This is a genomic window from Shewanella frigidimarina NCIMB 400 (assembly GCF_000014705.1).
Lineage (GTDB): Bacteria > Pseudomonadota > Gammaproteobacteria > Enterobacterales > Shewanellaceae > Shewanella > Shewanella frigidimarina.
The window spans coordinates 1,845,197-1,902,867 of sequence record NC_008345.1; the positions used below are offsets into that span (position 1 = coordinate 1,845,197).

Annotated in this window: 47 protein-coding genes, 2 tRNA genes, 3 rRNA genes and 1 pseudogene (2 of these 53 running past the window's edge); 34 read left to right on the top strand and 19 right to left on the bottom strand. The window is 42.0% G+C overall.

Going from position 1 to position 57,671, the window contains the following annotated elements; translation table 11 throughout:
• On the top strand, positions 1–198 hold the 3' end of the coding sequence (locus tag SFRI_RS07960) for a DUF294 nucleotidyltransferase-like domain-containing protein (RefSeq protein WP_011637019.1). It extends 1,650 nt beyond the left edge of the window; 198 of the gene's 1,848 nt are visible here — the last part of the coding sequence; its start codon lies beyond the left edge, outside the window; it ends in the stop codon at positions 196–198.
• Positions 198–887: an exonuclease domain-containing protein gene (locus tag SFRI_RS07965; RefSeq protein WP_011637020.1), complete on the top strand. Its 690-nt coding sequence runs from the start codon at positions 198–200 to the stop codon at positions 885–887. Before SFRI_RS07960 ends, SFRI_RS07965 begins: the two co-directional genes overlap by 1 nt.
• Before the next feature lie 53 nt (positions 888–940).
• Here the strand turns inward: SFRI_RS07965 and SFRI_RS07970 are convergent, their stop codons facing one another.
• Both SFRI_RS07970 and SFRI_RS07975 read right to left on the bottom strand, forming a co-directional pair.
• Positions 941–2,023, bottom strand: coding sequence for a ketoacyl-ACP synthase III (locus SFRI_RS07970; RefSeq protein WP_011637021.1), 1,083 nt, complete (start codon positions 2,021–2,023; stop codon positions 941–943).
• A gap of 119 nt (positions 2,024–2,142) precedes the next feature.
• On the bottom strand, positions 2,143–2,817 hold the full coding sequence (locus SFRI_RS07975) for a GntR family transcriptional regulator (protein WP_011637022.1): 675 nt from the start codon (positions 2,815–2,817) through the stop codon (positions 2,143–2,145).
• Between the two features lie 201 nt (positions 2,818–3,018).
• Between SFRI_RS07975 and gmhB the strand changes: the two genes are divergently transcribed.
• The 14 genes and pseudogenes from gmhB to SFRI_RS08050 all read left to right on the top strand — a co-directional run bounded on the left by gmhB (position 3,019) and on the right by SFRI_RS08050 (position 20,895).
• On the top strand, positions 3,019–3,579 hold the full coding sequence (gene gmhB / locus SFRI_RS07980) for a D-glycero-beta-D-manno-heptose 1,7-bisphosphate 7-phosphatase (protein WP_011637023.1): 561 nt from the start codon (positions 3,019–3,021) through the stop codon (positions 3,577–3,579).
• Positions 3,580–4,346: 767 nt separating this feature from the next.
• Positions 4,347–5,889: ribosomal RNA gene (locus SFRI_RS07985) — 16S ribosomal RNA — on the top strand.
• A gap of 217 nt (positions 5,890–6,106) precedes the next feature.
• Positions 6,107–6,183, top strand: a tRNA-Ile gene (locus SFRI_RS07990).
• Positions 6,184–6,332: 149 nt separating this feature from the next.
• A tRNA-Ala gene (locus SFRI_RS07995) sits at positions 6,333–6,408 on the top strand.
• A gap of 342 nt (positions 6,409–6,750) precedes the next feature.
• Positions 6,751–9,655: ribosomal RNA gene (locus tag SFRI_RS08000) — 23S ribosomal RNA — on the top strand.
• 206 nt (positions 9,656–9,861) lie between these two features.
• Positions 9,862–9,977 (top strand): 5S ribosomal RNA (rrf, locus tag SFRI_RS08005).
• Together the 16S, 23S and 5S rRNA genes with 2 tRNA genes alongside form the textbook arrangement of a ribosomal RNA operon.
• Before the next feature lie 262 nt (positions 9,978–10,239).
• The gene (locus tag SFRI_RS08010; protein WP_011637024.1) at positions 10,240–10,623 is read left to right on the top strand and encodes a helix-turn-helix domain-containing protein; all 384 of its coding nucleotides are present in this window, start codon (positions 10,240–10,242) and stop codon (positions 10,621–10,623) included.
• A 177-nt stretch (positions 10,624–10,800) separates the two neighbouring features.
• Entirely contained in the window at positions 10,801–12,345 is a 1,545-nt protein-coding gene (gene istA, locus SFRI_RS08015; RefSeq protein WP_041412878.1) for an IS21-like element ISShfr5 family transposase, read from the top strand.
• 28 nt (positions 12,346–12,373) lie between these two features.
• A complete protein-coding gene (gene istB / locus SFRI_RS08020) occupies positions 12,374–13,132 on the top strand; it encodes an IS21-like element ISShfr5 family helper ATPase IstB (RefSeq protein WP_011637026.1) in 759 nt (252 codons plus the stop codon).
• 86 nt (positions 13,133–13,218) lie between these two features.
• Positions 13,219–13,906: pseudogene (locus SFRI_RS08025) on the top strand (IS630-like element ISShfr2 family transposase); the annotation flags it as partial.
• Positions 13,907–14,005: 99 nt separating this feature from the next.
• A protein-coding gene (locus SFRI_RS21240; protein ID WP_086019747.1) for an IS630-like element ISShfr2 family transposase occupies positions 14,006–15,032 on the top strand; the annotation gives its coding sequence in 2 pieces (ribosomal slippage) (positions 14,006–14,461 and positions 14,463–15,032; 1,026 coding nt in all).
• 937 nt (positions 15,033–15,969) lie between these two features.
• On the top strand, positions 15,970–16,995 hold the full coding sequence (locus SFRI_RS08040) for an HlyD family secretion protein (RefSeq protein ID WP_011637029.1): 1,026 nt from the start codon (positions 15,970–15,972) through the stop codon (positions 16,993–16,995).
• Positions 16,996–17,010: 15 nt separating this feature from the next.
• Positions 17,011–19,767 carry a ribosome-associated ATPase/putative transporter RbbA gene (gene rbbA / locus SFRI_RS08045; protein ID WP_011637030.1) on the top strand — a complete coding sequence of 919 codons (2,757 nt, stop codon included), beginning with the start codon at positions 17,011–17,013 and terminating at the stop codon, positions 19,765–19,767.
• A gap of 3 nt (positions 19,768–19,770) precedes the next feature.
• Complete coding sequence (locus tag SFRI_RS08050) at positions 19,771–20,895, top strand: ABC transporter permease (RefSeq protein WP_011637031.1); 1,125 nt, start codon at positions 19,771–19,773, stop codon at positions 20,893–20,895.
• Between the two features lie 89 nt (positions 20,896–20,984).
• Here SFRI_RS08050 and SFRI_RS08055 read toward each other — a convergent pair whose 3' ends face one another.
• Positions 20,985–21,215, bottom strand: coding sequence for a hypothetical protein (locus tag SFRI_RS08055; protein WP_011637032.1), 231 nt, complete (start codon positions 21,213–21,215; stop codon positions 20,985–20,987).
• A 373-nt stretch (positions 21,216–21,588) separates the two neighbouring features.
• Between SFRI_RS08055 and SFRI_RS08060 the strand changes: the two genes are divergently transcribed.
• Positions 21,589–22,035, top strand: coding sequence for an Hsp20 family protein (locus SFRI_RS08060; RefSeq protein ID WP_011637033.1), 447 nt, complete (start codon positions 21,589–21,591; stop codon positions 22,033–22,035).
• Positions 22,036–22,178: 143 nt separating this feature from the next.
• Here the strand turns inward: SFRI_RS08060 and soxR are convergent, their stop codons facing one another.
• Complete coding sequence (soxR, locus tag SFRI_RS08065; RefSeq protein WP_011637034.1) at positions 22,179–22,619, bottom strand: redox-sensitive transcriptional activator SoxR; 441 nt, start codon at positions 22,617–22,619, stop codon at positions 22,179–22,181.
• A gap of 101 nt (positions 22,620–22,720) precedes the next feature.
• Here soxR and SFRI_RS08070 point away from each other — a divergent pair, with 101 nt between their 5' ends.
• Positions 22,721–23,143: a VOC family protein gene (locus SFRI_RS08070; protein ID WP_011637035.1), complete on the top strand. Its 423-nt coding sequence runs from the start codon at positions 22,721–22,723 to the stop codon at positions 23,141–23,143.
• A gap of 98 nt (positions 23,144–23,241) precedes the next feature.
• On the opposite strand, the gene pepE is transcribed toward SFRI_RS08070, so the two are convergent.
• Entirely contained in the window at positions 23,242–23,949 is a 708-nt protein-coding gene (gene pepE, locus SFRI_RS08075) for a dipeptidase PepE (RefSeq protein WP_011637036.1), read from the bottom strand.
• Positions 23,950–24,217: 268 nt separating this feature from the next.
• Between pepE and htpX the strand changes: the two genes are divergently transcribed.
• Together htpX and SFRI_RS08085 are read left to right on the top strand one after the other, a co-directional pair.
• Positions 24,218–25,081: a protease HtpX gene (gene htpX / locus SFRI_RS08080; RefSeq protein WP_011637037.1), complete on the top strand. Its 864-nt coding sequence runs from the start codon at positions 24,218–24,220 to the stop codon at positions 25,079–25,081.
• Positions 25,082–25,703: 622 nt separating this feature from the next.
• A complete protein-coding gene (locus SFRI_RS08085) occupies positions 25,704–28,223 on the top strand; it encodes a putative bifunctional diguanylate cyclase/phosphodiesterase (protein ID WP_011637038.1) in 2,520 nt (839 codons plus the stop codon).
• A 66-nt stretch (positions 28,224–28,289) separates the two neighbouring features.
• Here SFRI_RS08085 and SFRI_RS08090 read toward each other — a convergent pair whose 3' ends face one another.
• Both SFRI_RS08090 and SFRI_RS08095 read right to left on the bottom strand, forming a co-directional pair.
• A complete protein-coding gene (locus tag SFRI_RS08090) occupies positions 28,290–28,652 on the bottom strand; it encodes a hypothetical protein (RefSeq protein ID WP_011637039.1) in 363 nt (120 codons plus the stop codon).
• 63 nt (positions 28,653–28,715) lie between these two features.
• On the bottom strand, positions 28,716–28,979 hold the full coding sequence (locus SFRI_RS08095; RefSeq protein WP_011637040.1) for a hypothetical protein: 264 nt from the start codon (positions 28,977–28,979) through the stop codon (positions 28,716–28,718).
• Positions 28,980–29,115: 136 nt separating this feature from the next.
• Between SFRI_RS08095 and SFRI_RS08100 the strand changes: the two genes are divergently transcribed.
• The 5 genes from SFRI_RS08100 (at position 29,116) to SFRI_RS08120 (ending at position 34,524) form a co-directional block, all read left to right on the top strand.
• Positions 29,116–30,612, top strand: a complete 1,497-nt coding sequence (locus SFRI_RS08100; protein ID WP_041412879.1) for an ATP-binding protein — start codon at positions 29,116–29,118, stop codon at positions 30,610–30,612.
• Positions 30,613–30,614: 2 nt separating this feature from the next.
• Positions 30,615–31,319, top strand: a complete 705-nt coding sequence (locus SFRI_RS08105) for a response regulator (RefSeq protein ID WP_011637042.1) — start codon at positions 30,615–30,617, stop codon at positions 31,317–31,319.
• Between the two features lie 748 nt (positions 31,320–32,067).
• Entirely contained in the window at positions 32,068–32,940 is an 873-nt protein-coding gene (locus SFRI_RS08110; RefSeq protein ID WP_011637043.1) for a 6-carboxytetrahydropterin synthase, read from the top strand.
• Between the two features lie 126 nt (positions 32,941–33,066).
• Positions 33,067–33,891 (top strand): M23 family metallopeptidase, encoded by an 825-nt coding sequence (locus SFRI_RS08115; protein WP_244262878.1) that lies wholly within the window; start codon positions 33,067–33,069, stop codon positions 33,889–33,891.
• Positions 33,892–34,119: 228 nt separating this feature from the next.
• Positions 34,120–34,524, top strand: a complete 405-nt coding sequence (locus tag SFRI_RS08120; protein ID WP_011637045.1) for a GFA family protein — start codon at positions 34,120–34,122, stop codon at positions 34,522–34,524.
• Between the two features lie 176 nt (positions 34,525–34,700).
• On the opposite strand, the gene SFRI_RS08125 is transcribed toward SFRI_RS08120, so the two are convergent.
• On the bottom strand, positions 34,701–36,320 hold the full coding sequence (locus SFRI_RS08125) for an NAD(P)/FAD-dependent oxidoreductase (RefSeq protein ID WP_011637046.1): 1,620 nt from the start codon (positions 36,318–36,320) through the stop codon (positions 34,701–34,703).
• Positions 36,321–36,525: 205 nt separating this feature from the next.
• Between SFRI_RS08125 and SFRI_RS08130 the strand changes: the two genes are divergently transcribed.
• Entirely contained in the window at positions 36,526–37,191 is a 666-nt protein-coding gene (locus tag SFRI_RS08130; RefSeq protein WP_011637047.1) for a DUF3047 domain-containing protein, read from the top strand.
• Positions 37,192–37,259: 68 nt separating this feature from the next.
• Here the strand turns inward: SFRI_RS08130 and cls are convergent, their stop codons facing one another.
• Positions 37,260–38,714 carry a cardiolipin synthase gene (gene cls, locus SFRI_RS08135; protein WP_011637048.1) on the bottom strand — a complete coding sequence of 485 codons (1,455 nt, stop codon included), beginning with the start codon at positions 38,712–38,714 and terminating at the stop codon, positions 37,260–37,262.
• 399 nt (positions 38,715–39,113) lie between these two features.
• Between cls and SFRI_RS08140 the strand changes: the two genes are divergently transcribed.
• Complete coding sequence (locus SFRI_RS08140) at positions 39,114–39,923, top strand: endonuclease/exonuclease/phosphatase family protein (protein WP_011637049.1); 810 nt, start codon at positions 39,114–39,116, stop codon at positions 39,921–39,923.
• Between the two features lie 327 nt (positions 39,924–40,250).
• On the opposite strand, the gene SFRI_RS08145 is transcribed toward SFRI_RS08140, so the two are convergent.
• From SFRI_RS08145 to SFRI_RS08160, 4 genes are all read right to left on the bottom strand, one after another.
• Entirely contained in the window at positions 40,251–40,586 is a 336-nt protein-coding gene (locus SFRI_RS08145; protein WP_011637050.1) for a TehB family protein, read from the bottom strand.
• A 260-nt stretch (positions 40,587–40,846) separates the two neighbouring features.
• Positions 40,847–41,992, bottom strand: a complete 1,146-nt coding sequence (gene norW / locus SFRI_RS08150; protein ID WP_011637051.1) for an NADH:flavorubredoxin reductase NorW — start codon at positions 41,990–41,992, stop codon at positions 40,847–40,849.
• The gene (gene norV / locus SFRI_RS08155) at positions 41,989–43,503 is read right to left on the bottom strand and encodes an anaerobic nitric oxide reductase flavorubredoxin (RefSeq protein WP_011637052.1); all 1,515 of its coding nucleotides are present in this window, start codon (positions 43,501–43,503) and stop codon (positions 41,989–41,991) included. The genes norW and norV overlap by 4 nt, the downstream gene beginning before the upstream one ends.
• Before the next feature lie 346 nt (positions 43,504–43,849).
• Positions 43,850–44,671, bottom strand: coding sequence for a LysR family transcriptional regulator (locus SFRI_RS08160; RefSeq protein WP_207893017.1), 822 nt, complete (start codon positions 44,669–44,671; stop codon positions 43,850–43,852).
• Between the two features lie 114 nt (positions 44,672–44,785).
• Here SFRI_RS08160 and SFRI_RS08165 point away from each other — a divergent pair, with 114 nt between their 5' ends.
• The 3 genes from SFRI_RS08165 to SFRI_RS08175 all read left to right on the top strand — a co-directional run bounded on the left by SFRI_RS08165 (position 44,786) and on the right by SFRI_RS08175 (position 47,485).
• A complete protein-coding gene (locus tag SFRI_RS08165; protein ID WP_011637054.1) occupies positions 44,786–45,997 on the top strand; it encodes a YbfB/YjiJ family MFS transporter in 1,212 nt (403 codons plus the stop codon).
• A gap of 693 nt (positions 45,998–46,690) precedes the next feature.
• Positions 46,691–46,999, top strand: a complete 309-nt coding sequence (locus SFRI_RS08170; protein ID WP_011637055.1) for a hypothetical protein — start codon at positions 46,691–46,693, stop codon at positions 46,997–46,999.
• Between the two features lie 24 nt (positions 47,000–47,023).
• Positions 47,024–47,485 carry a GNAT family N-acetyltransferase gene (locus SFRI_RS08175; protein ID WP_011637056.1) on the top strand — a complete coding sequence of 154 codons (462 nt, stop codon included), beginning with the start codon at positions 47,024–47,026 and terminating at the stop codon, positions 47,483–47,485.
• A 102-nt stretch (positions 47,486–47,587) separates the two neighbouring features.
• On the opposite strand, the gene SFRI_RS08180 is transcribed toward SFRI_RS08175, so the two are convergent.
• Both SFRI_RS08180 and SFRI_RS08185 read right to left on the bottom strand, forming a co-directional pair.
• Positions 47,588–48,190: a VOC family protein gene (locus SFRI_RS08180; RefSeq protein WP_011637057.1), complete on the bottom strand. Its 603-nt coding sequence runs from the start codon at positions 48,188–48,190 to the stop codon at positions 47,588–47,590.
• 51 nt (positions 48,191–48,241) lie between these two features.
• Positions 48,242–48,745, bottom strand: coding sequence for a L,D-transpeptidase family protein (locus SFRI_RS08185; protein WP_011637058.1), 504 nt, complete (start codon positions 48,743–48,745; stop codon positions 48,242–48,244).
• A 166-nt stretch (positions 48,746–48,911) separates the two neighbouring features.
• Here SFRI_RS08185 and SFRI_RS08190 point away from each other — a divergent pair, with 166 nt between their 5' ends.
• Entirely contained in the window at positions 48,912–49,742 is an 831-nt protein-coding gene (locus SFRI_RS08190) for an ion transporter (protein WP_011637059.1), read from the top strand.
• A 60-nt stretch (positions 49,743–49,802) separates the two neighbouring features.
• A complete protein-coding gene (locus SFRI_RS08195) occupies positions 49,803–51,368 on the top strand; it encodes an MATE family efflux transporter (protein WP_011637060.1) in 1,566 nt (521 codons plus the stop codon).
• Between the two features lie 203 nt (positions 51,369–51,571).
• Here the strand turns inward: SFRI_RS08195 and SFRI_RS08200 are convergent, their stop codons facing one another.
• The 4 genes from SFRI_RS08200 to SFRI_RS08215 all read right to left on the bottom strand — a co-directional run bounded on the left by SFRI_RS08200 (position 51,572) and on the right by SFRI_RS08215 (position 56,461).
• The gene (locus SFRI_RS08200) at positions 51,572–51,769 is read right to left on the bottom strand and encodes a DUF2986 domain-containing protein (protein ID WP_011637061.1); all 198 of its coding nucleotides are present in this window, start codon (positions 51,767–51,769) and stop codon (positions 51,572–51,574) included.
• 216 nt (positions 51,770–51,985) lie between these two features.
• The gene (locus tag SFRI_RS08205; RefSeq protein ID WP_011637062.1) at positions 51,986–52,432 is read right to left on the bottom strand and encodes a phospholipase D-like domain-containing protein; all 447 of its coding nucleotides are present in this window, start codon (positions 52,430–52,432) and stop codon (positions 51,986–51,988) included.
• Positions 52,433–52,597: 165 nt separating this feature from the next.
• Complete coding sequence (locus SFRI_RS08210) at positions 52,598–52,954, bottom strand: glutathione S-transferase N-terminal domain-containing protein (RefSeq protein WP_011637063.1); 357 nt, start codon at positions 52,952–52,954, stop codon at positions 52,598–52,600.
• Positions 52,955–53,074: 120 nt separating this feature from the next.
• Positions 53,075–56,461 carry a DUF748 domain-containing protein gene (locus SFRI_RS08215; protein WP_011637064.1) on the bottom strand — a complete coding sequence of 1,129 codons (3,387 nt, stop codon included), beginning with the start codon at positions 56,459–56,461 and terminating at the stop codon, positions 53,075–53,077.
• A 312-nt stretch (positions 56,462–56,773) separates the two neighbouring features.
• On the opposite strand from SFRI_RS08215, the gene SFRI_RS08220 reads away from it, so the two are divergent.
• Complete coding sequence (locus SFRI_RS08220) at positions 56,774–57,169, top strand: GNAT family N-acetyltransferase (RefSeq protein ID WP_011637065.1); 396 nt, start codon at positions 56,774–56,776, stop codon at positions 57,167–57,169.
• A 146-nt stretch (positions 57,170–57,315) separates the two neighbouring features.
• Positions 57,316–57,671: the 5' portion of a DUF445 domain-containing protein gene (locus SFRI_RS08225; RefSeq protein ID WP_011637066.1), read on the top strand. 346 nt of this gene lie beyond the right edge of the window; the window shows 356 of its 702 coding nt (coding positions 1–356); it begins with the start codon at positions 57,316–57,318; the stop codon falls past the right edge of the window.

The following is a 57,671-nucleotide window of genomic DNA, read 5'->3' on the forward strand; positions in this document are numbered from 1 at the left end:
TTGGCGGATGCCCATGAGTTCATTGCGCACATGCGTTTAGCTAATCAAGGCTATCAAGCCACCAATAACTTACCTGTGAACAATTATCTAAAACCACAACACCTTTCTTCATTAATGCGCCATCAGCTTCGTGATGCATTCAAAGTAGTACATGATGCCCAAGCAGGTATAAAACTTAAGTTCATGAGGAGCTTTTAGTGGCCAGTTTTTGGTGGATAAAAGCGGTGTTATGGCATAAAAAAATGACCACTTTACCTTCATTACTCAACACGTATTTAGAAGCAATAACGCCTGCGTTAACAAAACCATTTCTAGATGCACCTTTGATGGCGATTGATCTTGAAATGACTGGCTTAGATCCAATCCATGATCAAGTCATCAGTATCGGTTTAGTGCCGATTATCAACGGGGTCATTCCGCTTGATAAAGCACAGCATATGATGATTTCTATTAGCGGCAGTGTGGGGCAGAGCGCGACGGTTCACGGTATTGTGGATAACCAATTGCACATGGCCTTAACGTTAGCAGAGGCAATTGATTGGTTTTTATCAAAAACAAAGGGCTATATTTTGGTCGCGCACCATGCACCGTTGGACATACAGTTTATTCAGCAGCAGTTGATACGCTGTTTTGGACAATCAATTCCGTTGGTATTTATTGATACACTAGCCATAGAAAAGAAGCGCTGCTTAATGCAACAGCCTGTATTAAAAGAAGGTTCGTTACGCTTGAATGCAAGCCGTACACGTTACCGTTTACCCGTTTATTCTGCTCACAATGCGCTTATTGATGCATTATCTTGTGCTGAATTGTTGCTGGCTCAAGTTTCGGCGATGGGTGATATTAAAAAGTTGTCGGTTAAAGACTTAATCAATGTGTCTCGTTAGAATAGAAAAGCCAGTCATCGAGACTGGCTTTTCTATTAAACACTGAAGACAGCTTATTCTGCGTTTTTAGCTTTATTGAAAAAATAATCAACTGCAGGTTTAATCAATTCAAGTGCGGTTTTATCGCAAGGCGGTAATGCAGCATCACTGGTGTTAATTGGCGTGGTGCGTTCGCCCCATTTTAGCAGTAAGGCCGCTGAGGTTAATCCAGCACCAAACGCGCAAGACAGAATAGTCTGATTGGCTTCAATTCTACCTTGAGATAACGCATCGCAAATCGCAATCGGGATAGTCGCTGCAGACGTATTGCCATAATCAGCGATATTGACGAAGGCTTTTTCTTTTGGAATTTTCATTCGGCTAACTAGCGTATCAATAATACGTTCGTTTGCCTGATGTGGAATAACAAAGTCGACATCGTCGATGCTGATACCACAGTTGTCTAATACCTTATTACTTAAACTTCCCATGCCATGAATTGCACGTTTAAACACATCTTGACCATTGATATGAATGTAAAAATCCAATGAGTCATTGTCAAATCTATCCATCTGGGTGCCAAAGTTAGACTTTAAAATATCGCGACCTTCAGGATCGTTATTTAATTCATAACCTAATACACCACCAGGTTGGTCACTGGCCTCAAGTACAACTGCACCAGCGCCGTCACCAAATAACACTGCTGTTTCACGTCGAGACCAATCCAAATAAAAAGATAAACGTTCAGCGCCGATAATCAGAATCTTCTTACTTTGGCCGCTCTTAATCATTGAGCTGGCCAAGCCAACACCATACAAAAAGCCACTGCAAGCAGCGTTAATGTCAAATGCACCACAAGTAGCACCAATATTTGCCTGTACCGTTGATGCAATATTGGGGATCAAGGTATCAGGGCTGGCGGTGGCTAGAATAATTAAATCTAATTCACTGCCATCAATCCCTGCTGCGGCAAGCGCATGCTTAGCGGCAACCGAAGCCATTTCAGAAGTATTAACGTGACTAATGTTACGCTTACTAATTCCAGTACGTGTTTTGATCCATTCATCTGTCGTTTCCATGAATGTCGCTAAATCGTCATTGGTCAATGTTGCGGGTGGAACTGACTTACCCCAACCGGTAATGTGTGCATACTGCATAAGAAGTTCTCTCAATATGTTTCAATAGTTAATTAAATTTATTTACAACATCAATGGTCTGACATTAACCAGCTGATGTTAAATGCTTAAATGATCATGACTAAGGTTTATTATTGTTATTATGACTTAATCTTTTGTTCTACCAGTTTCGTGATCGAAGCCGAAGCATGCAAGATATGCTCACGCAGTAAAGTTGTGGCTTTTTCGATGTCGCGATTTTTACATAATTCGAGTAACACTCGATGTTCTCTTTCAGCGATAGGTATCCCGCCAGTAAATAACAACTGCAGACGAATATAGCGATCGCAATTAGTGTTTAAACCGTTAACCACTTCCATTGTATGAGGACGATTAGCTGCTTGGTATAAACGGGTATGGAATCGAGTGTTCAGTTCACTCCAACTTGCTACTGATTCTTTCAGTTTAAATGCCAATTCAAGTTGAACCAGTACGGCTTCAGCTTCAACAAGATCTTTGTCAGATAGGTTAGGGATGGCCTTAGCCAACAAATCTGATTCGATCATAGCGCGCAGTTCAAATAATTCAGTGACTTGTTCAACAGATAACAATGTTGCCGTTGCGCCTTTGTGTGGTTCGAAATTAATCAAACCTTCTGCTTCTAATTGAACTAAAGCTTCACGAACGGGAATTCGACTTACATTTAACTGTTCTGCAATAGCAGACTGCCTAAGCGGTTCTCCTCCTTGTATATCACCAGAAAGGATCCGTTCTCTGAGCGCCTCAACAACAAGTTGCGTACGCGTTTTATGAATAATAGGAGGTATATTGCTCATGTATTCTATAATAATCACTAATTTCTTCGGGCAAGGGTAACGCTTAGCCGCCGCTTTATAAAGTGAAACCTATACAATTATGCAGATTAAGCTCATAAAACCGCGGTAAATGAACAAATTAACAAAATTATTCAGATTATCTGGCCCAAAATTCATCTCAATGGGATAATCGACACAGTATAGAGTTTAAGGAGTGTTAGGTTGAATAAAGCAGTATTTCTCGATCGTGATGGTGTGATCAATAAAGACAATGGTTATGTTCATACCGTGGACGACTTTGAATATATCGACGGTGTATTTGAAGCGTGTCTCGCATTAAAGCAGATGGGTTACCTATTAATAGTGGTGACCAATCAATCTGGCATTGCTCGTGGTATGTACAGTGAGGATGATTTTCATCATTTAACGGAATGGATGGATTGGAACTTTGCCGATAAAGGTGTCGAACTTGATGGTATCTACTATTGCCCGCATCATCCACAAAAAGGCCTAGGTGAATATAAGCAAGATTGCGATTGCAGAAAGCCCAAACCCGGCATGATGCTAGATGCTGCAGAATTTTTGAAAATTGATATGAGCCAGTCAGTCATGGTGGGCGATAAAGCTGATGATATACGCGCAGCAAAAGCGGCTGGCATTAACACTGCCATTTTGGTTCGTTCAGGTAAAGTAGTAGATGAAGCCGGAATTGAACTTGCGAGTGCAGTTGTTGACAGTATCGCTGATGTTCCGAGTCTGCTAAGTCAATTACTCGCCAAATAATAGAATCGCGAACTCAAAGCTATTATTTCAGCTGTTCATATTTAAGCTTTCACCACTTATATATGAACAGCGATTTTCAATGTAACCATTTACCACGTTTTAGTCTTTCTCTTCCTTTCTATACTAATCAGCTTATTTTTTGCTGATACAAATCCCCTTATCCAAATAAAGATATGTCATCCAATAAGGCTAAATCGTTCGCGCTACTAAATGCGGCTACGGAGTTAACATGAAATTAACGTCGTTTCAGTAATTTTTTAGACTCAACATGCTAAATTACCCGCTTAAACTACTGTGAGCCGCATAATAAGCCTTATATAGGTAACTAATATAAATTTGATGTTCGCTATAGCATGCAAATTTTGCCTATAAAGTCAGCGAAAACATCAATAAACATGGCTTTAAGTTCAAATAGTGTGCAGTTGGGGCGTAATAACCATTAAAACCGTAGAAAGCCCTTGCGCTATAAATTGTTTTCCCTATAATACACCCCACTGACACGGAACGCAGCGTCTAACGCTAGTTACCAAGTCCGCTCTTTAACAATTTATCAAGTAATCTGTGTGGACATTCACAGGTATTGAGTTATTCGAAATTGTCTTCTGTTCTTCGGAATGTTGGCAATCAAAATTTAACTCGATGATGAGAATGTTCATAGTAATATGAAGCTACAGCAATGTAGTTGATAACTCGTTAGCTCTTTGAGCAAAGCGAATTATAACAGTAGAATTCATTGAGCCGTTCGACGTAGTCGAACAAAAAAACTTTAATTGAAGAGTTTGATCATGGCTCAGATTGAACGCTGGCGGCAGGCCTAACACATGCAAGTCGAGCGGTAACACAAGGGAGCTTGCTCCTGAGGTGACGAGCGGCGGACGGGTGAGTAATGCCTAGGGATCTGCCCAGTCGAGGGGGATAACAGTTGGAAACGACTGCTAATACCGCATACGCCCTACGGGGGAAAGGAGGGGACCTTCGGGCCTTCCGCGATTGGATGAACCTAGGTGGGATTAGCTAGTTGGTGAGGTAATGGCTCACCAAGGCGACGATCCCTAGCTGTTCTGAGAGGATGATCAGCCACACTGGGACTGAGACACGGCCCAGACTCCTACGGGAGGCAGCAGTGGGGAATATTGCACAATGGGGGAAACCCTGATGCAGCCATGCCGCGTGTGTGAAGAAGGCCTTCGGGTTGTAAAGCACTTTCAGTAGGGAGGAAAGGTAATAGTTTAATAAACTATTACTGTGACGTTACCTACAGAAGAAGGACCGGCTAACTCCGTGCCAGCAGCCGCGGTAATACGGAGGGTCCGAGCGTTAATCGGAATTACTGGGCGTAAAGCGTGCGCAGGCGGTTTGTTAAGCCAGATGTGAAATCCCCGGGCTCAACCTGGGAATTGCATTTGGAACTGGCGAACTAGAGTCTTGTAGAGGGGGGTAGAATTCCAGGTGTAGCGGTGAAATGCGTAGATATCTGGAGGAATACCGGTGGCGAAGGCGGCCCCCTGGACAAAGACTGACGCTCATGCACGAAAGCGTGGGGAGCAAACAGGATTAGATACCCTGGTAGTCCACGCCGTAAACGATGTCTACTCGGAGTTTGGTGACTTAGTCACTGGGCTCCCAAGCTAACGCATTAAGTAGACCGCCTGGGGAGTACGGCCGCAAGGTTAAAACTCAAATGAATTGACGGGGGCCCGCACAAGCGGTGGAGCATGTGGTTTAATTCGATGCAACGCGAAGAACCTTACCTACTCTTGACATCCACAGAAGAGACCAGAGATGGACTTGTGCCTTCGGGAACTGTGAGACAGGTGCTGCATGGCTGTCGTCAGCTCGTGTTGTGAAATGTTGGGTTAAGTCCCGCAACGAGCGCAACCCCTATCCTTATTTGCCAGCACGTAATGGTGGGAACTCTAGGGAGACTGCCGGTGATAAACCGGAGGAAGGTGGGGACGACGTCAAGTCATCATGGCCCTTACGAGTAGGGCTACACACGTGCTACAATGGCGTATACAGAGGGTTGCAAAGCCGCGAGGTGGAGCTAATCTCACAAAGTACGTCGTAGTCCGGATCGGAGTCTGCAACTCGACTCCGTGAAGTCGGAATCGCTAGTAATCGTGGATCAGAATGCCACGGTGAATACGTTCCCGGGCCTTGTACACACCGCCCGTCACACCATGGGAGTGGGCTGCAAAAGAAGTGGGTAGTTTAACCTTCGGGAGAACGCTCACCACTTTGTGGTTCATGACTGGGGTGAAGTCGTAACAAGGTAGCCCTAGGGGAACCTGGGGCTGGATCACCTCCTTACCTATACGACTAACTCAATACCTAAAGTGCAGAGATGCATGTGAGTGTTCACACAGATTACTTGATAGAAAGAAAGAGAAAGATATCGAAAGGTATTTTTGAGGATTTTGATTCTTAATCAAGGCACTTGATGAGTCTCGCAGGGAGTGTGCTTTTAGCACATGACTGAGAAACAAAGAAAGTAACGCCGAATAAGGATTAAAAGACCAAAAAGAATGGGTCTGTAGCTCAGCTGGTTAGAGCGCACCCCTGATAAGGGTGAGGTCGGTGGTTCAAGTCCACTCTGACCCACCAAATCTTCATTTTATCTGCGTTAATTAAATACTCGTTTAGACTCTTTTAATAAGAGAGGAAACGTCGCATTGAATTAACTTGTTAAAATTTGATTTGGCTTCGCCAATCTTATGATTGGTTACTTGATATTTATTCTCGCTGTATGTAAAGGGGTTATAGCTCAGCTGGGAGAGCGCCTGCCTTGCACGCAGGAGGTCTGCGGTTCGATCCCGCATAGCTCCACCATTACATACAATTGGTAAGAGATGCCAAAGATAAACGAAATTTTATCTTTGGCTTTTTTAAGCCCGCTCTTTAACAATTTGGAAAGCTGATAGTACTAACTAAAGGCGCATAAATGATGATTCGTTGTCGTTTGTGTGATCACGTTAGTGCGAAAAACGTTAATGCGAAAGCATTAACACTTGAGTTCTCAAAACACTGTTTAAGTGTCTTGAATATTCTAAAAAACTAAGGCGAGTCCACTTCCTACCCTGGAGGTGAGACAAGTAAAAACCAGCTGGTCATGATATGACCCAGAGCTTTTCTCTTGTTAATTCAAGGGTGTGAAACTCATTTGGGTTGTATGGTTAAGTGACCAAGCGTATACGGTGGATGCCTTGGCAGTCAGAGGCGATGAAGGACGTAATAACTTGCGAAAAGCGTTGGCGAGCTAGTAATAAGCATTTGAGCTAACGATATCCGAATGGGGAAACCCACATGCATAAGCATGTATCACAACATGAATACATAGTGTTGTGAGGCAAACCCGGGGAACTGAAACATCTAAGTACCCGGAGGAAAAGAAATCAACCGAGATTCCCCTAGTAGCGGCGAGCGAACGGGGATTAGCCCTTAAGTCTATGGGGTGTTAGTGGAATGAGTTGGAAAGCTCAGCGGCACAGGGTGATAGCCCCGTACATGAAAACTAACCATAGATGAAAACGAGTAAGGCGGGACACGTGACATCCTGTTTGAATATGGGGGGACCATCCTCCAAGGCTAAATACTCCTGACTGACCGATAGTGAACCAGTACCGTGAGGGAAAGGCGAAAAGAACCCCTGTGAGGGGAGTGAAATAGAACCTGAAACCGTATACGTACAAGCAGTGGGAGCGGTTCTTGAGACCGTGACTGCGTACCTTTTGTATAATGGGTCAGCGACTTACATTTTGTAGCGAGGTTAAGCGAATAGCGGAGCCGTAGGGAAACCGAGTGTTAACTGCGCGTTTAGTTGCAAGGTGTAGACCCGAAACCGAGTGATCTAGCCATGGGCAGGTTGAAGGTTGAGTAACATCAACTGGAGGACCGAACCGACTTATGTTGAAAAATGAGCGGATGACTTGTGGCTGGGGGTGAAAGGCCAATCAAACTCGGAGATATCTGGTTCTCCTCGAAAGCTATTTAGGTAGCGCCTCGAGCGAATACCATTGGGGGTAGAGCACTGTTAAGGCTAGGGGGTCATCCCGACTTACCAACCCTTTGCAAACTCCGAATACCAATGAGTACTACTCGGGAGACAGACAGCGGGTGCTAACGTCCGTTGTCAAAAGGGAAACAACCCAGACCGTCAGCTAAGGTCCCAAAGTGTATGTTAAGTGGGAAACGATGTGGGAAGGCTTAGACAGCTAGGATGTTGGCTTAGAAGCAGCCATCATTTAAAGAAAGCGTAATAGCTCACTAGTCGAGTCGGCCTGCGCGGAAGATTTAACGGGGCTAAACATACCACCGAAGCTACGGGTGCATTTCATTAGAAGTGCGCGGTAGAGGAGCGTTCTGTAAGCGGTTGAAGGTGAAGGGGTAACCCACACTGGACGTATCAGAAGTGCGAATGCTGACATGAGTAACGATAAAGGGAGTGAAAAACTCCCTCGCCGGAAGACCAAGGGTTCCTGTCCAACGTTAATCGGGGCAGGGTGAGTCGACCCCTAAGGTGAGGCCGAAAGGCGTAATCGATGGGAAACAGATTAATATTTCTGTACTTCCGCTAACTGCGATGGAGAGACGGAGAAGGCTAGGCTAGCGCGGCGTTGGTAGTCCGCGTTTAAGGTGGTAGGTTGATTTCTTAGGCAAATCCGGGAAATCGTACTTTAATGTACAGGCTGAGAGCTGATGACGAGTCACTACGGTGATGAAGTAGTTGATGCCATGCTTCCAGGAAAATCTTCTAAGCTTCAGGTTAGTGGGAATCGTACCCCAAACCGACACAGGTGGTCGGGTAGAGAATACCAAGGCGCTTGAGAGAACTCGGCTGAAGGAACTAGGCAAAATGGTACCGTAACTTCGGGAGAAGGTACGCTGCTGTTGGTGATGGGACTTGCTCCCTAAGCTGACGGCAGTCGCAGATACCAGGTGGCTGCAACTGTTTATCAAAAACACAGCACTGTGCAAAATCGCAAGATGACGTATACGGTGTGACGCCTGCCCGGTGCCGGAAGGTTAATTGATTGGGTTATCTTCGGAGAAGCTCATGATCGAAGCCCCGGTAAACGGCGGCCGTAACTATAACGGTCCTAAGGTAGCGAAATTCCTTGTCGGGTAAGTTCCGACCTGCACGAATGGCGTAATGATGGCCACGCTGTCTCCAGCCGAGACTCAGTGAAGTTGAAATTGCGGTGAAGATGCCGTATACCCGCGGCTAGACGGAAAGACCCCGTGAACCTTTACTATAGCTTGGCACTGAACATTGAACCTACATGTGTAGGATAGGTGGGAGACTTTGAAGCTTGGACGCTAGTCTGAGTGGAGTCAATCTTGAAATACCACCCTTGTAGTTTTGATGTTCTAACTCTGGCCCCTTATCGGGGTTGAGGACAGTGCCTGGTGGGTAGTTTGACTGGGGCGGTCTCCTCCCAAAGAGTAACGGAGGAGCACGAAGGTTGGCTAAGTACGGTCGGACATCGTACGGTTAGTGCAATGGCATAAGCCAGCTTAACTGCGAGACATACACGTCGAGCAGGTACGAAAGTAGGTCATAGTGATCCGGTGGTTCTGAATGGAAGGGCCATCGCTCAACGGATAAAAGGTACTCCGGGGATAACAGGCTGATACCGCCCAAGAGTTCATATCGACGGCGGTGTTTGGCACCTCGATGTCGGCTCATCACATCCTGGGGCTGAAGTCGGTCCCAAGGGTATGGCTGTTCGCCATTTAAAGTGGTACGCGAGCTGGGTTCAGAACGTCGTGAGACAGTTCGGTCCCTATCTGCCGTGGGCGTTGGATGATTGAAGGGAGCTGCTCCTAGTACGAGAGGACCGGAGTGGACGAACCGCTGGTGTTCGGGTTGTCATGCCAATGGCATTGCCCGGTAGCTACGTTCGGAATCGATAACCGCTGAAAGCATCTAAGCGGGAAGCGAGCCCTAAGATGAGTCATCCCTAGAGCTTTAAGCTCTCTAAAGGGCCGTAGGAGACTACTACGTTGATAGGCAAGGTGTGTAAGCGTTGTGAGGCGTTGAGCTAACTTGTACTAATGACCCGTGAGGCTTAACCATACAACCCAGATGGGTTTTACTGATACGACTTAGTATTAGAATGAGGCGCTTAAACAGTGGTCATAAAATGCTCCATGCGTTTATGACATCAAGTACATCCGTGTACTTGTTGAACTCAAGACTCTTGATAAGAGTAAAAGCAATCAGCTTTCCGAATTATTATTTAATGCCTAATGAAGAATTAGTGCGTTAGATAAACAAATTTGTCTGGAAACCATAGAGCTGTGGCACCACCTGATCCCATTCCGAACTCAGAAGTGAAACACAGTATCGCCGATGGTAGTGTGGGGTCTCCCCATGCGAGAGTAGGTCATTTCCAGGCGCCTAATTGACTTGAAAGAGTCGTGAAAAAGCCCGTTATCATGTAGCGGGCTTTTTTACGTCTGTTATTTGTTGAATTACGGTTTGGTTAATATGAGCATAATGCTTGTGTGGACGATATACCCATGCGAGAGAGGCGCCTAATTGACTTGAAAAGAGTCGTGAAACAGCCCGCTATCATGTAGCGGGCTGTTTCACGTCTGTAATACCATTTACATTAAATATGTGATCTAATTGCTCGTCATTTCCTTACTTCAGTATCGATGAATAATCTCAATCTTGCAGCATTAGTTAAATCTGAGAAACGCGCACGTAAACGTATGCGTTATCTCGCCTTACTTCATTTTACCGAAGGTCATTCTCGTACTGCTATAGCCAACATGCTGAAGGTCAGTAGAACCAGTGTAACTACTTGGGTTACTCATTATTTAACTCATGGCATTAGCGGCCTAGATGATAAACATAATCCAGGTAGACCCGCTCAACTATCGGCGAAACAACTGGTAAATCTGAAAGAATTTGTACAACGTCAAAGCTTGTCTGAGAGTGGCGGAAGATTGATGGCAAGAGATGTCAGTCTTTTTATTCAGTCTGAATTTGGGGTGACTGCATATTCTCATGCATCGCGATCACCTAATACCATCTAAGCCGATCACCTAATACCATTCATCGCGATCACTCAATACCATCGATGCCGATCACTTTTCGGTCAAAATAGTATTGAGTGATCGGCTTGAATAGTACCGTTCGTTTTTTGTACTTTTTTGTCTGCCCGTAGGTGTTTTTAACCGTTATTCTTTTCATTTTTGATGATGAGAATGACCATGCCAACGGCACCTATTTCAATGCGTAAACTCAAAGAAATTTTAAGACTAAAATACGGCTGTAAACTCAGTCATCGTCAGATAGCAAAAAGCTTATCTGTTTCACCCTCAATCGTGTCTAAATATGCCTGTAAATCAGCAGAGCTAGACATTACTTGCTGGCCGCTTGATGAGAAGTGGGATGATAACTCTCTACAACAAGCGTTTTTCAAAACAAAGCCTCGTTTAAAAGGCTTTACCATTCCTGACTGGTCGTTAGTTCAACAAGAGCTTCGGCCTAAAACCATGACGTTGTTGCTGCTTTGGGAAGAATACAAAGAGCGGCACGCGGAAGGTTTTTACAGTTACACTCACTTCTGCCGTCAGTACAAGGCATGGCTTAAATGCCAAAAACCCTCGATGCGACAAAACCATAAAGCTGGTGAAAAACTGTTTGTGGATTACTGTGGCCCAACCATGAGTATTGTTGATAGAAGTACAGGCGAATGCCGTACTGCACAAGTATTCGTCGCGGTCATGGGGGCATCAAATTATACCTATGCCGAAGCGACTTACAGCCAGAAACTTGAAGATTGGGTGATGAGTCATGCCCGTTGTTTTGAGTTTCTTGGTGGTGTTCCTGAGCAGATCATTCCTGACAACCTTAAAAGTGCCGTCACCAAACCCTGCCGATATGAGCCTGACTTAAACCCAACCTACCAACAACTAGCGACGCATTACGATACCGTCATTGTGCCTGCAAGACCCTATAAACCAAAGGATAAAGCCAAGGCTGAAGTGGGTGTACAAATTGTTGAACGTTGGATCATGGCACGTCTTCGTAATGAAACCTTTTTTAGCTTGCGTCAATTAAATCTAAAGATTCAAGAATTACTCATCGATTTAAATCAGCGACAAATGAAAAAACATCCTGGCTCACGATTAAGTCAATTTGAAGCCATTGATAAACCAGCGTTAAAACCATTGCCCTTGCAGCCTTACAGCTACACCTTAGTGAAACAAGTGAGAGTACATATTGATTATCATATTGAGATTGAAAAGCACTATTACTCAGTGCCACATACCTTGATCAAGCAAAAACTTGAAGCACATGCCTCAGGAAAATTGGTGACACTCTACCATCAAGGCATACGAGTCGCTGTTCACCCCAGATCATACCGAGAAGGTGCGCATACAACACTTGAGCTACATATGCCTATCGCTCACCAAAAACAACAGCAATGGACACCGCAGCGATTTGAGCGCTGGGCAAGTCAGTTTGGTAAATCAACCGAGCAGTTTGTTATGCAATTGATGCAAGCTAAAAAGCATCCAGAGCAAAGCTACCGTGCTTGTATGGGGTTATTAAGCCTAGGCAAGAAGTTTACAGACCAACGTCTTGAAGCCGCCTGTCATCGCGCATTAGCCACAGGTGTTACTCGCGTAAAACAAGTGAAAACCATCTTAGAAAAAGGCTTGGATAAGCAACCCTTGCCACAAGCTCAGGGTGATTCGCTACAAGATATTGATCATAAAAATATCCGCGGCAATAACTATTACCATTAATAAAAACTAACCAATCAAAGGAAATCTTATGAAAAATATCAATCAACAAGTCAATAACCAGTTAAGTAACTTAAAGCTAAGCGGCATACGTGATGCGCTATTACAGCAACTTGAACAACCTAATCTATACGTAGAACAAAGCTTCGAAGAGCGGCTAAGTTTATTGCTTGAGCATGAAATAACGCAGCGTGACCAGCGTAAAATTGACCGCCTAACTCGACAAGCAAAGTTCAGAGTTGGCGGCACGCTTGCTCAACTCAACTATGGCGCAGCACGACAACTCGATAAAACTCAGATCCGTTCATTAGCACAAGGTGAATGGCTTCGCCTTCACCAAAATATTTTGATTACGGGAGCAACGGGGTGTGGCAAAACTTACCTCGCTTGCGCTCTTGGTCAAAACCACTGCCAACAAGGGAGTAGCGTTTATTATTTTAGGCTCAAGGAGCTATTAGAAAAGATGTTCTTAGCGCAAGCCGATGGTAGTTATCGAAAACTGATCAACAAGCTTAGCTCTGCTAATTTACTGATCTTAGATGATTGGGGATTAGAGCCATTAACGGCTCAACAACGTAGTGATTTATTGGAATTAATTGATGCAAGATATGATACAAAATCGACATTAATTGCCAGTCAATTACCGATCGAAAATTGGTATGAAATGATAGGAGAATCGACACATGCTGATGCGATTCTAGATCGACTTGTTCACGGAGCAATAAAGTTGGAATTAAAAGGCGAATCGATGCGAAAAAAACTAAATACCTTGACTGAAGCCGATCACTGAAGCTAGATTTTACGGAGGTCTACTGGCGAACAAAAAAGTGATCGGCTTGAATGGTATTGACCGATCGGCATCATGGTATTACGCAGGTGACCTTTAAACAGGCAAATATCTACAGATTACTGCATCAATTAGGATTGTCATGGATAACGACCCGTTCTCGACACCCAAAACAATCTCAAGATATTCAGGACGCTTTTAAAAAACTTCCAGCTGTCAACGATCCTTAACACCCCTGGTCATGTGGCGTTAGATCGCATTGATGTTTGGTTTCAAGATGAAGCCAGATTTGGTCAGCAAAATACCACGACCCGCATTTGGGCAACGAAAGGAACCCGACCACGAGCGGTAAGGCAACAACAGTTCGAATCAGCATATTTATATGGTGCGGTGTGTCCTGCAACGGGCACGACAGAGGCTATTATTGCCCCGCATGCCAACAGTGAATATATGTGGGAGCATTTAAAATTAATTTCAGAGGCTACCGAATCGGGTCGCCATGCTTTGGTCATCATGGATGGTGCAGGTTGGCATCAACAAGATCTGACTGAGGACTTTGATAACCTTAGTATCCTTAAGCTTCCGCCCTATTCGCCAGAACTCAACCCTATAGAACAAGTGTGGCAATGGCTTCGTCAGAATGAACTCGCAAATCGTTGCTTTAGTGGATATGACGATATTGTTGAGCAGTGTTCCATTGCATGGAATCGATTTATTGCAGAGCCGGAAAGGGTGATTCAACTATGTTCTAGACGTTGGACAAAATTGACCAATTAATTAATGTAAATGGTATAATTTGTTGAAATTACGGCTTGGTTATACCATTTACATTAAATATGTGATCTAATTGCTCGTCATTTCCTTACTTCAGTATCGATGAATAATCTCAATCTTGCAGCATTAGTTAAATCTGAGAAACGCGCACGTAAACGTATGCGTTATCTCGCCTTACTTCATTTTACCGAAGGTCATTCTCGTACTGCTATAGCCAACATGCTGAAGGTCAGTAGAACCAGTGTAACTACTTGGGTTACTCATTATTTAACTCATGGCATTAGCGGCCTAGATGATAAACATAATCCAGGTAGACCCGCTCAACTATCGGCGAAACAACTGGTAAATCTGAAAGAATTTGTACAACGTCAAAGCTTGTCTGAGAGTGGCGGAAGATTGATGGCAAGAGATGTCAGTCTTTTTATTCAGTCTGAATTTGGGGTGACCTTTAAACAGGCAAATATCTACAGATTACTGCATCAATTAGGATTGTCATGGATAACGACCCGTTCTCGACACCCAAAACAATCTCAAGATATTCAGGACGCTTTTAAAAAACTTCCAGCTGTCAACGATCCTTAACACCCCTGGTCATGTGGCGTTAGATCGCATTGATGTTTGGTTTCAAGATGAAGCTAGATTTGGTCAGCAAAATACCACGACCCGCATTTGGGCAACGAAAGGAACCCGACCACGAGCGGTAAGGCAACAACAGTTCGAATCAGCATATTTATATGGTGCGGTGTGTCCTGCAACAGGCACGACAGAGGCTATTATTGCCCCGCATGCCAACAGTGAATATATGTGGGAGCATTTAAAATTAATTTCAGAGGCTACCGAATCGGGTCGCCATGCTTTGGTCATCATGGATGGTGCAGGTTGGCATCAACAAGATCTGACTGAGGACTTTGATAACCTTAGTATCCTTAAGCTTCCGCCCTATTCGCCAGAACTCAACCCTATAGAACAAGTGTGGCAATGGCTTCGTCAGAATGAACTCGCAAATCGTTGCTTTAGTGGATATGACGATATTGTTGAGCAGTGTTCCATTGCATGGAATCGATTTATTGCAGAGCCGGAAAGGGTGATTCAACTATGTTCTAGACGGTGGACAAAATTGACCAATTAATTAATGTAAATGGTATTAATATGAGCATAATGCTTGTGTGGACGATATGCCCATGCGAAATAAGTCATTTTCAGGCGCCTAATTGACTTGAAAGAGTCGTGAAACAGCCCGCTATTATGTAGTGGGCTTTTTTACGTCTGTAATTTGTTGAAATTACGGTTTGGTTAATATGAGCATAATGCTTGTGTGGGCGATATGCCCATGCGAAGTAGGTCATTTTCAGGTGCCTAATTGACTTAAAAGAGTCCCGAAACAGCTCGCTATGATATAGCGGGCTTTTTGTGTCCGTAACTTAGGCAATGTTTATAAAATTGACAATGTGAAGATATAGCTAAGTTTTCAATTATTGGTATTTGACATATTAATAAGCAAAATTGATTAATTAAGTTGAAGATAACGGTACGATTTGATGGGTTTAATATTTGTTCAATATCACCGACTTATTAGCCAATAATGAGGCATAGATCAAAGTTTACTTCAGTTTGTTGTTACAAAATAAATTTAAGTTCTCGATCTTATTTATTATTTTGGTTGAATTAGACGTTGTTCAGAGTGAAGCATTGAGCCATTCAATAACGACTTAGGGATTATGCGAGAAGAATAAACATATCAACAAATGATATCCGAATTTAACGGTTACAGAACATTTTGCCACCATCGCCCAGATGAATTTTCCGTTTATGCGATGCTAGATCAATTTTGCAAGGCTGTTATATCTGTTCATTTTATATATGACACGCTTATGCATATCTAGGCTGCCTAGCCGATGATTTAATGCTTAACAGTACCAATGAAAACATTAAATAGGCATGTAATAACCATAGTTGATCGTACATCAGTTTGAAATAGTTAAAGGCCTTTGGTTTAAGCATCATGCAATGCCAATCTCCAGTTTTGAAACGATACTTATTGTGAAATAAAGAAGGACTTTTAGACAATGAATAACACTATTAAGAAACTAATATATGGTGGCGTTTTAATAATTGTCATCGCAGGGGCTTGGGCTGTATGGCAGTATTTTCAAGCACAACCATTGGGTGCTGGTTTCGCCTCAGGTAACGGAAGGATTGAAGCTGTACAGGTTGATATATCAACAAAAATTGCAGGTCGAGTCGATACAATTATGGCGCAGGAGGGCGATCTAGTTCAGGCAGAACAGATTGTCGCAAAAATCAATACAGATCAACTGCGAGCTCAGTTAATCGGCGCAGAAGCAAACGTTGCCAGTGCAGAAAGCCAAGTCGCATCCGCTTTGGCAGCCATAGAGCAGGCAAAGGCGGAACAATTACTGGCTGAACAAGAGTTGCATCGGGCACGCGAGTTGGTAAAAAATAATCACATCAGTAAGGAAACCTATGATACACGAGTAAGTCAGGTAGCCGTTGCCAAAGCCGCCCTTGAGGCTGCTAAAGCTGGACTAGTATACCGAGAACGTATGGTCGATGCTGTGAAGGCTAGCACTACAGAGATCCAGACTCAAATCGACGATTGTGTTCTCAAATCACCGGTTATTGGCAGAGTTATTTATCGACTTGCCGAACCCGGTGAAGTGCTAGGAAGTGGCGGTAAAGTGCTAACCGTTGTGAACCTCGCCGATGTCTATATGGAGGTCTTTCTTCCGTCAGCTCAGGCTAATAGCATTGCTATCGGCGCAGAGGCTCGAATTAAGCTGGATATCTTAGATTTCGCTATTCCTGCGTCTGTCAGTTTTGTGTCACCGGAATCCCAATTCACACCAAAACAAGTTGAAACACTCAGTGAACGCGAAAAACTCATGTTTCGTGCCAAAGTACGAATACCGCAAAATTTAGTCCAGAGCCATATTGATGATGTAAAGACAGGGGTTCGCGGGGTTGCTTACATTCGTCTGACCACAAAATCCGGAGAAAAACCTGCTCCGTGGCCGGACTTTCTTCAGAAATTACCACCGCAAGCCGAACCCGTCTCAGTCAATAATAACTAATGTGGGTGCAGTACCATGGACCAACAAAATTATCCTATCGTCTGCATTAAGGGTGTTACGCATACCTATAAGAAAGTGAATGCTATCGAAGATGTGTCATTAACCATTCCATCTGGGATGATGGTTGGCTTACTCGGTCCTGATGGTGTTGGTAAGTCGACGCTATTGGCCCTTATTTCGGGTGTTCGCAAGTTACAGCATGGCAGTCTTGAGGTGCTTGGTGGTGACATGGCTTCGGCCCGCCACCGCTCCGAAGTTGGCCCTCGGATTGCCTACATGCCCCAAGGTCTGGGTAAAAACCTTTATAGCGAGCTTAGTGTTGCCGAAAACCTGGACTTCTTTGGAAAGTTATTTGGTCAGGGGGTCTCTGAGCGTAAAGCTCGAATCGATCGTTTGACTAAAGCAACAGGGCTTCACTCTTTTCTATCAAGGCCAGCGGGCAAGTTATCTGGTGGCATGAAACAAAAACTTGGGCTCTGCTGTTCGCTTATACATGATCCAGATCTGTTGATATTGGATGAGCCGACGACTGGTGTCGACCCATTGTCAAGGCGACAATTTTGGCAATTAATCAACGCTATTCGCAGCGAAAGACCCAGCATGAGTGTGATAGTGTCCACTGCGTACATGGACGAAGCAGAAGACTTTGACTGGCTGGTTGCAATAGATGCTGGACATATCTTGGACACAGGTACTCCAGCAGAGCTAAAAGCCAAAACTAACACCAGTAATTTAGAAAAGACGTTTGTGCGCTTACTACCGGAAGGGAAGCGGGGAAGTGGTAAAGAGCTTGTTATCCCTCCATTTGAAAAGACTGCTGGCACACCTGCTATCATAGCGAAAGGGTTGACTCGATGCTTCGGTGATTTTACCGCTGTGAACGACGTTAGTTTTGAAATTCAAGCTGGCGAGATTTTTGGTTTTCTCGGTTCTAATGGTTGTGGCAAGACCACCACAATGAAAATGCTGACGGGTTTGCTGCCAGCTTCTGAAGGTGAGGCTTTTTTATTCGGAAAGTTAGTTGATGCGAACAATCTAGAAATGCGCAAGCGTGTCGGATTTATGTCACAAGCTTTTTCGCTGTATGGCGAACTAACGGTGATGCAGAATTTAACCTTGCATGCTCGCTTATTTCATCTGTCACCGTCAAAAACAACAGAGCGGATAAATACGCTGGTTGACCGTTTTGGTCTGCGCAAACAAATAGATGATCTAGCTTCATCGCTGCCACTTGGCATCCGTCAGCGGCTTTCGCTCGCGGTTGCGGTGATCCATGAGCCCGAAATGCTCATTCTTGACGAGCCTACTTCAGGTGTTGATCCTGTCGCCCGTGACGAATTTTGGGAGCTGCTTGTTGAATTGTCACGTCGAGATAAAGTGACCATATTTATTTCTACCCATTTTATGAATGAGGCTTTACGTTGCGATCGCATTTCGCTCATGCACGCTGGTGAAGTACTTGTTTATGATGAACCGCAACATCTAGTAGAAGCCAAAGGTGCAGCCTCGCTCGAGGAAGCATTTATCAATTACCTGAAAGAGGCCATTGGAACGACTGCCGAAGAATCAACCGATTTGGCTTCCGTGCAGCCAGACGATTCATCAACGTTAATAAGTTCACCTTCAACCACATTAAAACGCCACTATTTTAGCTTGAATAGGTTATTGGCATACAGCTATCTTGAAATGATGGCGGTAATGCGTGACAGGATACGTTTGGCATTTGCCTTTTTTGGCAGTGTGATCTTATTAATTGTTATTGCTTACGGTATATCGCTAGATATAGAGGATCTCACTTTTGCCGTGCTGGATCTGGATCGTACTCCAGAGAGCCGCCAATATTTAAGTAACTTTCAAGGGTCACACTATTTTATTGAGAGACCAGAACTGCAAAGTAAAGATGAACTTGAATGGCGTCTTAAGTCTAACGATATAACCTTAGCGATAGAGATCCCTCCGGGCTTTGGCCGTGATTTAAAAACGGGCCAAACGCCTAGTATTTCTGCTTGGATTGATGGTGCTAATACCACCAGAGCAAGCACTATAGAAGGATATGTCACTGGTGGCCATATACGCTATCTTACCGAGTTAGCAACAAATGCAGGTATCGACGCAAGAGCTCTATATAAAGTAGATCTACAGTCTCGATATCGTTATAACCCATCATTTGAGAGCATATTTTCGATTGGGCCGAAAACGCCTGCCTTGCTGTTGCTCTTTTTCCCCGCAATCTTGATGGCGGTGAGTATCTCGCGTGAGAAGGAGGTTGGCACTATCACCAACTTTTACGTCACGCCAACAAACAAACTTGAATTTCTGATAGGCAAACAGCTGCCTTATATTGGCATTGGCATGGCTAACTTTTTTATTCTGACATTCTTAGTGGTATTTTTGCTACAAGTACCGCTAAAAGGTAGCCTGCTGGGCTTAACTGTGGGAGCTTTCTTTTACGTTTGCGCTTCAACGGGTATTGGGTTAATTGTTTCCGCGTTAACTAAGACACAGGTTACCGCTGTTTTTGCGACTACAATTGTGTCTTTATTACCCACAGCACTTTTCTCCGGGTTAGTTCAGCCAACATCAACGTTAGAAGGCGGGGGATATCTTATCGGTATGGCGTGGCCCGCAACCTATTACATGCATTTGAGTGTCGCTGCATTTACCAAAGGATTGGATTTCTTTGCCCTAGCAGGGGATTTAATGATGCTATCCATTTATGGTCCGCTCTTTGTCGTTTTCGCTGCAGTATGTTTGACAAAACAAGAGGCATAATTGATGAAAACCTGGAGTAACATTTTTTGGCTCGGTACTAAAGAGTTACGCAGCGTTCTTGGTGACGTTGTTATGGTAATGCTAATTATTTTCCTCTTTAGTGCCCAGATTTATTCACGGTCAACAGCCATCAGCGAGTCGGTTAATAACGCTTCGATTGCTATTGTCGATGAAGACCACTCTACGCTTTCTCGTAGCATTGCCAATGCTTTTTACCCGCCTTATTTTAACCTTGCAGAGCAAATCTCTGCTACTGAGATTGACCAAGTTATGGATCAAGATCGTTTCATGTTTGTGGTCTCCATTCCACCAAGGTTTGAAGCAGATGTTCGTGATGGACGCTTGCCGAGTGTACAGATAGATGTTGATGCTACCGCAGTGACTCAAGCGAGTCTAGGTAACCACTATATTCAAAATATTATAACTAACGAGGTGAATTTTTTTGTTAATCGTTCAAACGAAACAACAATCTATCCAGTGGCTTTAGTTCAACGCCGAGCCTTTAACCCAAATGGTACAATGACCTGGTTTAGTTCGATTGGTGCACTGCTCGATAACGTAACCTTGCTGGCCATTATACTGACTGGCGCTGCGTTATTGCGTGAGCGTGAACATGGTACCATTGAGCACTTGCTTGTTATGCCACTGACTTCGTTTCAAATTATCATGTCGAAGGTATGGGCTAACGGATTAATTGTTTTAGTAGCTTTCTCGTTATCATTGTTCTTTATGGTTGAGACCTTGTTAGATGTACCCATTGCAGGATCTCGATGGTTACTACTTGGCGGAACGACCATTTATTTATTTGCAGCAGCAGCCATCGGTATTTTTCTCGGTACAATTGCCCGTACGATGGCACAATTTGCACTACTGTTGATGATAGTGATAATACCCATGATGTTACTCTCTGGTGGGATCACTCCGATTGAGAGCCAGCCAGCTATTATTCAACCATTTACATGGCTTTTCCCTTCGCGGCACTTTATGGCTTTTTCTCAGGCCGTTGTTTTTCGGGGTGCTGATATCAGCATAGTGTGGCCAGAATTACTCAATATCATTGGTCTAGGGGCTATCTTTTTTGCTTTCAGCCTTGCGCTTTTCCGTCGGTCAATTGCCGTTAGTAAGTAGTTTATATTCTTACTTTTCATATTATGGGTTTAATGCCTTTAAACCACAAAGCCACCAATTACGGTGGCTTTGTTATGTAGAGCACTTGATTATGCGTTATTTATTTTTTGCTTTAGGTCATAAGCATCGTCGGTAACAACACGTTCAAGTACTTCAATTCGTTGACGCAGGGCGTTAATTTCATCATGCAGTGCTTTATTGTTAGTTGCTTGTTCTGCCGTCGTATGTGATTGCCGTTGCTTGAGCTTCATTATAGTGACAATAAAGCTGCCTAAAATGGCCAGAATAGGAATTAATAATGCCAATGTTGGTGGGTTCATAATGCGTCCTTAATTGTTTTTATTTATTGTCTATTATTGTGACGTTTTCAAGCAGAATTACTAGTGACAAAAGTCATCATTGTGAAATGAACACCAACTTATTCATTATGGTATAAATTAATTATTATTTTACCTATTGATTATAAAGTCTATTTTTTTATTTTCGATTATTAGTAGCAAACATTTATATCCACTGCACTTGATATAGCGCCGGTGGTCCATATATCTAATTCTGTAGCAGGAATGAATAATGAAATGCTCGATTGAGGTTTCAGTTAACTGTCTACCACAGTGCCGTAAGGGCTGTGAAAACCAAACACCACAAACATACAGTGGTTATTTTTTACATATTGCTTTAGACAAGGGTATGAACATGCGTAATTTTAATATTTCTCCAGATTTAACACCTCTTTACCGTAGTGCAATTGGTTTTGATCGTTTAGCACAACTTGCTGAACATGCAGCAGCTAACAATAGCAACAGTGGTTATCCTCCATATAATATTGAGCTTTTAGGCGAAAATCGTTATCGGATCACCATGGCGGTAGCGGGTTTTTCTATGCCAGAACTCGATATTATGAGTGAAGGTGAAAAGCTATTAGTAAAAGGTAATAAGACTGCTAACAGTGATGAACGCAAATATTTGCATCAAGGGATTGCTGAGCGTGGTTTTGAACGTAGTTTTCAATTAGCGGATTATGTGCGGGTCGTCGGTGCGGAATTAGAACACGGCTTATTAAATATTGATTTAGTGCGTGAAATTCCAGAAGCTATGAAACCTCGTAAAATAGATATTGTGACTACCAAAACGCTTAGTTAAGCCGTTATTGTGAGTCTAATACGATTGATGGTTTAAGTGTTAACAGCATTTAAGCCATATTCTCAACCTAGTCGTTTATCTCCCCCCAATTTAGCCAATTGCTTAGGCCTAGTTTGTTATTAAACTAGGCTTTTTTGTATTTATCATTTATTCAAAAGCACTGGGCCAGGGCCTTGTTCTTCAAGAATATCGTTTGGATTATACAGTGGACAGTTTTTCATCGATAAACAACCACAACCGATGCAACCTTCGAGTGAATCTTTCAATTTTTGCATCTGGGCTATCCGCAGCGTAAGTGATTTATTCCAAACATTTGATAATTCTGCCCAGTCTTCTTTAGTCGTTGTTCGTTCATTGGGTAAAGCAGCAAAAGCATGCTTGATATCATCCAACGATATCCCTAATTGTTGCGCAGCTTTGATGAGCGATATTCGCCTGATAACGTCTCGTGTATAACGACGTTGATTACCATTATTGCGCCAACCGCTGATGAGACCTTTTTGCTCATAAAAGTGAATCGCAGAGATGTTTATTCCACAACGTTTGGCGACTTGGCCAACACTTAGTTCTACATCTATTGACATTCAACCTCCGATTTTTTTTATCATTTTGGCAAAAATAATGCTTTACCTCAAGTTAGCTTTAGGTATTAAGCTGTGTTGCATTAACCATAAGGAGATAAGTGATGCGATTAGAACATTTAAATTTAGTAGTTAATGACTTAGATGAATCATTAGTATTTTATAAAGCGGCCTTTCCACACTGGCGAGTGCGTGGAGGAGGGGATTCTGTATGGCATGGTACGCCGCGGAAATGGCTTCACTTTGGTGATGATTATCATTATTTATCGTTAAATGATTCTGGTAGTGGCGAGGTGCGCGATCTTAAAAGTAATGCATTGGGTTTGGCACATTTCGCTTACGTTGTGGACAATATTGATGCATTAGTTGCTAGATTGTCACAAGTGGGTTTTGAGGTGGCGATTATGGGCGGACACGACCCTTTTTATAAAAGCCGTTACTTTATTGACCCAAGCGGATTTGAAGTTGAGTTTGTTGAATACTCAACGGATATTCCTAGTGAGCGAAATCAATACGATGGCGAGTAGCTTATCAATATGCACCATTGGGCTTATAGAGTAAGCCCAATGGTTTTGATCAAAACCGATTATCAGCAAACGTAATAGGTTAAGAGCAGGTAAGCTGACTAAAGGTAGTGTGACAAGTCGGTGTTAGCGGTAAGTTCAACTTCTTGTTGTTTACCATGGAATAAATAAGCCGTCTCATTACCAATAAGGTGTAATTTATCGCCTTGGCGCCATAGAGCGCTGCCTTCTTGGATCCCTATCACCGGTGTCAGTGGATCGACCATGGTAAATTCTAACAGCCGTTGCGCACGAGTTTCACCATTATGGCCTGGCATTTGGTAGTTGGTGTAATGCGGATTTAATTGGAATGGCAATATACCCAATGCGGTAAAAGAGGGCGGCTCGACAATTGGCATATCATTGGTGGTACGAATGCTGGCACCAGTAATGTTTGATCCCGCACTCCAGCCCACATACGGCATGCCATTTTCTACTTTTTCACGAATTAAGTGCAGTAAGTCGTAGCGATACAATTCGTTGAGCAATTGGAATGTATTGCCGCCACCAACAAAAATACCTGCAGCATCTAGAATGGCTTGTTTTGGGTCTGCAAACTGATGAATGCTACTAATGGTAATTGGCAGAGGTTCAAGCGCTGTTTGTACTTTTGTTAAATACTCATCATAACTTACACTGACGCCAGCATAAGGAATAAACAACCATTGTTGTCCTGGGTGAGTGAGTGGACGAATAAGCTCAACGGTATGGCTTAGATATGTCGAATTACCGACCCGTGAGGCGCTCAACATTAATGCATTAATGGGCATAAAAAGTCCTTTTTGGTTTTAGTTTTTGACAGTTTATCAAAGATTAATCATTGCCGACACTGAGTTTGTTTTTGTAGTCTATTTTTCAGTTTCAATTAATCAACCCTCCCTAGAATCTGCTCGCGTGAATTTCAAGACGATGTTTTATCTAGCTATAAAAGAGTCATAAATCTTTTTTAATATAACTAAGCTTGAATTTTCATTTTATGGACATATTATGTCTATAGTAACAATCGTAAATCGGCACTTTTGCCATACAGGAGCTTTAATGAAGCGTATATTTTTGTTGATTGCAACCAACTTTGCCATCTTACTGGTTGCCTCAATTGTAATGTCTATTCTTGGGGTTAATACCTCAACGATGGGTGGACTGTTAGTATTTGCTGCCATTTTTGGTTTTGGTGGCTCGTTTATCAGTTTAGCCATTTCAAAATGGATGGCTAAGAAAACCATGGGTTGTGAAGTTATCACTCAACCACGTGACAGTATGGAACGTTGGTTAGTCGAAACGGTTGCACGCCAAGCTGAAAAGTCTGGTATTAAGATGCCAGAAGTGGCTATATACCAGTCGCCAGAAATGAACGCATTTGCAACCGGTCCAAGTAAAAATAATGCCCTTGTTGCTGTGAGTTCTGGTTTGCTTTACGGCATGACCCAAGATGAAATTGAAGGCGTACTTGCCCATGAAGTGAGCCACGTGGCAAACGGTGACATGGTGACATTAACCTTAATCCAAGGTGTGGTGAATACCTTTGTTATTTTTGCTGCACGCGTTGTTGCTGGTATTATTAACAATTTTGTTTCCAGTAATGATGAAGAAGGTGAAGGCCTAGGTATGTTCGCGTACATGGCCGTAGTATTTGTGCTTGATATGTTATTTGGTATTTTGGCATCAATGATAGTGGCTTACTTTTCACGTATTCGTGAGTTTAAAGCTGATGAAGGCGCGGCACGTTTAGCAGGCAAAAATAAAATGATTGCCGCATTAGAACGATTACGTCAAGGCCCTGAATCCGGTGCAATGCCAGCGCAAATGTCAGCCTTTGGTATTAATGGTAAACGTTCAATTGCTGAGTTAATGATGAGCCATCCGCCACTAGAGAAGCGCATCGCTGCACTAAAAAATAGCTAGTATTCATGCGTTTATCATCATTTACAGTGACATTATATTAAGGAGCCTTTTTGGCTCCTTTTTTATTGGTTTTGATAGGTTATGATTGAATATGAAGTGTCATACCAATCTCTTTAAATATCTGATCAGTTCAGAGTCTCTCAGGTTTTTTAATTCAAGGCGCATTGATGTAGAAATGGTTATTCCCTTTTAAATCGATGCAACACAGAAGTGGAATACCTGAGAGACTCCATTCTGGCGGGTTTCAAAGTACTTTATGCTTCGTTAGATGTTTTCAAAATACGACGGCATGGATGCTGGAGGTAGAGTAATGCAGGAGCTTGTTACCGAGAATCGCTATTCGCTTCAATCATCTGCCTTGCCTATAGCACTTTGAACTCCCGCTGAAAGATCACATATTTAATAGGATTGGTATTAATCGGGTAACTATAGTTAACTAATAGTATTAATCGCTCGAATCGATTGCATTTGGTTGTTAAATCACAGCGTATAGGATAGGTTCTGATGTATAGTTCAACTCGGCACTTATATTCATAACATTACTCGTGACAGAACTAAGCTTCATACACTTGTAGTACGACTCGTTTCACATGCTCAATAAAACATTATTCAGGATATTAATATGCTTAAAAAAGCTATTTCTCAAGTGCAACTAAGAGAATGGCAGCTAGAAATAAATGATATTTCTGCCGAGTTTCGTCTTACCATTATGTTTTACCAGATCAATGCTGAAAACAGTATTGAAGCTATTTGTACAAGCCAGGGTATTGATGATCATACTCAGCGACAGCATCAAGAGAGCTTGTTACAACATCTTAAATCGGCAGACGCTCATAGTGTCAAAAAGGTAGATCAACACTTTACTGTTTATCATCAGCCAATTCGTTCATCAAAAGGTCAAATCATCGGTGTGATCACTTTTAGCGACAAAGCTAACGCACCGTCTGAACAAGGATTATTTCAACCCTTGTCGGCAATGCAAACACGCATTGCGGATATGTTAAGTAATGCCATTCGTTATTATATAAACTCCTTAACCATTGATTCTAATGCCTCCGAGCCTGTGTCGCTCGATGTTGATTTACAGTCATTTATTGATGCCTTTGAAGAGCATATGTGGGTTAAAGATGCTAACGGCCACTATGTTGCATGTAATAAAAGTGTTGAACGAGCTTGGCGTAAATCTACAGAACAAATTGTTGGCAAAACTGACTTTGACCTTTTTGATCCGCGCACCGCAAATGAATTTATTGCGAGTGATAAATTAGCCATCAGTAACGGTTCGACTGTAGTGGTGTCTGAATGTGAAGAAGTTGATGTCAATTTTAATAAAGTCTGGCTCGAAACCATCAAAGCGCCCATTTATAATACCCAAGGTCAATTGACCGGGGTTATAGGTATGACACGTAACATTGCTAAACACAAAGAAGCGCAGGATCAACTCATTTTAGCTGCCAATGTGTTTCAAAATGCAGTCGAAGGGGTAGTTATAACCGATAGTAATGGCAATATTACCGAGATTAACCAAGCATTTACCGACATTACTGGTTACAGTCGCGAAGAGGTTATAGGCCAAAATCCTAGAATGCTGAGTTCAGGACGCCATCCTAAAAGTTTTTTTGAACGATTGTGGAATACCTTATTAGTTCAGGGGAAGTGGCACGGTGAAATTTGGAATCGTCGTAAGCATGGTGCTATTTTTCCGCAAGCGATAACCATCAGTGCAGTATTCGATAAGCTCAATATCATTCAGTATTATGTTGCTGTTTTTGCTGATATTTCAGCGCAAAAACAAAATGAAGAAAAACTGAAAAATTTAGCTTATTTTGATCCGTTGACACAATTGCCTAATCGGATGCAATTTATGTCACTGTTAGAGCAAGAGGTGAACCACTCTCATCGGGCTAAAAAGCAGCTGGCTATTGTGTTCTTAGATATCGATTTCTTTAAGCACATTAACGACAGTTTAGGCCATGTTATTGGCGACGAAATTCTCGTTGAATTGGCTAAACGCTTATCTTACGCTTTATCTGATTTTGACGTATTAGCACGTTTAAGTGGTGATGAGTTTGTGGTCATGTTGCCGAGCATAATGGGAACTGATTCTGTAACGTCATCGGTTGACCGTATTCGCAGTGTATTTGAACGCCCATTTATATTGGATAATACCCAATCAGTGCGTCTTACCGCCAGCATGGGAGTGGCGATATACCCAAGTGATGGTGATGATCACGACAGCTTATTACGTAATGCCGACGCGGCTATGCATCGTGCCAAGTTAGATGGGCGAAATAATTATGCCTTTTATACCGAGTCGATGACCAAGCAAGCTGTAGCACAATTAAAGCTGCAAAATGCATTACATCAAGCATTGGTTAATGAAGATTTTTATCTCGTTTATCAGCCTAAGTTGAAACTGTCTGATTTATCACCAAGTGGCTTTGAAGCGTTAATTCGTTGGTCAGATCCTGTCTACGGCAATATCTCTCCTGCAGAGTTTATTCCATTAGCAGAGAAGATTGGTTTGATTTGGGATATTGGTTTATGGGTTTTAAAGGCCGCTTGTTTACAAGGGGTGGAATGGCTAACTCAAGGTAAAATGTTTGAACGTATTTCGGTCAATGTGGCCAGCTTACAGCTGAAAAGAAATGATTTTGTCGATAAAGTGCGCTCGATTTTATTGGAAACCGGATTACCAGCCAAACATTTGGAATTAGAAGTCACCGAGTCTTGCATGATGAATGATCCAGACGCGATTATTCGTGATTTGAAATTGCTTGGCGCCATGGGCATTGCTTTGAGTATTGACGATTTTGGTACAGGGTACTCATCTCTCAATTATCTCAAAAAGTTACCGATTGATAAGTTGAAAATCGATCAATCTTTTGTCCGTGATATTCCTCATGATGTGAATAATACAGCGATTGCGAAAGCGGTTATTGCATTGGGACATGCATTGAATTTGCAGATTATTGCTGAAGGTGTTGAAACCGTCGATCAAGCAGATTTTCTGCGGCTCAATGGTTGTGATTTGGTTCAAGGGTATTTGTACAGCAAACCGCGATTGCCAGACGAGCTTAATGAGTTTTTACCGATGTTCCGTAACAACAATAACATAGTCAATGAGATTAAAGTAAAGTAAGCAAAAAGGCAGCTTACACAATATGTAAGCTGCTTTAATATCACCATTGCCATTTTGAGTACTGTATTAAGCGTAAATGTCTACGTTCACAGATGTTGAATTACCGTTGACCGTTTCGGTATCATCACCATTATAAATACTGCTCAATGCCTCAAAGAAAATACTGCCGATGTCCTCGTCAGATAAGCCTTCCGTTAGTGGTTTTAATTCATCTAACATAGATTTCAAAGACTCTTGCTGCTCGTCGGTTAATGATGACAACATGTCTGTGGTTAATTGCTGTTGATCATCAGACAATGTTGATACCGCAGTATCTAACCCTGGTGGGACTCCGCCTTTTGGTGGCGGTGGTCCATCAGGACGTGGAGGTCTTTGTGTGCTCTCTGTCGATGTCATTTGCATCGCAGTATTACCACTAGTCACTTGCATATATACTCCTTTGGTATTCTCTGTAATCAATTTTTGATGAAACTACCTAGCAACATAGGATTGTTAATTACGTTGTTTTGGTGGTTGTTTCATATCATCAGGACCATTAGCAGGTACAGCAACAAGCTCGCCATCGATAATTTGGCAGGTTGCTTCAAGGGTGTCGCCACGCGGAGTGTCAAAACTAACCTGATCATTTTCAGCACTGTTAGCACAGGCTTCAACAGCTTCTTTAGGTGGTTTTCTATCATGTGGATTAGTATTAGCAGCGAAAGATGCTAATAACATAAAGCTAAGTACACCAATATAGATTGGCTTCAGGGTCATAGTGACACTCCTTGGTTAGGTAACTAAAGTCAATATAACCTAACAATGTGGAGTAATTGTGCAGAATTGGAGGAGATTTTTATCAGTTATTTATCGCGACTAGTTTGTGCTTATATAGCTGGTTATAATGTATTTTATGCAAATATCTCAAAAGCTTTTCTTGGCCTTCGTTGGCCTTACCAGTATTGTACTTATCGCCACGTTATCGTTAGCGAGGTGGAGTTTTGACCAAGGTTTTTTAGACTATATCAACGGATTAGAACAAGAGCGTTTACAGCATTTATCGGATGAGCTGTTGACACTTTATGCTGCTAATCCTGAAGCGCAAACCGCTCCATCAGTAATGACAGATCAACAATCTACACGAGTGTGGCAATCGATTAATCAAACAACATTAACACAAGCCATTTCGCTTCACGCTCCATTTCCAAAAAGAAATAGACCCGGCGACGGGGCAAGACCGCCAAGACCTGCAGGTGATAATCGGCCTCCAATGGGACCTGATCGACGTTTAGGTCCTCCAAGGCAACGGCCACCATTTTCACCACCTTCTGGTCCTCCGACGGGGTTATATTCTGCTGAACAACAGTTTATTAGCGGCGTTGATATTGGCAATGTGGATAATCGGATTAGCTTAACCTTGTTATTCAATGACCATATTGTGGGCTATTTATACAGTAGCCCTATTCGTGAAGTTGAATCTTCTTCAGCTACCGCATTTTCTCAGCAACAACGTTGGACCAGTGTCGGGATCGGTTTATTGTGTTTACTGCTTGCAAGTGCAATTGCTTGGTGGTTATCACGTTTTCTACTGATCCCAGTCAAACAAGTTATGCTGGGTGTATCGTATTTATCTCAAGGTAATTATGATGAACGTTTATCACCTCAGCGTGCAGATGAGTTGGGGCAATTAATGGCCAATATTGATCATCTCGCCATGACGCTATCGAAAAACCGCAGTGCTAAAAATCGTTGGTTAGCTGATATTTCTCATGAACTGCGCACGCCATTGAGTATTTTATGTGGTGAGATTGATGCGATTAAAGCAGGGATCAGAACGTTCGATAGCACTCAGCTTAACTCACTTGAACAAGAAGTGCTGCGTATGAAGCACTTAGTCGATGATTTGTATGAACTGTCTTTATCTGATGTTGGTGGCTTACGTTATCATTTCCAACGAGTGAACGTCAGTGAGTCATTACAGAGCACGCTTAACAGTATGGCTACCAGCCTAGAAGAGAAAGGCCTAACACTACAAAGTCAGTTCCAGCCTGAGGTGTATTTATCTGCCGATGTACTTCGTCTTGAACAGCTATTTATTAATTTACTAATGAATTCTATGGCTTACACAGACAGTCCTGGGGTAATTGATGTGCGATTGTCACAACAAGCTAAAACAGTAATATTAACCATCAATGATACTAAGCCCAGTGCCAGCATTGAAGAGTGTGAACACTTGTTTGAGCCATTATACCGTCAAGACAGTGCCCGCACACGTCGTGGTAGTGGTGCTGGTCTTGGTTTAACCATCTGTAAGAATATTGTCGAAGCGCATGATGGCACCATTAAGGCCATCCCATCACCATTGGGTGGGCTTTGTATTGAAGTACAATTACCTATGCACAGGGAATGACTATGAGTGGACATGTTCATCAACAACCATTGACCATATTAGTGGTGGAAGACGAGCCTAAAATAGCGCAGATCTTAGTCGACTTTTTAACCCTAGAAGGTTTTAACACCTTGGTACAACACGACGGTCGTGATGTGATTGAAACCATTAAGGCTCAACAAATTGATTTTATGATTCTAGATTTGATGTTGCCCTATAAAGACGGATTGACGATTTGTCGTGAGTTGAGGCAATTTTCAATGTTGCCAGTATTAATGTTAACGGCGCGGGTAGATGAAATTGACCGTTTAATGGGCTTAGATATCGGCGCAGACGATTATGTGTGTAAGCCATTTTCGGCTAGGGAAGTTGTTGCTCGGGTAAAAACGATTTTAAGGCGAGTCGAAAATACTCACGGCAGTCAAAGCGAGCAGGTTATTCGTTATAAGCATCTACAAATCAATATCGAACGCTTTAAATGTCAGGTTGACCAACAAGACGTAGAATTAACCCCAGTTGAATTTAGACTACTGCATACGCTGCTAAAACGGCCAGGCGTAGTGCACTCTCGAGATAGCCTCATGCAGGTGTGTTATGTCGACGATCGTATTGTTAGTTCGCGTACCATTGACAGTCATGTGAAGAATCTACGTCATAAGTTAACCCAAGCCAGCCAACAAAAGGAGTTGCTGCACTCCATTTACGGTGTGGGTTATAAGGTAGAGTAATGCTGCATTTTATTGGTAAGTCTATTTTTACGTTTTAAAGCCGTTTAATAAGCATCCTAATAAAATGGGTAAGCTTAGTAGCTGGCGATTAATGTGTATTACTGATCTGCTTTAGTTTCGGCAAAACTCCACTAAATCTGCACTGTTTTTGCGCTTTTGATTGTTAACATCACTATACCTAATGCTCCTAGCTGTATGGATTAACAAGGAATAGTTTTATGCCGTCACTAATTTTATTATTACTGCTGTGCTGTCAGGTTTTTCTGACCATTACGTTGGTCGCAGTATTTATTGGTGGTTACCAGGAACCGTCATAATTTGGCCTTAACGCTATTAATATCGTTAACCTTTCAAGTAAACACGTTAATCCTTTTCTAAGCGTTTTATAAAATGCTCAGCATTTCGTTGTTGCTGTTTCCTCAAGCAAGATAATTATCCAATTCAGGCGCATTGAAGCGGATTTATTGATTTATTCCATTTATCTACGATGTTTGCTCGCTCATAGCATGGCTTTTGTTTAGAATGTCGTTGATATCATTTAGGGTATCAACGTGGTCTTGTGCTGGTATTAAATATACTGGCGCGTTATTACTCATCGCTAGCAGAACGTGGTCATTAACCTGTGAATGTTAGACTAAGAGTTGATAGTCGGATAAATTCCTATCACGTAAGATAGACCTTCCACTGGCATGCGCCGTTAGGAATACATTTATACTGAGGTGGACTGTTTTTCTGCCTAGGAGCATTAATGCAACTGTTTGTAAAAGATTTAACTGTTATCGATTTCTCTTACCTTTGTCCTGTTCGTGGCATGGTTGGTGAAAGCTGGATTGTCGATGTGCTATTAGATGGCGGCCTAGATGAGCAAAATATGGTGCTCGACTTTGGTAAGGTTAAACGCATCATCAAAAACACCATTGATGATGTAGCCGATCATCGCTTGTTAATCCCTACTGCTTGTAGCGAAGTGCGCTGGCAGCAAAAGGGCGACCGAGTTTGGATGGATTTTAGCAGTGAAAAAGGCGACATACATTTAGCATGTCCTTCACAAGCATTTGCGCTTATTCCTACAGAAGTGATTGACTACCAAAGCGTTAATGACTTTTTGAAGAAAGCCTTACGTGAAGTGTTACCTGAAAATGTCCAAGGCATCAGCCTCACATTGCGCAACGAAGTGCTCGATACCCCATTTTACCATTACAGCCATGGATTACGTAAACATGACGGTAACTGTCAGCGTATTGCGCATGGTCATCGTAGCCCGGTAACCGTATTTGAAAATGGTATTGCAGAGCCGAAATGGGACCAATACTGGGCAGAACGTTGGCATGATATTTACCTCGGCACTGAAGAAGACTTAGTGTCAGTGAAAACACTAGAGTTGTCGAAGCAGACTAAAATCAGCGACGAAACTCATTTTGGTTTTCACTATGTTGCACCTCAAGGTGATTTTCAATTAGCGATGCCAAAGCATTGCTGTGATTTAATTCCTCACGACACCACTGTTGAGATGCTAGCTGAATACATGGCCAAGACATTGGCAAGTCAAGCGCCTGAAAGTCATTTTAAAGTTATCGCTTACGAAGGTATTGGCAAAGGGGCCATTGCGGTAAGAGGTTAATCAAGTATTATTAATGGGCTGCCTTAAGGTGGCCCTTTTTTTATGTTTTTTGTCGCTATTAACAAGGAATGCGTTTCGATTATGTTATTAAAAAATACCGTTTTAAAATCGATATCAACAGTTGCAATGCTGGTGGTCAGCTTTTGTGGCTTAAGTGCTAGTGCGATTGCCGCTGTGACATTTCAAGGCCAGTTTGAACAAGGTGCATTAGTGCGTGGCGCAGTGCCGGTCGGCAGTAAAGTATTACTTAATGGCCAATCGGTAAAGGTCACCCCAAATGGTCAGTTTGCCATTGGATTTGATAGAGACGCTAAGCCAGAACAAGTGTTTAAAGTCATTTATCCAGACGGATTAACAGAAATTAAGCCGTTAACAATAGCCGCAAGACAATACAAAATTGATCGGGTCACAGGCATCAGCCAAAAAATAATGAAACCGGATCCCGTCGCCCAAGCCAGAGCGGCTAAAGACGCCAAACAGACTCGCGCTGCCAGAGACTTATTTAGTCAACAACAGGCATTTATGCAAACATTTATTTGGCCGGTTACTGGCAGAATTTCAGGGGTTTATGGCAGCCAGCGGGTTTACAACGACGTACCTGGTAATCCGCATTTTGGTGTTGACGTTGCGCGTCCAACAGGCACGCTAGTGGTTGCGCCAGCAGATGGTGTTATTACATTAGCTGAGCCAGATATGTTTTATTCTGGTGGTACAGTGATTATCGACCACGGTTATGGTGTTAGCTCTACCTTCTTACACCTGAGTAAACTGTATTTAAAGGTTGGTGATAAAGTTGTGCAGGGTGATAAGGTCGCTGCCATTGGTGCCACTGGTCGAGTGACTGGCCCGCATTTAGATTGGCGCCTAAACTGGTTCCAAATGCGTTTAGATCCCGTCTCGATTGTACCGCCAATGGCGACAATACTGGCTGCAGAGAAAGCGGCAAAATAGTGCTAAGCAATATGTTAGGGTTTCGGTATGACAATTGAACCGGAACCCTTTATTCAATCGTAATGCTATTCGCTTGATAACTTGCACTTCATACGTCCTGAACGCACCACAACGTCAACGCTATTTGCCTCACTAAACTGATTATGTTTAAACGTTTTCTCATTTTAAGCGACAAACTTATATCGAACGACTAAATGCTTATCGTCAACATCACAAAGGACTCTGGTCATGATCAAGCAAGTGGGTAATACCGTTATTCAGTTAAAGCACAAAGCAACATGTCATTGTGGCGCCGTTGATCTCGAACTCACTTTACCCAATGGTATCGAAAATCCACGACGTTGTGATTGTTCAATTTGTCGTAGAAAAGGCGCGATTGTTGGGTCTGTTAAACTGGACGGGATTAGGGTGGTAAAAGGTCAAGATGTGTTAACGCTTTATCAATTTAACACCAATACGGCAAAACATTATTTCTGTTCTCATTGTGGTATTTATACTCATCATCAACGTCGATCAAACCCGACTGAATACGGTTTTAACATAGCTTGTTTAGATGGTGTTAATCCATTTGATTTAGGTGATGTACAAACGAGTGATGGGGTAAACCATCCATCAGACCGAGATGTTGTATAGCAAATGGTAAGGCGTGTTAATAAAAGGGATTAAGTATTGTATTTCCATCTCTGAGTATCTAATAGAAAACCTCATCATGAATCGCTCTGAATTTGACAGTAAATCTAATGTTATTGTTGCGATGAAGTAATAAACAGAGCATTCAAATATGATTGCTCTGTTTATTAAAGATGGATTTAACTGTTTGTCATTTCTTTAATCATGTCTAATGCAACGGCTTCTGCAATACTGATACCGTCAATACCCGCCGATAAAATCCCGCCAGCATAACCGGCACCTTCACCTGCAGGATATAAACCTTTGGTGTTAATGCTTTGGAAATCGGCACCACGTTTAATTTGTACCGGTGAAGAGGTACGAGTTTCAACGCCGGTTAACATGGCATCTTTACTGTCAAAACCACGAATTTTTTTACCAAATGCAGGAATGGCTTCACGAATAGCATCGATAGCGAATTGCGGCAATGCATCGCTTAAATCGGTCATTTTTACGTTGGGTTTATAAGACGGCTCAACGTTTTCAAACGGTTTCCCAACGCCTGCAGCTAAAAAGTCGCCGACCATTTGCGCTGGAGCATCGTAATTGCTGCCTCCCATAATATAGGCGTGGCGTTCCAATTTACGTTGTAGCGCAATACCTTGAAGTGGATCGTTGTCAAAATCACTTGGATCAATCCCAACCACAATGGCACTGTTGGCATTACGTTCACTACGCGAATATTGGCTCATGCCATTAGTCACTACCGCATGTTCTTCAGACGTTGCCGCCACAACCACACCACCAGGGCACATACAAAAGCTGTAAACACTGCGACCACTTTTGCAATGGTGGACTAACTTATAATCTGCTGCACCTAACATTGGGTGACCAGCGTTAATGCCAAAGCGATCTTTATCAATCATCTCTTGCTTGTGTTCAATACGAAAGCCAATCGAAAATGACTGTGCCTGCATATACACGCCTTTATCATGTAACATTTGGAAGGTATCACGGGCACTGTGACCAATCGCAGCAATAACATGTTTAGAATGCAGTACTTCACCATTTCTCAGAGTGACACCAGTCACTTGACGGTCAGTAATATTGATTTCATCAACACGGGTTTCAAAGCGAATTTCACCGCCTAAACGGATTATTTCGCGGCGCATTTTTTCCACCATGGTGACCAACTTAAAGGTACCTATGTGTGGTTTACTAACATAAATGATTTCAGCTGGTGCACCCGCAGCGACAAATTCTTGTTTGACTTTTAGGCCTTTAAATCCAGGGTCTTTAACTTGGCTATATAACTTTCCATCCGAGAATGTACCAGCGCCACCTTCACCAAATTGTACGTTTGATTCAGTGTTTAACTCACTGGTACGCCAAAAGCGGAAGGTATCTTTAGCGCGTTCGTGGACAGATTTTCCACGCTCTAAAATAATCGGTTTAAAGCCCATTTGTGCCAACATAAGCCCAACAAATAAGCCGCATGGTCCCATGCCTATCACCAATGGACGTTCCGTTAAGCCTTCTGGTGCAGTAGCGACATATTTATAGTCGGTATCTGGCGACACGCGGATATTATGGTCGTCAGCAAGTGATGCCAATAACGCGGCTTCGTCTACGTTGGCTAATGTCACATCTAATGTATAAATTAACGAAATTAAATTCTTTTTACGGGCATCGTAGCCACGCTTAAACACATGTATATCAACCAGCTGATCCGCTGAGATAGAGAGCCTTTGCAAGACGAGTTGTTGCAGCGCATCTTCATTATGGTCGAGAGGCAATTTTACTTGGTTTAAACGGATCATGATTTACCTAAAAAGAGACTTAAAAAACAGCGCGTAGTTTACGTGATTTAACATTAAAATGAAATTATCTATTGATGGTACATGCTCTATGTCATGCTGCATTAATTACCATGATGATTAATGAGTAAAATAGATCACTCAGTTTAGCTCATTCTAGCGGGTGAACTCGGTGTTATATAAGTGAGTAGGGGGATAGGAAGTGCATATGTTGCGATGGATTATATTTCTTTATAGCGTAGCTGTTTGTGTGAACGTGCAAGCTGCAACCAATGTGACTTTATTGAGTGATAACGGGATTGAGAGTTGGGCTTCTAAAGTATTCTCTGGTGAATCAATTTACAGCGTTGAAGACTATAAAGGGCGCCTAGCATTAAAAGCACTCAGTCATCATTCTGCATCAGGACTGGTGCTAGAAAAGCAAATTGACCTCATTGCAACGCCTTATCTAAACTGGAGTTGGTTAGTTGAACAGACGTTGTCGCAGTTAGATGAGCAAAGTAAAGCTGGTGATGACTTTGTGGCGCGAGTTTACGTAGTTATTGATGGTGGTTTTATGGTGTGGAACACCAAATCATTAAACTATGTTTGGTCGAGTAATCAAGACAAAGGCTTGGTTTGGAACAACGCTTTTGCTGGTTCAAGTGTTAAAATGATGTCTGTGCGAGGGCAACAATCGCAACAAGGTCTGTGGTATGAAGAAAAACGCAATGTGTACCAAGATTTGATTGAAACATTTGGGGATAAAGGCAGTCAAAAAGCTAACCGCAAAGCGTATCAATACATCGATATGATTGCGATTATGACCGATACCGACAACAGTGGTAAAGATGCAGAAACGTATTATGGAGACATAATATTTACTGAAAAATAGCAGCTGATCAACCTGCATTTACTGGTGCTTAGCGACCTAGCAAAGTCGCATTAATTTTTACTTTATCGTTAAAGTAGTGGGCTAAATAAGTAAAAAAACTGCTCGACTAATCGTTTAACTAACGGTCTTTTACGCCACTGGCGCGCATCCATTTTTATTGAATTAGCCATATATTGATGTTGGACTTCACTAAGCGATTGAGTGAATTCTAAATTTTCAACAGAAAGAGTCACTTCAAAGTTAAGCCATAGGCTGCGCATATCAAGATTAACTGTGCCGATTAGACTATGGTGCAGGTCAATGACTACTGACTTTGTGTGCAGTAAACCACCGCGAAAACGATGTATATTGACACCTGCATTCAGTAACTCACCAAAGAAAGATCTGCTGGCCCATTCCACCATCATTGAGTCGTTTTTGTCGGGTATGATTAAATTCACCTCCACGCCACGTAATGCCGCTGCAGTTAATGCAAACAGTAGGTTTTCACTGGGGACAAAATAAGGGCTAGTGATGGTGATGCTCTGTTTTGCTTGATAAATACTGAGCAATAAAACTTGCTGGATCATATCCTCAGGCATACCAGGTCCTGAAGGTATCACTTGAACCATGTCAGATGGCTCTTCTTTTTGCGGAAGGCATTTTGGCGGTTCGGGTAACATTCTTTGGTCTGTTTCTGTTTCCCAATCCCACGCGAGAATACAGTTAAGCACTGGCACACTGGAGCCAGTAATCCTCACCATAACATCTATCCACTCACCAACACCGGCGCTTTGATTAAAACATTTGGGGTCGACTAGATTCATTGAGCCGGTATAACCGATTTGGTTGTCTATCACGACTATTTTTCGATGAAGGCGAAGGTCAAGGCGGCGGAAAATCATACGCACAAGAGAAACAGACAGTGCGGAAACCAGCTGTATACCTGCTTTACGCATTAGTTTTGGCCATTTACTGTTAAAAAAGGTTCGACTTCCTGCAGCGTCTAATAATATTCTCACTGCCACATCACGTTGAGCTGCCTGTATAAGTGCTTCGGCAACTTGGTCTGCAAGTCCGCCTGGATACCAAATATAGAACTCTAAATGAATTGAGGTTTGCGCTTGTTGTATGTCTTCAATCAGGGTTGTTAATATTGTTTCTGTAGACGATTTTAGTGTCAGTTGATTATTGGCTAACGTAGGAATACCAAGGCGTTTTTCACACAAATGGCTAATGGGAGTCGCGTAATCACTTAAGTTATGAGGGCGATATTGCTGAATGGCAAACAGCCGCCGAAACCATTCTCGATAGGGACCGTACATTTCTTTAGATCTCACGGCGCGGGTTTTGCCAAGATTCATCTCGCCAACGAGAAAATAAAGTAAAATCCCTAAGATGGGGACAACATAAATAAGCATCATCCAAGCTAAGGAAACACCAATAGATCGTCGTTTATAGACAATACGTGTGGTGATACCTGCAATGAGCAGCCAATAAGCTAATACGCTGATTATCGTTAATATTTTATAAAGCTCAACCATAGCTCGCCAATGTATCAATCATGTAGAAAAACATGCACTTATCATATCAGGTTTTCAATCAGTATTGTCTACTGTCATCCGTCTGTACGGCTGGGTATATCAAACAGTTTGTTTTATTATAAAGACGCAGATGTTAATTAATTAATCTAACTTGAACGAACCAAGCGTTAATCAGTCTAATGTTAGTAAAGCTAGAGTTACTAAAGCTAGAGTTACTAAAGCTAAAGCTAAGGCTAGTAAATCTAGAGTTAGCCAATTTCTAGCAACAATTTTAGATAGCACACCCAAAACTAATAGAGGTATTTATCCATCGGTATTTTTCGCTCAAAGCCAACATCGACCTTACAGCCAAAGCGTAAATTGCTTGGGCTTGCTCGATGGGGAAGTCTGGTTATCGTCATGTTGTTGATGACGACAGTTGTGGTTGCGCCAAAATTTGTGCATTTAGCGACAGAACCTCAAGTGATTAATAATGAACAAGAGTCGTTTGCTGCTCAATGTGTTGCTGCAACACCTATCGCTAAATTGGATACTGATGGCCAATTGGCAGTCGCGAGCTGGAATGTCTATAAGCAGCAAAATGCTGGCTGGCAAACGCTGCTCAGTCGGTTAGCTGAAAAAAATCAATTATTGTTGCTGCAAGAGGTGAAGTTATCTGACGAATTTCAGTTATGGCGTCAACAAAATCACCAACAATTGGCAATGGTGCAAGCATTTAGCCAGGACCATATACCACTTGGAGTAATGAGTTTATCTCAGGTTGCGGCGAGTGAAAGTTGCGGTTATTTGACAGCCGAACCCCTAATACAGTTTCCCAAGTCGAGTTTGTTAAGTTACTTCCCCTTATCGAATGGTGAAACTCTGCTGGTGGCTAACCTGCACAGTATTAACTTTGAGTATGCTCTAGACAGTTATGCTGTGCAGTTACAGCAGCTACTGCCAGCGTTGAGTGCTCATAAAGGACCGATCATTTTCGGTGGTGATTTAAATACTTGGCGCCAAGCTAGGCTGACGATGTTAACCCTGATGACAAATCAATTAGGCTTAATAGCGGTCATCCCTGAAGATGACAAACGTACAACAGTGATGGGCTATCCTATTGATCACCTTTATTATCGGGGACTAACCTTAGAGTCATCCGAGGTGATTACAACCCAAAGCTCGGACCATTATCCTTTGTTAGCGCAATTTAGATTAGGCGAAAGTTAACGATGATTGTTTTGATGATGGCTATTAATTGATTAAAATTGTATTAAAAGTCATAAAGACTGCATGGGGTTGCTCAAGATAAATTGATTGATGCGGTTGGAAAGCACAACAGTATGAAAATTAATTCACAGTCATTTTTCAATTCGAATAAAATAACCTTTAACAATTTGATGTGTGTTTTACGCATACTAAAACGATAAGAGCATAATACATTATGATCTTATCGTTAATTTAGCCGCTGATTAAACTTCTCTATCAGTAGCTTGGCATGTATCTCATTACAAGCGTTTTATCTACAACAGCTTTATCTGCCACATCGTCAATAAGTTATTTCTTATTAAACATCGCTTGGCCGGTTTTATCTTTTTCAGACCAGAAATTAATATTGAACTGGGCATCAGGGCTTAATTCAATACGGTGCCAGTACTCTGGTGGGCTGGTGGCAAATTGTCCGGCATTAATCACCACTTTCACTTCAGGCTCAGTTGCTTCGCTGTTAGCAAAACCAAAATACGTGACTACACCTTCCATTACACATAACTGCCCAAATACTCCTTCGGCGGTATTGTGATGAGTCAGTAGTGCATCAGGCACATTTTTAGTGGTGAAAAATGGCGTAGAACGCTGAATAGTCCAATTTGCTGGGATACGTTGATGAGACATAATGTTCTCCTAAATAACCTGAACTCGGGATAATAAACGCCTTTCAAACAGTCCTTTGCCCTGCTAACTGCGTTGAATCGACTTACAATAGGCTAGCTATTGACGCGTCAATTCGCCTTGTTAGCATAACAAATGACAAGCTTGAAAGTGAGGGGGGTTAACATGCTGGTTTTAAATAGCATAAGTTCATCCCTTATCCCAAATTCAGGTTAAGTTGATTGATGAGTAGGCTTTATGAGTAAAGCCTACTCGATAAAATACTAAAGACTTGCTGGTAAGGCTCTGAGTAGCGGGAAGGTATTGTTCATGTGTCCTTCTGTTACTACAAAACCGATAATCTGTTTTTGCTCGTTGTAGGCTTTTACTGAACAACCCAGAGCATCAATATCCACCTGCCAAGAGGCTACATCGGTTACGGTGTTACCGCCTAATTGGATCGGCATGTGCGGCGTTTTAACTTTGACTAACATAGCCGGTAACTTCAAGTCTGTTGGTTGGCCGAGTAAGGTTTTTGCTAATGCATTGGCGCTTAACAAAATTGGCTGTAAGTAGGACATCACCTTGCCGTTTATTTCGGCGCAATCGCCTAAGGCATAAATGTTATTCACTGAGGTTTGCAGCTGATTATTAACCACTAAACCTTTATTCACTTTACATCCAGATTGACGTGCTAAGCCAACATTAGCCTTTAAGCCTGCGGCTGAAATAACACAATCCACGGTATATGTTTGGCCAGAGCTGAGTGTGGCACAAATACCTAATTCAGTTTTATTTAGCGAACTAATCGTGTGCCCAAACTCAAACACCACGCCCATATTTACCATTTTCTTTTGTAAAGCACTGGCGACTAACTCTGGCAACATACTCGCCATCACGCCGTGGCTTGGTTCAACCACCACGACTATTTTGCCACTATGATTAAGATCCATCGCTATTTCAGTGCCGATAATGCCTGCACCAATCACTAGAACTGTCTGTGCATTTTGTAGTTGCAACTGCGCGCTATCAAACTCACTTAAACTGTTTAAGGTAATAACACTGTCAGTGGCATTGCCAAGCATAGGTGGTACAAAGGTTTTTGCTCCCGTCGCTAACACCAGTTTTGCATATGGATAAGCAACGCCGTTAACAAACACTTGTTGTTGAACGCTATCAATACAATCAACCTTGGTAAAAGCATGCAGAGTAATATTATTCTCGCTGGCAAACTCTTGTGCACTCAGACGGATTAAATCAGCACTGTTTTGCTTGTTACTAAATACATGGCTCAAATCCGGTTTATTGTAATCGTGGCCTTCATCAAGGGTAAAAACGGTTATCGGTAAGTGCTTATCTGTGCGTCTAATGGTCTTGATAAGTTGATATGAGCCAAAGCCGCTACCAATGATAATGATAGGTGCACTCATGATGCTTTCCTCTCAGCAATAGGGACAAATACATCTTTGCCAAGGCCACAATCTGGGCAAAGGAAAAAGTCTGGTACTTCGCTCCACGGTGTTCCTGGTTCTACTTCTTGATTAGGCTCACCCAATACTGGCTCATACACCCAATTACACACAGTGCAGAGCATATTTTGTGAATCACTCATTGCTGTCGCTGTTGTACATGTCGGTTTGATTGCTTGAGTTGTTTGAACTGCTGGCGTTGGCTTAGTGGTTACAGTGGCTTGAGCGCTCTTCGCTAGCGATGCAGGTGAAATGGATTTTACATTACTTAAATCATGCCATGCCCAGCTTTTGGCTATCTGGCGACCATGCTCACGGCATTCGCGCATCGCTTTACCATCTGGTCGCCATTTTGCTTTTAAACCGACAATGGTTTCAAATCCGGCATCCGTAAGACGGGTGTGAATACGGTCAACCGCGCCGCCGTTCCAACCATAACTTCCAAATGCACCGGCTTTCTTATCTTTAAAGCGCAAGCCTGTGATCTCTTCTAACATGCCCGCGACTTTTGGCATCATGACATTGTTCATGGTTGATGAACCCACCAAAATACCTTTAGAGCGGAACACGTTAGCTAAGATGTCATTTTTATCATGGCGGGCCACATTAAACACTTTAACTGACACCACCGGGTCAACGTCGTGGATCCCTTGGGCAATGGCATCGGCCATCATACGGGTGTTATTAGACATTGAATCGTAAAAAATGGTGATTCTGTCTTCTTGATAATTATCTGCCCATTGCAGATATTGATGAATAATCTGGGTAGGGTTGTCGCGCCACACCACGCCATGGGCAGTAGCAATCATGTCAACGGGCAGGTTAAAACTCAGCACCTCATTAATTTTAGCGGTAACCAGTGAGCTAAACGGGGTTAGAATATTGGAGTAATAACGTAAACACTGATCCATTAATTCAATTTGGTCTACTTCATCATTAAATAAATGCTCATCACAATAATGCTGACCGAACGCATCATTACTAAATAGCACAGCATCTCCCGTTAAATAGGTCATCATACTGTCTGGCCAATGCAACATTGGGGTTTCAATAAACACCAACTGCTTGCCATTACCAATATCAAGAGTATCGCCGGTTTTAACGATATTAAAATTCCACTCGGTATGGTGGTGTAAGCCAGTAATGGAGTCGATAGCATTTTCGGTACAATAAATTGGCGTATTAGGGATTTTAGCCATCAAAGCTGCTAACGCACCTGAGTGATCTTCTTCTGCATGGTTAATGACGATGTAATCAATCTTATCGAGATCAATTTCCATCTCAAGGTTTTGAATAAATTGCAGGCTGAAACGATGGTCAACAGTATCGATTAAGACATTTTTTTGTTCACGGATAAGGTAACTATTATAACTCGTCCCTTTAGTGGTTTTATATTCAGTGCCATGAAAGTCCAATATTTCCCAGTCACGCTGTCCAACCCAATCGATGTTATTTTTAATGTGAATTGTCATCTGTACACCTGTAATAAATGAGAAGTTAAAGTTCAAAGATAAAGTTTCAAAAGTTAACTTCGTTATTGCAGGTGGCGTGCCAACTAGTTAAGTGGCTGATTAATATGGAAAATATGATAGCCTGTAAAATGTTGGGTGTCATTATAACAATTGATAGCTATGTCTTTATGACTATCGGGTGTCATTATGACTTTGCTGGTGTGACTCTATCGGAGTGATTGTCAGAATAAATGGTCATCTGGTTGATTGTTGTACTTTATAAATAGTTAGCTGATTGATATGACAGAGCCATAGCCGTAACGGTTATTAATAAGCCGATATTAATAACTTAGATAGTCAGAATGAATTACTTGGTTAATAGCTTTGCTAGGGTCAATATACCTGACTCTAATGGACTATCTTTACGATAGACAATTGATAGTTGAACATGTTTTGGACCATGGCTCACTGGCGTCATAACCAGAGACTTTTCATACCGACTGCCCGCCACCATATTTTTACCAATAATGGTGTAACCTAAACCCGCCGCGATACAGCCTAAAACACCATCAGCACTGCTCATTACCATGAGCTCATCATTACCTCGGCCAGCCTTTTGTTGCCAAATAAGGGCGTGTTTTCTATAGCCACAGCCTTCATCGCGTACAAACAAGACCGGATCATGTTCACTGTCTCGTGGAGTCACCATAATCAGTTCTTCTTTCACAATCGGGATAATAATAAGGTTTTCATGTTTAGGCGCATTACCTATCGCAGCGCAGTCAACCTTATTGTTCAACACCGAAAATACCAGTCTTTCGCTGGTGTCAGTATGAATTTTCGTTCTAATTTCAGCGTGATTCAACTTGAGTTTTTTGAGTGCCATAGGCATATGAACCGCTGCAAATGTTTCTGGCATACCAACTCGTAATTCGTAAGTTCCTTTATTGCGCAAAATGGCAGAGGTTGCTTGGTATTCTAATTGTAAAATCTGATCTGCATACTCGCAAAGCTGTTGTCCACTAGGCGTTAACTGTAATTTTCGGCCAATGATAGTAAATAGCTTAGTATCCAGTTCTTTCTCGAGTTTTTTAATCCGGCTGGTGATGTTGGACTGAACCGTATGCAACTTATCAGCAGCACCTTTAATGCCGTCTTCATCAACAACGGCTTTAAACGTTTTTAGCATTAATATTTCCATATGGTTCTCTTAATAAGAAGTTTTTGTTCTAAATAATTCAATTTTTAAGATTAGCAGATTGACGTATTGTTTGTTAATGGTTTCACTTAAAAAGTGATTTTGATGTTACTAGAGCTAACAAAAGTCCGCGTCTATTTTGCTGGTATCTGTAGTTTAATTGTCACGGTTGGGGTGGCTAGATTTTCCTATAGCTTGTTATTACCGATAATGCAGGACGGTGCAGGCCTAACTGAATCTGGTGGAGGTTGGTTAGCTAGTACTAATTTTATGGGTTACATGTGTGGGGTGTTACTTGCCGCTAGCATGCACAACCTTAACTACAAATATAACTTACACCGGTTGTACCTTATATTGAGTGTCGTCACTTCAGCTGCAATGGTAATGACCACTGATATGGTGACTTGGGCGGTATTACGCTTTATTGCCGGAATCTGCGCTTCAGGAGGCTTTATTATTGCCTCTGGCTTGATATTAAAATGGCTAGTTAACCATAATCACCGTGCAGAATTGGGCATTCACTTCTCTGGTGCGGGCTTGAGCATCATTGTTACCTCGATACTAATAGAAGCCATGCTGACCATGTCAGCCGACTGGCAGCAACAGTGGCTAGCGTTAGCCGTGATGGCAGCAATATTCTCGATCCCTGCATGGTTATGGATGCCACATCCTTTTGTTGGTGGTAAAGCGGGAGCAGGGGTCAAAGATAATCCACCAAGTAAAGCCTTTAAATCGTTAATGATGTTGGCTTATTTCTGTGCCGGTTATGGTTATGCCGTCAGTTCGACTTTTATTGTTGATATTGTCGAACGTGTTGAAGGTTTACAAGGACAAGGAGGTGTTGCTTTTCTATTGGTAGGCGTCGCGGCAACACCAGCACCTTTAATATGGGATCAAATCGCCCGTCGAGTGGGTTACTTAAAAACGCTATTAGCCGCCTATATCTTACAGGCCGTAGGCATTATTCTTCCTGCAATCAATGACAGCTTACCTGTTGTTATATTAAGTGCACTGTTGTTTGGTGGCACTTTTATCGCATGCGTCAGCCTAGTTTTGACCATGGCGGGCAAGTTTTATCCGAGTAACCCGGCTAAGTTTATGGGCACAATGACCTTAGCTTATGGTGCAGCACAAATTATTGCCCCCGTGTCTACCGGATATCTTGTTGAAGCACTGGGGAACTATGATATTGGCTTATACCTATCTGCCACTGTGGTAATGATGGGCACGCTGTTTTTGTTTGGATTGTTAAATCTTGATAAAGACGCGATAAAAAACACAACCATCAACATAGAAACTAAGCGCATTATTGGTTAACTTAATAGTCACTAAAATTGAGCGATATATGTGCTAATCATTTTTAAGATTTTTATTTATTAGCGTTTCTCGAGTAAACCAATTGGATAGTAAGTGACACTCCAAAACTCGTTTCTGTGGATTTGATCAAATAGATGTCGGTCGTTTTACGGACCAGCCCTGGTGCATATGTTTTTATTGGATGTTGCTTGGTTGAAATTAGATCTATTGATTATGGCGGTGCTCATACAAAAAAGTGGTTTATGTCTTATTTTCTTTTATAGATGAAACGACTCGTTATGTTATTAAAAATCAAAGTAATTTATACTGAGTTAGTTTATTGCAATGAATAACGTTTAATGATGTAGGTATTAATAAAAACCTTATTTTATTAAAGTACTTTAGGGCCTGTTGATCTTTCAAGGTTGTTTTTGCAGCGAATTGTTGGTCATTTGTACAAGGCAGAGACTTTGTGGTGTAGTTATTCTACATAAAAAGTCGTAACGCAGTAAAAATGACCAACAAACGCTGCCCGAAGGGTTCGGCTAAAAACGTTTTACTCTTTGTGAGTCACTCTTCGTTAAGTAAAAGTAGCTTAGATTGCTAGGCAGCAATCCGCTCGCCTCGATTAAAACGTTTTTATCTCGAACAAAATTTAACCTGCAAAGATCAACAGACCCTAATTGAGAAAATTTTTACAATGGAAGTGTAATAATGATTGAAATCCAAATAGATAATGTTGTTGAATCAATGGAAACGGAAAAAAATAACCGACTACGTGCTGATTTAGATAAACTGAGACCCAAACCATACACTTGGTTAATCCAATGGTTGATGTGTTTGGCGACTATTGGCGCTATTTTATATATTGCAAAAGTAGACTTACTCGTAGAACAAAACTTTGTGTGGTCGCTACTGTTATTTGTCGTTATTGGTTTTAGTCATAGGGATGATTATTTAGCTCATCAGCGCATCGATTTGGTCATTAAGCTACTTGATAACAATGCATTTCATAAGCGGTAATAGTTCTACAGGAAGCCTTTGTACATGGATATTATGATTGATGATTTACAGGGCTCTGGCGTGATTGAGTTACTGCAAGCACATTTGGCTGATATGTATGCAACGTCGCCACCAGAGAGTGTTCATGCATTAGATATTGAAGCCTTAAAACACCCATCAATTACTTTTTGGTGTGCCAAGCAAGCTGACATAGTACTAGGGTGCGTAGCGATAAAACAACTAACGCCAACCCATGGCGAAATAAAATCTATGCGAACGGCTGCGACGGCAAGAAACCAAGGTGTAGCGTCGACATTGTTGTTGCACATATTGGACGTCGCTAAGTCTCGTGGTTATCAGCGGTTGAGCTTGGAGACGGGGTCTATGGACTTTTTTGCTTCAGCAAGGCGTTTATATGAACGACATCAATTTGATTACTGCGGCCCATTTTCGGATTATGAGCTAGATCCTAATAGCTTGTTTATGACGCGATTAATTGAACGTTAAGCATTAAAACGCGCTACAAAGCAAAAAAGCAGACATAGGTTTGATACTGGCGAAGCCTTATACCATTCCTATGTTTGTACGATGTGATATTGAATTACCCGTTTAGCCGATTTGTTCACTCTCAACAATCTTTTGAATATCGTGCGGGTGTACTTTAACGCAAATGCCATTGGCCTTAAACGCGATAGTTGGGTTAGCAAGGCGCTCTTTATCGCCTTTTGGCGAACTTTGTTTAACCTTAATATCATTGTTTTCGTCACTACCTGCAATAGCATTACTTGCAATAGTATTACCCGCAATAACATCAGCGAGTCGTGGCACTTTTTCGATAAGCTCTGCGACTAGTTCATCACAGGTTTGTGCCTGCGATGGAAACACTAATTCGATATGTTCCCAACCTTCAATCGGATAGGCTTTGTCAGATGGAAAGGGTAGCTCAACACACTGAATTTTCATCTTACCGATAACTAATGGCGCGGCTAATTTAATGATTAAAATCGGCCGACCGTTGATGATGTTATTAGAGATGATTTTGCCGTGCTGACAAAATTCATCGACGAGTAACTGCGCCGTTTGATTATCGTTCACCCGCAAAGCAGCATGATCACAATCCAATGCTAAGTTCTCTAAACCTAATCGATGAATAAACGCGCTAATGCGCTGGCTAAAGTCTGCCCAAGTATGTTGTAGATGTTGGTAATTCATTTAATAACCCAAGAAACAAAGCAAAAATGGTATGGTTGAGATTGAATGAGCTTATGGCCATATTTCAATCGGTGTACCAGCATCAATCATTTGCCACAATTCATCCATTTCTTTATTGGTGACGGCAATACATCCATTGGTCCAGTTGTACTTTTGTGCTTCTTCTGGCGGTAAAGTTGAACGAGGGTTTTCACCGTGGATCATAATCATGCCACCGGCTCTAATGCCTAATGCATCAGCTCGTAATTTATCTTCTTCATTGGGATAAGAGATATGAATCGATTTATAAAATGCACTATCAGATTTTTTATAATCTAATACATAACGACCTTGCGGAGTACGTTGATCACCTTCTTTAAGCTTATGACCACTTGGCACATCGCCCATGGCAATAAGGTAACTTTTAACCACTCTTCCATCACGCATGACAGATAAGCGAGATTCAGATTTATTGACAACAACTAAATCTACTTTTGCTGTTGTTTGGCTTGAAGAAGCAACCGCCAATGACGGGCTGAAAATTAAGGCAATAAATAATATGTACAACGCGCGCATGAAATCTCCGTAAACCAATGACCTTTTTAATTTTTATTGTAAAATGACTCTATTTCGAATGTTAAAACTCGACAGTCAATGTTAGATTTTAACGACAACAAGGGTTAATTGATATTAGTTAACCGAGTTTATTTGCAATTTATTGCCCGAGACAGTGAATAATAAGATGAATATCGAAGAAAAAGCCGACAGTCCACTAAAACAGCAACTTAGAAGTGTGATTTTTGGTACCGAAACCCCAGCCGGAAAACGTTTCGATATCACCCTTATGGTGTGTATTGTATTGAGTGTGATATTGATTTTTATCGATACCATTGAGCATATTAACTCGCGGTATGGCGACTATATTAGTATTGCAGAATGGACCTTTACTGTATTCTTTACCGTTGAGTACATATTAAGGCTCTATTGCTCCCTGAATCGGTTACACTATGCACGCAGCTTTTTTGGTGTAGTGGATTTAGTGTCCATTTTACCCAGTTATTTAGGGTTGATTTTCCCAGGTGCCAATGTCGCGCTAGCGCTAAGAGTACTGCGTTTATTCCGTGTATTTAGAGTGTTAAAGCTGCTGCGCTATCTCAGTGATGGCAACTTATTGATTAAAGCAATGATGCAGTCGAGCCGTAAAGTGTTTATATTTTTCTTTTCGGTCAGCTTGATTATCATGGTGTTAAGTGTGGTTATGTATGTGGTCGAAGGGCCTAATAATGGCTTTACTTCCATTCCTAAGTCGATGTATTGGACCGTGGTGACTATTACCACCGTTGGTTACGGAGATATTACGCCGCAAACCCCATTGGGCCAGGGAATTGCAGCGCTCACTATGTTGATTGGTTATTCGATTATTGCAATCCCAACCGGTATTTTAACTGCTGAAATTTCACATGAAATGGTCAGAACCCGTGATTTACGTAAATGCAGTAATTGTGGTAAAAAAGGCCACGATAACGATGCCGAATATTGTAATCATTGTGGTAGCGAGCTTGAAAAACTCTAGGGCAACGGCCCTTAAACCTGAGTGAGGTTTGCTTTTTACTATTGACAATCAAGGATACTAATGACCGCCGCTAAATTTGTTGAGGGTTCTATTTTACGCCATATTTTGGTGATGAGCTCTACTGCTGCAGTGGGTATTTCGGCGCTGTTTGTGGTCGACTTACTCGATATTTTCTTTTTAAGTCTGCTTGGTGAAATAGAGCTTGCCGCTGCAGCTGGTTATGCCAGTACAATTTCATTTTTTACCACATCAATAGGTATTGGTTTATCCATTGCTCTTGGGGCTTTGGTGTCAAAAGCCGTGGGTTCTAAGAACATAAAGTTAGCTAAGAGATTGTTTTTAAACAGTGCCATAGTGACCTTAATTACCAGTGTGCTGGTGGCCGCAGTTGTCATCGCGTTTATTCCAGAATTGTTAGCGTTAGTGGGGGCAACTGGGCGCACTGCGGAATTGGCTGAAAGCTACTTGTATATTCTGGTGCCATCTTTACCGTTTATTTGTTTAGCAATGGCGCTTGGCGGCGCACTGCGCGCTGTGGGTGATGCCAAACTATCGATGATGTCGACGCTAGCCGGTGGTGGTGTCAATGCCATACTCGATCCTATCTTCATTTTCTCCTTATCAATGGGCATTGAAGGGGCGGCGGCCGCATCAGTACTTGCTCGTATAGCCGTGTTCATTATTTCTGCCCGCGGTGTGGTAGTAAAACATAAATTATTAGGTCGCTTTTCGTTTGATGAGTTTAAGCAAGATTTAGGGGTTATTTTTTCAATTGCCGCGCCTGCAATGTTAACCAATGTGGCAACCCCAATTGGTAATGCGGTGGTAACCCGTGCCATAGCAGATTTTGGTGATAGTTATGTGGCTGGCTGGGCGGTATTAGGGCGTTTAATCCCAGTATCGTTCGGGATGATTTTTGCACTATCTGGCGCTGTTGGGCCGATTGTGGGTCAAAACTTTGGAGCCAATGAAATTGAGCGTGTCCGATTGAGTTTAACCAAAGCGATTCAATTTTGTGTCGCTTATGTGTTGATGATGTCTCTTGGGCTGTATCTGTTACGAAATGTCATTATTAGTAGTTTTGATATGAAAGGCGATGCGGCAGAACTTATTTTGTTTTTCTGTCAGTACATCGCGGTGTTCTTTATCTTTTCGGGCATTTTGTTTATTGCTAACGCCTCATTTAATAATTTAGGTAAAGCCAAATACTCGACCTTTTTTAATGTGGGTAAAGCAACCATAGGCACCATACCATTTGTGTATTTTGGCGCGCAGTGGGGCGGTGTATTTGGAGTATTAATTGGTCAGGTGATTGGGGCAATTATATTTGGTGTGATAGGTATTTTATGTGCATATCGATTAGTCGATAAAATTAGCCGCCAAGGCATGCTAACGGCGGGTGCCAACCAACAACTGCTAGAAGACGATGCCATCAACATTGATATGGTGGCTGCTCCTTCACCTATGCCTGGGCGCACTCAGATGGCCCAATTAGATGAAGAGCCGCTGTGTAAACAATTAGCTCAACAAGATAACGCCGATACAGACGATATTGAAAAAGTGGGTGCTAATAACACGAGTACCGATAAAACCGCTAGTGACAAAAGCACCGAAAAAACCAATTGATCTGCTGGATGCTCTTTAGATTTAATTCTGTGTAGATGTGATTGAGTGCAGATCTAATTGGATTTAGATTGGGATCTAGGCGGGATGCTCTGGTCGATATTTAATCTCTGGCTAATGCCCTAAGAGCAGACAATAAAAAGCCCCAATTTGTGGCCTTGGCCAAGAGTAGGGGCTTTTTGATGCTGACACCTTGTAAATGGGTGTTAGTCTTTGTCTGTTTCTGTGCTGGCTTCTGTGGCAACCGTTTGTTCAGCCGCTTCTGCTAATGCAATTTTCTCACGTTCAGCTTTAGAGATATAACGCTCTACAGGCTTGTTACTTGGGTTAGCTGGCACCACTTTATTTTGGCGAGCCTTGGCACGTTTGGCCAATTTTTTGATCATCTCTTGCTTTCTATTCATCTGATTTCTTACTTTGTAAACGACAAACTATTAATATCATTCTAGACGATAAACGGCTTATCGGAGCGTGATGACGCTGGTCTTGGAGCCTACGGCAACATCACGAGAAAATTTGGATGCTAATTTTAGCTTAATTGCTTAGCTGGATATAGTGTTTTATCCGTCGGCGACAATAATTAACCTATTAAGTCAGTTAAAGCCGCATCGGCTTGGCAATTAGGCGCCGAATTTTTTCATATCTTCAGCGGTAGCACCATCGTTACATTCGCCACGAATTTCACCGCGCTCAGTTTCAACATAACGACTTAATTCAATAAAACCGGCTTTACAATAACCATTCATTTCGATGGTTTTTCTAAGGCCAAGATCAATTTGTTGATGCCATAATTCTAGGCGATTCTCTGCGTTACGTTGTTCAATTTGATAACTCTGGGCATCTTGTTTACTGCGAATTCTTCTTTCATGCGGGGCATCACCAGGAATGCTGCGATCAAGGGCAGTAGCTAATTTGGCTTTATAAACAAATAATTTAATCCCATTGCCTTTAATTTGAGTACTGAATGCATCGCGAAACTGCCCCGCAAAGTCCATAGGATCAGGTTCGCTTGCGCTACAGGCGCTAAGCAGTATGAGACTGCAGATGATTAAGCTAATTTTTGACACTCATAACCTCATTCGTTTTGATGTTAAATGAAACGTGAATAAATGCTGCAAAATATTGTCATGACCTTTATTGATACAAGCATGGCCCGATTTGAAAATATCTATGCAGCAATATGTTAGCCACAGTGTTGAAAGAAACTGTGGCTACATGACATAACCAGTGCTTTATGCGAAACGTTCGTTGAGGTAGCTGGTAATGGCTTTTGATTCATATAACCACTGGGTGTTGCCGTCTTGCTCAATACGCAAACAAGGCACTTGTAGCTTGCCACCTTGGCTTACTAACACGCTTTTGTTGTCATCTTGTTTGGCGTCGACTAAGTTAATGGTTAAATTTTGGCGACGAATATCACGACGAACTTTGACACAAAAAGGGCAGGCGGCGTATTGATACAATGCCAATGATTGAGTTTGTTGATCGACAATAGCTTGTTGATCTTGCGGACGTTGGCGCTTTTTAGGAGCAAACACAAAATTTAACAACAAAATAATTCGACCTAAAATCCAGCGAACGATAAACATAGATAACCTCAATCTTAACAATATTAATGATACGTCATGATTGCAAACGCTTGTTATTACTCGTTTGCAATGTATGCGCAGTCTACCCGATGTCGATAGCGGTTAACAGCCACAGACAGGTTATTTTACTTGTAACTCCAGCAATGCTTCAGCGGCATCTTCTGCTGTGTTGATACGGCTTTCAAGCACAAATATTTTTCCTGGATCAATCTCTGTTTGAGCAATGAGATAGGCTTTAACCGCCTTAGCACGCTTTTGAGCTAAAAGGCCAAATTCATCTGCAGTAAACTGTTGGTGATTTTTAAGCATATTGTACAAGCCAATGTGCCAGCGCGTAATGAGCTCTGCTTCAGTCAGTTTTGGTTTTTTCTGCTGTAACTTTTGTTTTATGTCTAATGGGTCCTGCGATAACTCTTGCTCAACCAATTGATACAATGCATCTGCTAACGGCCCCGTAGCAGGGTATTTACTGGCAGATATACTCTTTGGGAAATCTTTGAACTTTATCCCAGCAGTGTTAGCCAGTTGTTTATGCAGTTTGGTTTCAGCTAACGCTTGTTTATCGTTAATTAAGTCAACACTGCCTTTAATATTCAGATTAAGTAGCGGCCTGTCTATTAACGCTTTAGCCAGTTTATCTAAAGTACTTTTTTGTTTAAGTGAGATGTTGCTACGTCCATACTCAAAACTGATTTTATCTATTTGTTCATCACTGTCCACAAGGCCAGCTAAGAATGAAAATGGTGAGGTAACCGCTTTGGTTATGATATTGCCTAATGCATTAATGATGATGCTACCAAAACTAAAGCTAGGAGAATCAATGTCTCCAGACACATCAACGCCTAAATCAATTACGCCATGTCGGTCTTGCAATAATGCTATCGCTAATGTCACAGGTAGGCTGGTTGCTAAACTACTGTTACTGCGTTTACCTAGCTCGAGTTGATCAATCACTACATGATTACTGCCAACTAATTCATTGTTTTTGAGCTGGTAGGTTAGGTCCAATGACAGTTGGCCTTTATCAATATAGTAACCAGCATAAGTGCCTGAATAAGGGTTAACCGAGGTGAGCTCTACTTTGTCAAAGTTCAAGTTAAGGTCAAGGTAAGGTTGTGCTAATAACGGGTTAACATCACCTTTTAATGTCACCGGAGCGTATTTGTCTATTTTGCCGGCTAAATCCACTGATGCGGTGGTTTCTGGGTTTGATGATAAGTTGGTGATTTGACCATTAAGCATTTCAATGCCCGAAGCAAAATTGGGCGTTAACGAATTGTCTGCAAAGAAGGCCGAGCTGTCTGTAAAGCCAATCTTATTAATGTTGAGCTTCATTTGCGGTGCATCGACGGATTGCTGATTACCTGCCGATAAGGTCGCTTGGTCAGCTTTACTTGGACTAACAGCAGCTTTATCTGTCTCAACACTAGCAGTGGTTTGTTTTATGTCTGCAGGAGTGTTGATTAACTCGCTAATATTGGTGCTGCGGTCGGGTGAGATAATCAGGCGACTAAACAGCTTATCAACGTTTATTTCATCAATATCAATGTTAGCTTGTTGGCGATCAAACGATAACTGGTTGATGTCCATAGTTTGCCATGTCAGCAAAGGTTGTTTTAACACGTTATCGTTAATGTGTAATTGGCTGATGTTTGCGCTGCCAGAGTAGGTTAGCGTGTCTTTAGCGTCTGCATGCAAAATGCCCTTAGTGGAAAACATGCCATCTTCAATAGTGATATTGATGTAAGGAGCAATATAAGGTTGTAAGCGTGACAACAACATATTACTAAAGTCGATTTCAGCATTCACCGTTTGCGCTAATGCATCTACTTGTCCTGTTGATGTTAATAAGCTTTGTTGATTGATTCCAGCCGAAAATTGATAATCAATCGGGCTGGATAGATCTGATTTTATTACCCCTGTAGTGAAGTCAATTGGGCCGATTTGCCAAAGAATAATCTTATCACTGGCAATGCCTTCACCCAGTTTAACTTGATACTGCGCGATACTGATTTTGTCTAGTGTGACTAACCAAGGAGAGTCAGCCTCGATGGAGTCTGCCGCTATTGCTGTATTTTGTTGAGTAATTTGTGAGCCTGACTCAGCCGTCGCTTCTTTTGTAGCATCTTGTGTCGCTGATGGTGGTGATTGCTGCGCTAATAGTGGCTCTGCATCTGTATCTGTTTTTTCAGTTGCATCGCTAGCTGCTTTTGTTTTGAGCTCAGTGGTGACTTTTTTCACTGTCTCGATGGCTTTATCAGTAATGGTATCAGCCACATCTGTGCTGTCAGCTTTTGGATCATCTGAGTTAGCAGTCTCTGAATCTGTCGTGTCTATAATAGCAGATTCGGTAGTCGTTGAGGCTGTAGAAGATAAATCTGAGGTATCTACGGTAGTTGTTAACTCAGTGTCTTTAGGCAGCAATAAAGCAACCAAATCAGCACCAGTAGGAGTGATATTGAGTTTGATATTACCTTTTTCGGTTTGGAACTCACCAATGCTAACGCGCTTTTTGTGGCTATCTAGGTCGATGTTGTTTAACGCTAGTACATCAATGGCGATTTTTTCATCTTGCTGATGTAGCGCTTTAAAATGATTAATCACTATTTGTGCTTTGGTGACATTGATATGGCTTATTGGTGCTAAGTTTTTGTCTTGTAAAGTCACAGCATACTGTCCGTTTAGGCTCAGCGTGCCTTCAGCTAAGTTAATCGCAAACAGTTGATCAACAAAAGACCAGTAACGCGATAAATCAATCCCAGTCAGCTTAACATCGCCTTTTATTGCCAGTGGCGCTAATTGGAATTGTCCTTGCAGTGCGACCGAGCCTTTGAATTGATCTTCTATGCGTAAGTTATAACGATTTACTTGGTCTTGCTTGTCGTTTAATGCGCTACTCAAGCTATTGAATTGTGCCAATGACACATTGATATTGGGATAATTAATGTGGGTATCTGTGACGTTGTCGTCTAGGGTAAACACGCCTTGTTGGATTTGAATGTTAGCAATGTTTATCGCCGGTATAATAGTCGGTTCAGTACTGGTTGGCGCTGGCTGGGTATTTTGGCTTAGGCGGGTAATAATGTCACTGAAGTTAAATACAAAGTGTTGATTTGCTGTTTCAGATCGCGCCACTCTAAATGTGGGTTGTTGTAGACGGATATCTTCAATCACTACCGCCCAAGATGTGATCGATTGCCATAATTGAATGTTGCCATAGGCCGTGGCGAATGATGCAAAGGTTTTCGGGCTATCAAGCTCATTGATCGCAAAACCCGATACCGTTAGTTCTAACGTAAATGGGTTGATACTAATGTCTTGTAGGGTAACGTTTCTGCCTAATTGCTCGGTTAATATCGTTGGTGCTTGTTGTTTGGCAATATATGGAATTAATCCGCCAAGAACAGCACAACCCAATAGATAAACAGTAAATCCATAAAGGGCTAACTTTAGAATACGAGAGCGCGGTGTAACCGCTGAGCGCAATTGCGCGAAAAACGAGTTCATATGAGGTAATCTTGATACAAAACAGTGGCAACAGCTGGCTATTTTACCAAAGAAACAATCGTAACGGATGATTATTTTGTTTGTGAAATAGATTAATTTACATTTATGTTTATTGATGTTAGCTTTAAATTTAAGCTTATGTAATTAATAGATTTTCTATTTATCTTCTTTATATCGGTTAATTTTGTTTTATGCGTTAAATACTTATAGTGACATATTGTTTTTAACCTGGTGGCTCGATGCCATCACTCAATAGGCATAATACTTGCGATATTCATACGCGGTATTTAATTCTATTTTCAAGGATGAGAAATGCAAATACGTCTAGCTTCGAGCGTCGATTTAGAACCATTGAGCCTGCTATTTGATCTATATCGGCAGCAATTACAACAACCCTCAGATTTTCCCGCGTGTCATCATTTTTTGAAGCACCGCTTGGCCGAAAATGATTCGATGATTTTTGTCTCCATCAGAGACGATGAAATGGTGGGTTTTATTCAATTGTACCCGTCGTTTTCTTCATTGCGCCTTGCTCCCGTGTGGTATTTGGAAGATGTGTTTGTAAAACCTCAATATCAGCAGCAGGATGTTGTTAGCCAAATGTACCAAAAGGCCCAATTGTTGGCACAAAGTACTGGGGTATTATTGATTAACCACCATGATTCTCAAGTACCTATCGAACCTGAATCCTTAAGTTGTACGGCGTAAATTGATCCGTATTATTTGTTTGCCATTATCCATGGTAATCAAGCCTGCGCTGAGATGAACGATGAATTATGTAGACCTCAGTTATTTCTGATAAAATAGCTGAGGTTTTTTATTATTTTTTCATCATAGATGTTAAGGAAAAGAGATTGAATAAGAGCGTATTAACCAACCTTATCGCGGCTATCTTCATGCTGGTTGGGTATGTGTTACAACAACAAATCGTCATGACAATAGGGTTATTTGCGTTGTCGGGTGCATTAACCAACTGGTTAGCAATCCATATGTTGTTTGAAAAAGTCCCCGGTTTATATGGTTCCGGTGTGGTTCCATCACGATTTGAAGAGTTTAAAGCGGGCATTAAACATTTAATGATGCAGCAATTTTTTACTCAAGAGAATATCGATCGCTTTTTGACAACCAGCAGCGCCAGCAGTATTGATTTAACCCCTGTGATTGAAAAGATTGATTTAGCGCCATCATTTGATGCATTAGTGTCGACTAT

Bases quoted from the DNA above. Each gene is read 5' to 3' on its own strand.
- SFRI_RS08060 (WP_011637033.1), top strand. From the start codon at position 21,589: ATGCGTAATTTTAATATTTCTCCAGATTTAACACCTCTTTACCGTAGT.
- SFRI_RS08105 (WP_011637042.1), top strand. From the start codon at position 30,615: ATGAGTGGACATGTTCATCAACAACCATTGACCATATTAGTGGTGGAA.
- SFRI_RS08170 (WP_011637055.1), top strand. From the start codon at position 46,691: ATGATTGAAATCCAAATAGATAATGTTGTTGAATCAATGGAAACGGAA.
- rbbA (WP_011637030.1), top strand. From the start codon at position 17,011: ATGGACCAACAAAATTATCCTATCGTCTGCATTAAGGGTGTTACGCAT.
- SFRI_RS08095 (WP_011637040.1), bottom strand. From the start codon at position 28,979: ATGACCCTGAAGCCAATCTATATTGGTGTACTTAGCTTTATGTTATTA.
- SFRI_RS08010 (WP_011637024.1), top strand. From the start codon at position 10,240: ATGAATAATCTCAATCTTGCAGCATTAGTTAAATCTGAGAAACGCGCA.
- SFRI_RS08090 (WP_011637039.1), bottom strand. From the start codon at position 28,652: ATGCAAGTGACTAGTGGTAATACTGCGATGCAAATGACATCGACAGAG.
- SFRI_RS07975 (WP_011637022.1), bottom strand. From the start codon at position 2,817: ATGAGCAATATACCTCCTATTATTCATAAAACGCGTACGCAACTTGTT.
- SFRI_RS08070 (WP_011637035.1), top strand. From the start codon at position 22,721: ATGCGATTAGAACATTTAAATTTAGTAGTTAATGACTTAGATGAATCA.
- SFRI_RS08110 (WP_011637043.1), top strand. From the start codon at position 32,068: ATGCAACTGTTTGTAAAAGATTTAACTGTTATCGATTTCTCTTACCTT.
- cls (WP_011637048.1), bottom strand. From the start codon at position 38,714: ATGGTTGAGCTTTATAAAATATTAACGATAATCAGCGTATTAGCTTAT.
- pepE (WP_011637036.1), bottom strand. From the start codon at position 23,949: ATGCCCATTAATGCATTAATGTTGAGCGCCTCACGGGTCGGTAATTCG.
- SFRI_RS08180 (WP_011637057.1), bottom strand. From the start codon at position 48,190: ATGAATTACCAACATCTACAACATACTTGGGCAGACTTTAGCCAGCGC.
- SFRI_RS08115 (WP_244262878.1), top strand. From the start codon at position 33,067: ATGCTGGTGGTCAGCTTTTGTGGCTTAAGTGCTAGTGCGATTGCCGCT.
- SFRI_RS08220 (WP_011637065.1), top strand. From the start codon at position 56,774: ATGCAAATACGTCTAGCTTCGAGCGTCGATTTAGAACCATTGAGCCTG.
- istA (WP_041412878.1), top strand. From the start codon at position 10,801: ATGCCAACGGCACCTATTTCAATGCGTAAACTCAAAGAAATTTTAAGA.
- SFRI_RS08100 (WP_041412879.1), top strand. From the start codon at position 29,116: ATGCAAATATCTCAAAAGCTTTTCTTGGCCTTCGTTGGCCTTACCAGT.
- SFRI_RS08190 (WP_011637059.1), top strand. From the start codon at position 48,912: ATGAATATCGAAGAAAAAGCCGACAGTCCACTAAAACAGCAACTTAGA.
- SFRI_RS08185 (WP_011637058.1), bottom strand. From the start codon at position 48,745: ATGCGCGCGTTGTACATATTATTTATTGCCTTAATTTTCAGCCCGTCA.
- SFRI_RS08165 (WP_011637054.1), top strand. From the start codon at position 44,786: ATGTTACTAGAGCTAACAAAAGTCCGCGTCTATTTTGCTGGTATCTGT.
- SFRI_RS08130 (WP_011637047.1), top strand. From the start codon at position 36,526: ATGTTGCGATGGATTATATTTCTTTATAGCGTAGCTGTTTGTGTGAAC.
- SFRI_RS08210 (WP_011637063.1), bottom strand. From the start codon at position 52,954: ATGTTTATCGTTCGCTGGATTTTAGGTCGAATTATTTTGTTGTTAAAT.
- SFRI_RS08160 (WP_207893017.1), bottom strand. From the start codon at position 44,671: ATGCTAAAAACGTTTAAAGCCGTTGTTGATGAAGACGGCATTAAAGGT.
- SFRI_RS07970 (WP_011637021.1), bottom strand. From the start codon at position 2,023: ATGCAGTATGCACACATTACCGGTTGGGGTAAGTCAGTTCCACCCGCA.
- SFRI_RS08085 (WP_011637038.1), top strand. From the start codon at position 25,704: ATGCTTAAAAAAGCTATTTCTCAAGTGCAACTAAGAGAATGGCAGCTA.
- SFRI_RS08125 (WP_011637046.1), bottom strand. From the start codon at position 36,320: ATGATCCGTTTAAACCAAGTAAAATTGCCTCTCGACCATAATGAAGAT.
- SFRI_RS08120 (WP_011637045.1), top strand. From the start codon at position 34,120: ATGATCAAGCAAGTGGGTAATACCGTTATTCAGTTAAAGCACAAAGCA.
- htpX (WP_011637037.1), top strand. From the start codon at position 24,218: ATGAAGCGTATATTTTTGTTGATTGCAACCAACTTTGCCATCTTACTG.
- SFRI_RS08055 (WP_011637032.1), bottom strand. From the start codon at position 21,215: ATGAACCCACCAACATTGGCATTATTAATTCCTATTCTGGCCATTTTA.
- soxR (WP_011637034.1), bottom strand. From the start codon at position 22,619: ATGTCAATAGATGTAGAACTAAGTGTTGGCCAAGTCGCCAAACGTTGT.
- SFRI_RS08145 (WP_011637050.1), bottom strand. From the start codon at position 40,586: ATGTCTCATCAACGTATCCCAGCAAATTGGACTATTCAGCGTTCTACG.
- SFRI_RS08040 (WP_011637029.1), top strand. From the start codon at position 15,970: ATGAATAACACTATTAAGAAACTAATATATGGTGGCGTTTTAATAATT.
- SFRI_RS08215 (WP_011637064.1), bottom strand. From the start codon at position 56,461: ATGAACTCGTTTTTCGCGCAATTGCGCTCAGCGGTTACACCGCGCTCT.
- SFRI_RS08200 (WP_011637061.1), bottom strand. From the start codon at position 51,769: ATGAATAGAAAGCAAGAGATGATCAAAAAATTGGCCAAACGTGCCAAG.
- istB (WP_011637026.1), top strand. From the start codon at position 12,374: ATGAAAAATATCAATCAACAAGTCAATAACCAGTTAAGTAACTTAAAG.
- SFRI_RS08140 (WP_011637049.1), top strand. From the start codon at position 39,114: ATGTTGTTGATGACGACAGTTGTGGTTGCGCCAAAATTTGTGCATTTA.
- SFRI_RS08050 (WP_011637031.1), top strand. From the start codon at position 19,771: ATGAAAACCTGGAGTAACATTTTTTGGCTCGGTACTAAAGAGTTACGC.
- norW (WP_011637051.1), bottom strand. From the start codon at position 41,992: ATGAGTGCACCTATCATTATCATTGGTAGCGGCTTTGGCTCATATCAA.
- norV (WP_011637052.1), bottom strand. From the start codon at position 43,503: ATGACAATTCACATTAAAAATAACATCGATTGGGTTGGACAGCGTGAC.
- SFRI_RS08175 (WP_011637056.1), top strand. From the start codon at position 47,024: ATGGATATTATGATTGATGATTTACAGGGCTCTGGCGTGATTGAGTTA.
- SFRI_RS08195 (WP_011637060.1), top strand. From the start codon at position 49,803: ATGACCGCCGCTAAATTTGTTGAGGGTTCTATTTTACGCCATATTTTG.